The sequence below is a fragment of the Lacticaseibacillus salsurivasis genome, from assembly GCF_036246225.1.
Classification (GTDB): domain Bacteria; phylum Bacillota; class Bacilli; order Lactobacillales; family Lactobacillaceae; genus Lacticaseibacillus; species Lacticaseibacillus salsurivasis.
In genome coordinates this window covers 1-57671 of the sequence record NZ_BTTP01000013.1, presented here as the reverse complement: position 1 = coordinate 57671, position 57671 = coordinate 1, and the positions used below count along the sequence as shown (strand labels likewise).

Genomic DNA, 57671 nt, shown 5'->3' with positions numbered 1-57671 from the left:
TGTTGTACGCTGGATGGCTTGTAACTTCGCAGCAAGCGACGCCATTGACTGGCTACCAACGAGTTGATCCACGCGATATTTCTTGGGCAATTGACTCCCTTTTGACATGCTATACCATACCTTTCCGATTAAAGAACTTGAATTGTTCGTAAGCCAAACTTCTTTTCCAAATATTTGGAATCCCGGATAACATGTCGTGAATATTCAAGGGCGAAGACTGTCAGTAACGCAATCGCCCCCCCAAGCACGACACCTGCAATTAGGTACTTAATCTGCCTACGACCAGTTGAAGTCTTTGAAACGGGAAGATTTCCCTTCACGATTGCAACCTTCGAGATTGATAGATAATGTGGCGCAATTTCTTGAAACTCTGACATAACCATATTTAATGCTGCAACCGCGTTATTTTCATTGGTATAGTCCATCTCAAGCCCCAACAAAAGAGAATTGGGACTGTTCGTAACAGAAAGTCCTGCCAGCAAATCGCCGGCGGACATGTTAACGGACTCCTTTGCCAGCTTCTCCGAAACTGAGGAAAGCACCTCGGTACTTTTAATCAGGTCTTGACTCGTCGCGACCAATTGATTGGCGTAGGCATTTTGAGTAGAAGTATCATCACCTAAACTTCTTTTAGGCTTTATCACAATTTGCCCTTGGACCTGATAAACTGGCGAAGTGCGCGGAACCGCGACTAGCCCAATCACTCCTGCCACAGCAACGGTAATAAGTATGATGAGCCACAACCGCCGACCGATGATTCTAAAAACGTCACTCAAACTAATCTCTTGCATGAAAGTCCTCCATCTCATTGCAACTCGTCACAACATTACGCAAGATGCACAATGTTGTTCTCAGTAATAATTTCGTTCAACTTCTTCACACTCGGCTCCTCATCTTCGTCAACCCCGGCTGAGGACACCTTGTCAAATAGAATCTTGATTGTTTGCAGCAAAATCTTGAAATCCAGCGTCAGACCATAGCACTTGATATACAACAAATCAAACTTCAACTTGCTACGATAGTCCGAAGCATACTTACCGTATACCTGCGCATAACCGGTAATGCCAGCACGAACATTGTGACGCAAGTAGTAGTGCGGCTCCTCACGGTTAAACTGATCGACAAAAACCGGTCGTTCTGGCCTTGGACCAACAATTGACATATCTCCCTTAAGAACATTGAAAATTTGTGGGAGCTCATCGAGTCTAAGTTTTCTTAGATATTTACCGACAGGCGTGATTCTGGCGTCATTGGCTTGCGCCAACATGGGACCAGATTTTGCTTCTGCATCCGCCCGCATGGTCCTGAACTTGTAAATCTGAAACTCACGTTGATTTAGCGTGATGCGAGTTTGCTTATAGATGATTGGCCCTGGTGAGGTCAGCTTTACCAAAATTGCGGTAATCAGCATAAAAGGCGACGCGACGATGAACATCAGCAGCGCCGCAATCAAGTCAAAAAGGCGTTTCACTAACGCGTCTTCGGCCGAGATTCGAAAATCGCGGATTCCCATGACACTTTCGTCTTCGAAGTTCATTAGGTTTGGCCGTAACATTAGCAGGTTGTCAAAGTTTGATGGAAGCATCAGATGCTTATTGTGCTTGATCACAACGTCGACAATTGCTCGCCGAGCATCATCAGGAATGCTGTCGGTGATGTAAAAAATATCCACTTCATCAATCACTCGAAGCACATTTTCCAAGTAATGAGCCGTAATCACATGTGTGACACGATGTTTGTTGTTTTTTGATGAGGAGAAATTCTGAATGACAGCAGGTAATTCGTCCTCAAGTGAGACAACAGCCACAGAGTTATCTGGTGTAAGCAAAATATATAGGTAGTAAACAACCGTACGCCAGACGGACAGAATGAGGACACTGATTACTAGGGACAGCAACAATACTGAGCGTGGAAAGGCAAAGAGCCGACCCATAAAAGTAATGACCATCAAACCAAGAATCGTCAGGAATTGGCCCAAAAAAGTCAGGAAAACAACATCGCTAATTCTCCGGTTGTAATAGACGTAAACCCCAAGAAGATAGTTGACAAGTAGGAACACTAGCGACAGATAGATTGCTGAATGCTCGTAGGTATAAAAGTTCACTTGCGGAATCGTAATTCCAAACCGAAAATAATACGATAATAGGATACTCAGATGAAAAAGAGCAAGGTCGATGATGATGGTCGATAACCTTTTAACCCCACTCCACTGTTCCCTCGCCTGCATGGCCAAACCCTCTCCAGATTGTTTAAATTGTCTTAAGGACAAACATATCAATGAGAAGTATACCATATGGCCGTTTCTGCCCGCAGTACCTTAACAAAATTTAAGGGAATCTCGCGGCTTCTCGGCTCTAGCGAATTTGGTCTGACACATCTCCAGTTTTGCAACCCTCATTCATCTTTGTGTCCCTCCAGAGAGGCGCGGAATAATTGCTGCAACTTTGGGGGCAAGAGAATTCGGTAACAAACCGACTAGAATTCAAATAGCAAAAATAGGAGATCACTCTAGTCAAGCCACAAAATCCGGGCTATAGTTAATTTTATTAGCTATGATTTCAATTTATGGAGGAAGTTCGATCTGATGTCTAAACTCAAACAATCATGGAGGACTCGGCTATTGCCCGCGTTTGTCCTCATTGCACTTTTAATCAGTTTCGTACTCTTCCAACAAGCTTTTGGTGCCGATGGATTGCTCAATGCTCGCCTCCTAAATTCACCATCTCTGCTTAAGTGGCTAGTGTTGTGGGGTATCAAGCTGGGGCTAGTCATCACAACGGACATGCTCGTCCTCGTACTATTCGTCCAGTTGGGCCACTCTGGCGGTCACCTTCGCCATCTTTTTCATGGCTGGTCACTGTGGATCATCTTAGGCTTTACTCTAACAAGCTATCTCAGCACTCAAGTGGGATCCGTCGGAATGCCTCAACTTATTAGTGCCCTTTTCCCAGTGGTTCGCAACAGTTTTTCGTTCTTGACTGGCGCAATCCTGTTTGGGATGCTTGCTCCGTACATAACGGTTACACGTCACGAACGCAATTGGTGGCTTGCCATGATATTGATTCTGGCCTTGCCGATGTTTGGCCAGGATATCTGGGCAGTTGGCAATGGTTTTGGTTTGAGTGCTGCCATTTTGTTCGGGATTGTCGCATCGCTGCCAGTACACCAATCCAAACGCAATGCGATATTCCACGCAATTCTGTTGGCAGGAATAGGATTCCTTTCGATTCCCGTCCTGGCAGCTTTCTCTCACTGGGGGACGCCAGAAAATTTGTCAGCTGCTGGCCAAATGGTCGGTCTGCTTTCAGTATTCACTCTAATCCCTGCGCGTTTGCTTTTGAATGCGCTGCAGATTGACAAGCCTATTGAAGCAACTTCATTCCAAAACGTGTTTTGTGTGGCTGGCTTTGGCCTAATTTTAGTGACGGCTGCTTCACCTTACAAACTGCTAATCCCAATGATTCAAAACATAGTAGTTGGTGCAATCTCAAGGTCTCATGGACTTTGGCTAATTGTTAGCACGCTCACTTTGGTGGTGCTGGCACTTATTGTCAGCTTCGCTTTGTCCATGTTTTTTTTGCATAGCAAGATGTGGCAACTAGGAAACAAAATTTTTGGCGATATGCAGGTAACAGATTTTCTCAAACTCCCCCCAAGAGAGGTCAGGTCCCGCTTACGGCAATATTGGCATTACGTGTGGCCAACCTGCTTAGCTTTCACCACCTTCTATACGATTCAGTTGATAAGCACCCTTGTCAGTTATCCAACCCTCAAACAGAACGGACTTCACCAGATTCTCGCTTCGATTATCCCAACACTAATTTTCAAACGATTTTCCTCAATGGTGCTAGGCGCAATTCTGTTGATGTGTCTTTTTTGGATTGTAAGAGGACTAACGACTAGCTTTTGGCTCGCCTATGGTAGTGTAACCACGCTTGCACTTGCTTGGTGCGTTGCGAATGCTATCAAAGTCGGGCCAGAAGCGAGGCCATTTTACCGGCGGATCTATACGAAATCACTGCCGCCGGAAACTTATTGGGCATGGTTTCGCCACTCGTGCTGTTTCTTGCAGTGATTGGAATCATTCTGCTCTTCATCGGGTGTATCATGGCAGCACGGCATTTCCGACCGGGGAAGATTGCTTGGCCCGTTAGGTTAACTCAGACCATTCTTGCGGCAGGCTTTTTGGCTAGCTTTTTAAGTTTCAATCAGCCTCAAGCAATCAGTAAAACAATTGCGCTCAATTTCGGAGTCACAATGAGCAACGCTAACGAGTTATGGATGGCACAAGCGAATGGCCCCTTCATCGAATTTGCACGAAGTCTTGACGTCACAGTGATGACTGAACCCAGTGGTTACTCGAAAACAAACATAGACCACTTAGTTAAAAAATATTCAAAGGTCGCCAAAGAAATCAATAAAACACGGTCTAATCAGATTGATCAGACCACTGTCGTTTTCAACCTTAGTGAGTCCTTCTCTGATCCCGCTCGGGTGCCTAACCTGACGATGAACGAAAATCCGATGCCGGTAATTCATGCCTTGAAGCAACAAACCACTTCCGGCCTCATGATGAGCTATGGATATGGTGGTGGTACTGCCAATATGGAGTGGGAGACGCTCACGGGGATGTCTTTGGGCAACTTAGATAAGACCTTGACGACGCCATACAACCAAACCGTCAGTCGTCAAAAAGAAGGCGCTGCGGTAACGACGCAGTTCCCGTACTCTGCCGCGATTCACCCTTATCTTGCAAGCTTTTACAATCGAGCAGCTGTATACAAGAAGTTTGGTTTTAACAAGTTCGAGAATCTGGACAATACCGCCTATCCCATCAGGTATCAAAAACGCCTGGGAAAGAGTCCCTATCTCTCTGATGAAACTGCGTATAAAAACGCTGTTGCACAAATAAAGTCACATAAAGGCAGCCAATTTATCAACCTCGTTACTATGCAAAACCACATGCCTTATACTGCCAACGAGTATGGCAACTCACCCTACAGTATGAGTGGGACTGCCATCAAGGACAGTGCCACCAAAGCAGCATTTCAAACTTACGCTCAAGGGCTGAAATACTCTGATGAAGCTGTTTCTGATTTTGTAAAGCAGATTGACAAAATCCAAAAACCTATCATCTGGGTTTTTTACGGCGATCATTTGGCGGCACTCTATAATGGCGTCGACACTATCGCCAAGTATGCTGTTCAACTTCATCAAACCGACTATTTTATTTACGCCAACAAGTATGCTCGCCAACACGGAGCCAAGACCAAGCTGACAAACACGAAACAGGTTGGGTCCTCGGACTTTATCGCACTCGCCTACGCACAGGCGAATGCTAAGGTCAATCCATTCGTTGCCTTATTGACGAAGGTTCAACAAGACCTACCAACAATATGGACCCGTAGTGAAAGCACTTCAGATATCACTGATGGCATGAGCTTTGTCACTAGCAATGGCCAACAGGTCAACTACGATACCCTAACTGTTAAACAAAAAAAACTGCTTCATGATTACCAACTACTTCAATATGATATTGTTGCCGGAAAACAGTATTCACTGGCAGCAGGCTTCCAGTCAAAGTAGAAAAAACTCACGCTTCTCGTTCCTGGTGACAATAGTGCGTTAAATGCACTACTCCAGCCATTTTTGAATGAGAAGGTGAGTTTTTTACTATTATTTTGTTTCGCCCCTGCTCCTCAAAGCTGGGTCGCGACCTGCCTCGAACACTTTACCCCAATGCCACCGCATACTTCATCACATTATACCCCGCCATTAGACTCGACTTGCTGACCCACATCTGACCCAGAATAGGATCTGAGACGTGGAACGCGGTTGAATTGTAACCGTCGATAACGACAACATGCAGATTACTGATTCCAGTCCCCCAAGCGTAATGCTTTATCCGAGGCGCCTGAAACTTATAGGTTGTCCAGACAACCACTGGTTTCCTCGCAGAAATCTCGTTGATAAAGCCATCGGCATTCGTACCGCTGATGTTTGTCGTTTTCACAAAACGACTGATCCATGGGACAAAGGCCTTCGGAAAAATGGATTGTAGCACGCCCGACCGATCAACGTAGAATGGTGAGGTCACAAACCCGTTGTTAGGATTGGTATCCTTAGCGTAAGGCATCGTTTTAAGGAATGCTGTCAGATTATACTGCTTGGCCAGCCCCTTCCAGTGCAGTATTTCAAGTGCGCTCGCGCCTTCACAACCTTCTGGAGCACCGTTAGCATTCTGGCTAATGAAAGGCACACCTAGGACCAGGCTAGTTTGCTTGATGAATGCATTCTTTGTGCTCCCAGGCGCGGTGGCTAACTTCGGCACTAATTGCACACGCAGGGCCTCTAGCCGCAGGCTGGCGCCTTCTGTTCCTGCATTCCCACCGTTCTTAGCCCAGCCCATCCAGCCACGGTTCTGAACATAGGCCTGATAATAAACATCAAAATAATGCGCCATCTGCCCAGTCAGTTTCACGTTGAAAGATTCCATCCGCAGATTTTGACCAACCGTCCCTGCTGTTCCCGCGTTGGCGACTTGCCTCATCCACCCGCGATTTTGGACCTGAGTTTGATAAACGATACTGCCACTCAGATTAGCCGTTGGGTGGCTTAGGCTCATTCGCACAGCCTCTGCCCGAAGTGCCCGGTTAATCGTCCCTGCAGTGGCCCCGTTTTCCTGGGTGACACCCCAGCCTATATTCTGTGAGTGCACAACGTATCGGACGTCTGGCTTTATCAGAGCTGGAAAGTCAGTCGCTCCTGCATCGCTCGGTGCGGGGGCACCCTTTTTAACCAGTTGAACCTCAATTGCTTCGATACGCCAGTTCATACCAACACTGCCTGCAACTCCACCGTCCTTGGTCCAAGCGGTCCAACCAATGTTCTGTGAATGAACCCGGTAAAAAACATCGTAGGTCGTCGCAAGGTCGCCAGTCAGGTGGATCTTGATGGCTTCCATCTGTAGGGACCGCTGAACTGTCCCTGCCGTTGCCGCGTTCGAAACCTCAGCCTGCCACCCAATATTATGCACATGGGCCGAGTAAGCAATTCCCCCAGTCATACCAGCTGGTAACTTGCCGACGGAGAGGCGGATTGCCTCCATCCGTAGGTTTTGCCCAGTGGTGCCAGAAACAGCACCATCTACAACAGTGGACAACCAACCTTTGTTCTGTATCTGAGTCGTGTACCGAACTGTCGGAACTGTTTCAGTATCAGCATGAATCACGCTAGGCTTGGCCTCGAACAGCATCGTCGCCGCAAATAAAAGGACCCAAATCCTCTTCATCATGTATCCCCATCCTCCCTATAACCGCACCAGTTCAGGTTGTGGCATGAACCTCGCCATCGTACTGGCGACATTCCCAGCAATTAAGGCCAGTGAATCTAGTGTCAGAATACCACAAAACGCAAAATTTTCACCTGGGTGTGGGAATTCAAGATCATTTTTCCTCCTGAATATCTTGGCACAATCACTAGAATGTTCGAGTATCCAGCGAACACCGATTTGCCGCAAACAAGATTGCTTTGATTAATTTCAGATGCAATGTTCGGGATTTGCTACCTTGCTGCACCCGCAAGCTGGCAATGCTTGGTTGCTAAAAATAACATTCTTGAAAATTAGTTTATATAGTTAATCACTCAATTATTACAAATATTACAGTTCAATCCAAATAAATACGACTCATTGAAATAACACGATTCTTTCACTAGAATAAGGCTATCGCATCAATGGCCTAGGAGGACAAAATGGCATATTCAAAAAAATCTCTGATTATCAACACCATCACCTGGGGAGGACTTGGTCTATTGACGTTAATGGCTGCTCCGGTGCCAACCTCAACAGTGCAGGCTGCGAGTTCGGCCACCGATACCACTTCACCAATTACGAACCTTAAAACAATAGACTTCCACGAGACCAATCATCACAGCCAGGCCAGTATCGAGCAAGGCACCCTAGGCGATCAAGGCCAGCATACCTTCACTTCAAGCGATATCAACGAAACTGGGTCGACCTCCAGCACCCACTATCTGCGCATGCCCTATACAATTACGGCCAACCAGGCCAGTGCTTGGTTGGCATTCGCCAAAGCGGAGGCTGCAGAAGATTACAAAAAAACAGGACGGAGTCAGCAAATCATTCAGGTTGCTGACACGGTCACGAGCTTCACTATTGGCCAGGCCGGGTTCCCGAGAGTGGATACGATTGACGTAGCTTCTTATCAAAAAGGAATGACGCAAGCCAACTACAACACCCTCAAACAGCTTGGGGTCAAGGCGGTCATTGTGAAAGCCTCTGAAGGCAATTCCTACTCCAATCCATATGCTGCGACACAACTCAAGTATGCGAAAAACGCGGGATTGAAGGTTGCAACCTACCACTATGTTCACTTTGCGACTAAAACTGCAGCGGTTGCTGAGGCCAACTATTATGCCGCCGCCTTAACGAGCAACGGAGTGGACAAGTCGGCCCCAGTTGTCGCTGACCTAGAAGACTCTGATGTGGGCGGTAATGTCGCTACCAATTTGACCGCCTTCTGGAGCACACTGAAAGCTAAGGGCTACACGAATCAGGTCCTCTACACCGGGAAGAACTATAGCTGGTCAAACCAAGCTATCGGCACCGTTGGCAAGGCACGAACTTGGGTGGCACAGTATCCATACACACCAAGCGCTTCTAACCTTTGGAACCCCGATTATGGCGCTTGGCAGTTTTCTTCGGTGGCAAGAATCCCGGGTTACAACTCAAGTGTGGATGTTTCAATTGATTACTTAAACTTATTTTCGAAGACGATTGTTTACGATAAGGTTATCGCGAAAGAAGCAGTCAATCTTGGCGGTAGGATTGATCAGTCGGCCCGCCAGGATGGGTTCTACTCTGCGCCTTACTACACCGATAGCATGACCATCACGCCGAACACGAACGCTACCGCCTTCGATGGACAGACGGTACAAATCCTCAGCAAAGCAACGACAACGCGGAGTAGCGCGGCCGGCAACACCTTCTACCAAGTCCGACTGGTCGACGGACGGACTTTCTGGACTGACACCCGTGCGGTGAAAGTAGTGCCCTTTTTCACCCCTACCAATCCTGTTAAGACGAACTATCTCGCCAAGATTGTACAAACAAACCGCAGCGACGGCCTGTACCCAGATGGTCCTTATAACACAAAGCTATCCAACATCTACCCCAATACCAATGCCCCAAAGTTTGCTGGCGATATTGTCACAGTTAGTGCTGAGGCGACAATCCCAAATGGCACTTTTTGTGAGATAACCCTTCCTGATGGCAGAGTCGAATGGCTTGATAAACGTGGCTTAACCACAGACTTCTACGACAAAGTCACCAGTACCACCAAGCTTGATTGTGTTGGCGTGATTGACCAAACTGGCCGCCAGGACGGGCTATACTCAGCGCCTTGGTTTACCGATGCGCTAACCATCACGGAAAATCACAACGCAAAACTGTTCAACGGGCAAGTCGTGACCGTGTTAACCGAGAAGACAACGTCACGGAATAGTGCACTCGGCAATCACTTCTATGAGATACAGTTGCCAAATGGTAACAGGCATTGGATTGACAGCCGTGGCATCAAGCTACTGAACCTGAACACAGTGACTGCTACTAGGTCCCTATCATGGGTTGGCCGGATTAATCAGTCTGGCCGGCAGGACGGATTGTACTCTGCACCATGGTACACCGATGCCTTAACGGTCACGGAAAACCATAATGCCAAACTGTTTGATCAACAACTGGTTGAAATCACGGCTGAAAAAACGACGAACCGCTCTGCCGCCGCAGGTAACCTCTTTTACCAAATCACCTTGGCTAATGGCCGCAGTTTGTGGATTGATGCTCGTGGTGTCACGCTGATACCTCTTGACGCTGTCAGAGACCAGGTCCAGGTGAGCTACACCGCCGTCATTAATCAAAACTCTCGCAAGGATGGCCTGTACGCACACCCTTACAAGAGCAATCTTGACAGTCTAACGCCTAACACCCTAGCAACAGCCTTCAACGGCAGAGGCGTCACTGTCCTCGAAGAAGGAACTACCAGTCAAGGCACTTACGCAAAGGTTAAGCTGCCAGACGGGACCACCAAGTGGATTGACAAGCTTGCGCTGAAACCCATCAGTTATGACACTATCGTGAGTGAGAAGTCCCTGTCTCTAAGTGGAACCATTAACCAAGCTGGCCGAAGTGATGGTTTGTACTCTGCCCCGTATTACACCGATGCGATGTCAGTACTGCCAAACACTAACGCCCTTCAGTTCAACAAGCAAAGCATCAAAATACTCAAAGAAGTCACAACGACTAGGTCCGCAGCGACGGGTAACCATTTCTATTTAATTCAGCTCAGCAATGGCCGCCAGCTTTGGATTGATGCTCGTGGGGTAAAACTCAATCGCTAGATAATCAAAATTTTCACACATCAAGTCAACTCCCCCAGTCGCAGTATCGCGACTGGGGGAGTTTCACTCTGACCCATTTTTGACTTAATCGTCCAGCATTCGAGTCACCTCAAGACTTGAAACGCACTGATGCCAATCACACTCGGCTCACAATAAGCAGCAATGAGCCGGGTCATCTGAAAATCACGAACTTACTAAACACATAATTCGCTGCCACAATCGCGAACTGAGTCAAAATCTTGGCGACTGTTTCATTCATCCCCATCGCCTGAATAAACAGCAACATAAACCCATAATCAATCCCCAGGCTGGCCACTCGGGCGATGATGAACTTACTGAATTCCCACACCAACGCGCTCAGATTCTCGGTATGCGAGTTAAACACCCAAAGTTTGTTCGTCACAAAGGCAAATAGCACTGACAGTAGCCAAGCCAAAAAGTTGGCGAGCTGCCACGAAAGCCCGCCATGTGTGGCAACGGCAAAGACAACAATATTCACTAAGGTGGTGAGCGCACCAAAAAAGACATACGTAAAAACATCCCAAAGCTTGCGCGCTTCAAGCCAGTTTTTCCCTTTAATAAACAGCTTTTTCATCTTTCCTCAGTCCACTCCGCCACTGCAAAGATTATTTCTTCTGCTGATCGATTTCATGCGTCTTCTTTTCTTCAACAAAGTATAGCGGCCGGTTTTTCACTTCCATAAAGACCCGTGCCAGATACTCTCCTAGAATACCATTGGAAATGAGAATACATCCGCCTAAAAACAGGATCAACACGACAATCGTTGGAAACCCAGATTCGTCAGGTCCAATAATGAGCGTCTTGATCAGCACGTACACCATGTAAAGAAAGGCAAAACCAGACACTACGAAACCTAAGAAAGTCGATAAGCGTAGCGGAGTCGTTGTATAGGAAGTGATGCCTTCCAATGCTAGGTTGACCAAGCTACGAAAACTCCATTTAGTTTTGCCGTGCAGCCGCGGTGCGGCATCAAAATCAATCGCCGCCTTTTTAAATCCCACCACGTTATACAGGCCTTTGGTGTAACGCTGGGTTTCTCGCAGTTGCCGAAGCGCCACCACGACTTTGCGGTCTAATAAGCGAAAGTCGCCGGCATCGGGGGTCACCGGGGTTCTGGAAAGAACCCCTAGTAGCTCATAGAACCACTTGGAGGTTTTGATTTTGAACCAACTCTCCCCGGCCCGTTTGTTGCGCTTGGCATAGACATCCTCGAAGCCGGCCTGCCAAAGCTTCACCATATCGTTGACGAGCACCGGTGGATGCTGCAGATCGCCATCCATCATGATCATGGCATCGTGATGAAAGTAATCAAAAGCAGCGACCATCGCCGTTTCCTTGCCGTAATTGCGCGAAAGGCAAATATAGGAAACGTCGGCATGCGCCGCTGCTAATTGTTTGACCACTTGGACGGTCTGATCCTTGCTGCCATTATCGATAAACAGAATCTCAGGTTCAATACCGAACCCTGCGAAATCAATATCGGCCTTGATCCGCGTGTACACGGATTCCACGTTGGCTTCTTCGTTAAAGCATGGAATAGCAAGCAGAATGTCAGTCATGGTTAACCCTTCCCATCATGTTTCAGCCCAAACCTAACAGGAAATCATGACCCACACACTGCCGCCATTGGTATCAATGCCCGGCGGGACCCCCTCCGCCTAGCCCAGAAAAACCGATCACTCCCAATCGGCTATTGATTGCAATAATTATAAAATTTAATTGTATTATCTGCAAGTACAAGCACGGATTGTTTTGGGGACCAACAAAAAACGCAGGTGCTTCAGTGATGCTAGAAGCGCCTGCGTTAACTTAGCTTTGGCTTTATTCTTGGATTAAATGGACTTGAAAATCAAGTGCTTCCACGCCGGCTGCCTGCCAACTACGCAACAAATGCTCAATCGGTTGTTGCTTTTCGATCAGTACAATGCCGCAGTCGCCGCCGCCAGCCCCAGAGGATTTGGCTGCCCCGCCTTTGGCTTCGGCCAACTCGCACATCTTCTTAAGCAGTGGCGTCTCAATTGCCACACCAGAGAAATCTGCCAGGTTATTCAACAACGTCCGATTGTGGCGGATTCCCGTCTGAATCCCAGCCAGCGAATGGTCCCGGAAGTCTTTAATCAACTGTTCAATGGTCGCTTTGCTTTCTGTCAAAAACGCCTCGTACTGGGCACGTTTCTTGGCTTTCGCGATGGTAATCTTGTCCACCAAACGTGAGGTTGAGGCAGGCGAACCAGTCCAACCAATCAGCAGCCGCATTTCCGCTGGGGCTTCAAGCAAATCTATTTGCAATTGTGGCCAATCCATTTCAAGCAGCTCGGCCAACGTGTGACTGTTGCGCTCAGCGGCGAGCCAAGCCTTATCGAAGGAACGGTAAGCAATCCACCCACCGTACACCGAAGCCGCAATATCCCCTAGTGAGCCGTTGCCTTGCACATCCAGATGAGCAATCGCCGCCAGCTTGTAAATCTGATCAGCGGACATCTGCAGGTCATAGAATTTATTCAGGGCCTTGACTGTGGCCACCGTCACTGCGGCCGAGCTGCCCAGCCCGTATTTTTTCCCGTCATCGGAGTCCAAATCGGAATCAACAAACAACTTATAGAGCGCCAGCGGCTTCCCGAGCTCGCGGGCGTATTTTTCGGTCAGGTTGATGGCGCTGAGGATGTAGTGGAACGGATTGTCCCGGTTGTCGAAAACCATCGCATCCCCATCCCGTTGCCACAGCAGGGAGTTTTCCTGATATTGTTTGGACACGATACTGCCGTAGTCAGCCATTTTTTCCACGGTCACGGTCACGAATTGATTCAAAGCCACAATAATAGCGGGGTACCCAGTTTCCACCACCGCGTATTCACCGGCAATATAAAGTTTGCCTGGCGCCTGCGCTGTTACCACATCATCAGAACCCTTCCAACGAATCTTTCATTTCTGTCACATTGATTATAGCGATAACCGTGGCAAGCAACAAATCAAAGCCCCAACTGTTACCATTTCTCAAGAAACCAACCCTCCTATTGTAGCGAAATCTCAACTTTTTTCCAAATCACTGTTTCAAATTGGCCGAGTTATCGATTTATATAGTGTAGGCAAAATCCTACGACTAAATCATGAAGGGAGGTATCGCCCATGCGTCTCGTTAAACGACAAGCCGTGCGTTTCACGTTCCATGATCCGAGCGACCCAGAATACACCCTGAGCCGCACTTACGGGTCCATCAAGCAAACGGCCCAAGATGCTGAGCTGCTGGCATTCGGCAAGGCGCTGGCCGCGCTGTTGCCAGGCGACCAACTGGCCAACGTCCAAGTGACCATCGCCAGTGATGTCGAAGCCGACTAGTGACACCCAATCTTGAAGAAAGGAGGAGAGGCTCATGCTAGGCAATCTTGTGTTGACCTTTTTGGACAGCCAGAACAAAAAGCGGAATCTGACCATCCGCGAAATTCCTGAGACAGTTGATCCCGAAGCCATCAAAGCCTTGGTTGAATTGATCACCGTCCAGAATTTCTTCGGCAACGATGATATCAGCTGGTATCAGTCTGCTTACAGCGCCAAGTTGGTGCTGACGACCGAGAAAATCTACTTCTCTGTCTAGCATTTGATTCACCATTCAGCACTGAACGCCTGCCCGAGCTGTCGGACAGGCGTTTTTTAGTGGTGGTCGTCGTTGGTTTCTTTGAGGATGTACTGCGGCCGATTTTTCGTTTCTAAGTAGATCTTGCCGACGTACTTGCCAATCATCCCCAGTGACAGCAGTTGCAACCCACCGAGGAACAAAATGATACAGACCAAGGATGGCCAGCCGGCGACGGAATTATTGAACAGTAGCGCCCGCACAAAGATGAAAATCAAGGCGACCGCGGCGCTCACACAACTCACCGCGCCGACGATCGAGGCCACGTTCAGCGGGGTTTCGGAAAAATTCACGATGCCGTCGAAGGAGTAGTTCAACAGCTGCCAAAAGTTCCAAGAGGTTTTGCCTGCCACCCGTTCACGATTTGGGTAGTCCAGGTACGTCGTGTTGAACCCCACCCAACTAAACAGTCCTTTAGAAAAGCGGTTGTACTCCGACAGTTCCAAAATGGCGTCAACCATTTGCCGGGTCATCATGCGAAAGTCACGCACCCCATCGATAAACTCGGTGTCGGAAATGCGATTGATCAGCTTATAGAAACGCCGGGCAAAAAAGCTACGAATTGGAGGTTCGCCCTTGCGATCCACGCGCCGCGTCCCGACACAGTCAATCTCCCCTTGCTTGAGCATGGTCACCATTTTTGGTAACAAATCCGGTGGGTCTTGGAGATCGGCATCCATCACCACCACCAAGCTGCCCTTGGCATGTTGGAGGCCAGCATACAGCGCCGCCTCTTTGCCGAAATTCCGGGAAAATGACAAGTAGCGGACGGCCTTATCCTTTAAAGCCAGCGCGCGCAATTCAGCCAACGTGTGGTCTTTTGACCCATCATTCACAAACAGGTACTCAACCGATTCCCCTAACTCCGGCCGAATGGCTTCGACCGCCTGGTAAAACAAGGGCACCGTTTCTTCTTCGTTATAACAGGGCACGACGATCGATAACATGCGCATCCTCCTCAAAAAAACGGCCAGACCATCTGCTGGCCTGGCCGTTCTCATTTTACAGCAAGTATTTTGCGTCTGCCACTGGATCTTGACTGGTCAAAATCTTCGGGCCGTCATTGGTAATGACCAACGTGTGCTCATACTGAGCGCAATCAGAGCCATCGGCGGTGACGTAGTATTCCCAGTCATCATGCGGCACCTGCTTGGCTTTGATCTTCCAAGTGCCGGTAGTGATCATCGGCTCGATGGTGATGGTCATGCCGGCCTTAAGGCGCAAGCCATGACCAGGTTCGCCATAATGCGGGACGTTCGGCGCTTCGTGCATGGTCGGCTGAATGCCGTGGCCAATCAGCTCGCGGACATCGCCGTAACCCATTTCATCTTCGGTGTAGTGCTGAATGGCATAGCCGATATCACCAAGGCGATTGCCCACCACGGCCTGGTCGATACCCAGATACAACGCTTTTTTGGTCACATCCATAAGCTTTTGCCGCTCTGGGGAAATGGTGCCCACCGCGTAGGTCCAGGCGGAATCGGACATGTACCCCTGCCAGTTAACAACAGTGTCCACCGTGACAATGTCGCCGTCTTTCAAATCCAGGCCTTTGCGCGGCACGGAATGCGCCACTTCATCGTTGATGGCCACGCAGGTCGCGTACTTATAGCCTTCAAACCCGAGTTCGGCGGGAATGGCGCCGTGGCTTTCGATGTATTCGCGGCCAACTTTTTCAATTTCCCAGCTGGATACGCCGGGCTTAATGATTTCAGCGACGGCATGGTGCATACCAGCCAAAATGGCGCCGGACTTCGCCATGCCTTCAATTTCACGCTGTGATTTTAATGTAATCAAAAACTTGCATCTCCCTGTTTATTTGACGGAATCAACGTACTGAGCCAGCCCAGTAGCCAATGGCGTGTGGGTCATGAAGCCAAACTGGTCAATTTTGCTGGCGTCGGCATAGGAATCATGAATATCACCGGCCCGCTCTGGCTTGAAGCTGGCGTTCAGGTGCTTGCCGGTGAGGGTTTCAAGCTGCTTGGCCACGGTCATCAAAGCGGTTTGCTTGCCGTTGGCGATGTTGAAGACATCGGCCTTAGCTGCCGGCGTGTGCAAAAGCCCTACAATGGCGCTAACGACATCTCCGACATAGACAAAATCGCGGGTTTGCGAGCCGTCGCCGAAGAACGTGAACGGCTTGTCGTTCAACAGGCTGTCCATGATGATGGAAAGCACGCCGCTGTATGGGGACTTCGGATTTTGCTTTGGCCCGTACACGTTGAAGAACCGGACGCAGACCATCGGCATGTCATACAGCCGGCTGTAGTTAATGATGGCGCGCTCGGTGGCATATTTGTCTACGGCGTACTGGGTCAGTGGTTGCACCGCCTGGTCCTCGCGCTTCGGCATTTCTGGCAGCTCGCCATAGACGGCAGCGGAGCTGGAGAAGAACAGCTTCTTGAACGGTATCTGTTTGGCGCGCAGCGTTTCAATGATGTTCAGGTTAGCTTCTTGGTTGACCAGATGCGTCTGATACGGCCGCTCCACGGAGTCCGCCACGCTGGCAATCGCCGCCAGCAAAACGATGTAATCGAACTGGCCATCTACCAGCAATTGACTCATGAAAGCATGATCGGTAATTGAGTGTTCAATGAACGTTACCCGCGGCGAATCTGGAATGTTGCTTTTCAGTCCCATCGACAAATCATCCACAATGGTGATTTCAGCCTCCGGTTCTGTCAACAACTGTTCGGTCAGGTTCGAGCCAATAAAGCCCGCGCCGCCTGTCACTAAATACTTACTCATTTTTTCACTCCCTATGCGACTCATTACAATTCACGATAAATCATAACACAACCCGGGAAAATAACGAAGAAAGGCTGGGGAGCGGAGCGCGCTTCGCCCGACAGGTAGCTACTTCTGGCGTAGTAAGTGCACCCAGCTACACCGCCTTTTCCCTTCCTAGTCCTTTCCCCTGTTTTCTGCTATACTAATTCGGACAAATCGAACCTGAAAGGACGAAATATTCATGGCTACTGCAAAAATCGTATATGCCAGCATGACTGGGAATAATGAGGAAATCGCCGGCATCGTCGAGGAAGAGTTGGAAAACTACGGCTACGAGGTCGAAACCACCGAGGTCTCACAGGCCATGGCCGAGGATTTTCAAGACGCAGATATCTGCGTGGTGGCCACTTACACGTACTCCGATGTCGGTGAAGGCGTCCTGCCTGATGAAGCAGTGGACTTCTTCGATGATCTCAAGACGCTTGATTTGAGCGGCAAGGTCTACGGCTGCTGCGGCAGCGGCGATCGTTTCTATGATGATTTCTGCACCAGCGTCGACGATTTTGACCAGGCGTTTGCCGCTACTGGGGCCACCAAAGGCGCAGCCAATGTCAAAATCGACCTGACACCAGAAGAAGACGACATTAAGGCGCTAGAGAAGTTTTGTCTGGACCTGAAGAACAAGGCGCAAAGCCTTTAACCCATCTGCAATAACCGGCCAGCTGCGTGCTGGCTTTTTTAAATGGCAGCGGTATAATTCGGGCAAAATGATGGCGGACGCTGACATGAACCGATATATCGAGCGGCTATTGGCCGCAGGTGTTTACTCCCGGTTAATCAAACTAGCCTTGCACATTGCGGAAAACGTTAAGCGCAGCAAGAGGCAAAAGGTGACTTTTGCTCTGATTGCGGGCGGCTTCATCCTCATCGGCTTGCTCGCCTTGGCCGGATTTGCCTTTGTCATCAGTCAGTTGTTCAAGTACGGCGGCGGTGAAATTGGCCTAGTCGTGGCGCTCGCGCTACTTGGTGTTGCGGGCGTTTGGTTCCTCATCATCGGGTTAGCGTTAGTCCAATCTTACCGTCGGGTCTAAACGTAACCCAAATACCGCCATCCTCAGCTGGACGGCGGTATTTTTATTGCTGATGTTCCGCATATTTTGCTTCCACCGCTGCTTTTTTCGGCGCCCACCAGGCTTCATGTTGTTTGTACCACTGAATAGTCTGCTTCAACCCGGCGCGAAAATCAGTCATTTGCGGCTGCCAGCCAAGTTCATGGGTTAACTTGCTGGCATCGATGGCATAACGCCGGTCATGGCCCGGCCGATCCGTCACGAAATCAAAGGCATCTTTGGGCTGCCCCATCGCCTCTAGAATCAGCTGCATCACAGTCAAATTGTCCAACTCTTGGTTGGCGCCAATCAGGTAAGTTTCCCCAATCCGGCCGCAGGTCAAAATCGTCCAAATCGCTGCGGAATGATCCGCAGTGTTAATCCAATCCCGCACATTGCGCCCGGTGCCGTAAAGTTTCGGCCGGCGCCCGGCGAGGATATTCGTGATGGTGCGCGGAATGAATTTTTCAATATGCTGATAAGGCCCGTAATTATTTGAACAGTTGGACAGCGTGGCCCGCACGCCGAAGCTGCGGGTCCAGCCGTGCACCAGCATGTCACTGGCCGCCTTGGTCGCCGAATATGGGCTAGAAGGCAAATAGCGAGTTTCTGGGGTGAACTTCAACTCTGCTGCGCCAATCGTGGCCAGCGGTAAATCGCCGTACACCTCATCAGTCGACACATGATGAAACCGCACGTCATACCGCCGCGCCGCCTCGAGCAAGGTGTAAGTGCCAATCACGTTGCTTTCCAGAAACGGCCGCGGATCGCGCAAGGCATTGTCGTTGTGACTTTCCGCGGCGAAATGGACACAGGCATCGACCTGCGCCATCAGTTGCCCCACCAAAGCGGCATCGCAAATATCGCCCACCACCAGCCGGACCTGGTCGCCGAGCACGTCTGCTAAGTTGGCCCGATTACCCGCATAGGTGAACTTATCTAATACGATGATGGTCACTGCTGGGTGGTGCTGGCGAACGTAGCGCACAAAGTTAGCCCCGATAAACCCGGCGCCGCCTGTGACAAGAAGTTTCATCTTATCCCCCCTGACTGCCAGCTGTCATTCAAACCAGAAGCCTGTGCAGTCCCTTTGTGGATGCACAGGCGGTGCTCATTTAAGCGTAAAGCGTAGCTGAACGGGATTGTGGTCAGAATACTTGAAGCCAGTATCGACCACCTGGACCTGCTTAGCCTCGATATTCGGCGAAAGGATGAAGCCGTCAATCAACGTCTTAAAGCTGGTCTTGGGCGACCACGGCTTGTCCAGCCCCCGCGCAGACGGCACAGCTGCCGCGGCAAGGCCCGCTGTCGGCTGGTAGAAGCCAGCCGGCAGCTGCTCCACTGGAAAAGGATGCGTCCACGTCTGCGGCTTGGCACTGGTGTGGAACACAGCCGGCGCGTTTTTGAGCACGCGGTGATTATAATCCCCACCGAACATCACATAGTTGCCATCAGCATAGGCGGCGGCCATGTACTTGAACAACTTGGTGAACTGCGCCTGTTGCACCGCCTGGTTTGGGGTAAAGGCCGACAAGTGCACATTGACCAGAATCAGTGATTTGCCGTTCGCGACTGGCACCGTACTCATGGAAAAAGCGCGGTCGAGATCCATCAGCTTGTTGTAATCCGTATCCACCGGTAACTGGTAACGCCGCGCCGAGCTGATCTTCGCCTTGCTGGTGGTGACCAACCCCGACTTGGCCGCGCCAATGGGCTGGGTGACCGGGAAAAACAGGTACGCAGAGTCGTAGTTTTGCGCGAATACCAAGTCAGACTCCGGCTGGCCCTGTCCCAGCAAGGCCACCTCATCCACGTGCCGCGACCGGTCGCCATCGCGATCCACCTCTTGGTAAAACGCCACATCTGGGGCAACTTGCTGCGTGGTTTTGACCACCCCGTTCAGGCTCCGGCGCACCGCCGCGGCGCTGTACGCCCGCGAGTATTTGCCGCCGTCCATGAAGAAACTATAGCTCGGAGGATAACTCCCGTACCCAATGTTGTAAGTCATTGCCCGGTAAGTCTGCCCCGGCTTCAACGTCTCGGCCGCCTTGGCCTGATCAACCTTCAGCGGCTGATTATCCGGCACCCGGTGGTAGCTGGCGAACAGATACCCGACGTACCCGACCACCACCAAGGCCACCGCCCCGATGCCAATTCCAATACCCTTAACGATTTTTTTGATCATCATTTCCCCTATATAAAACCCGCCTTCACCAGAAAGCGGGAAATTCTTGGTGTACTGTCACTCAGCGCCGTTCCAACCGCCGTTGCTTAAGCTGCTTTTGATTGCGGCGAACAAAATCATGCACCTTACCCTTGCTACCCTTGGCGCGGCCGCCGTAGTATTCCGCCACAATCGCATTGACCACGGCGCCAATCAGCCACAGCATCGCCATGAAGTCCAGCCATAGCAGCAACACAATCACGGTGCTTAAGGTGCCGTAAGTCGAAATACGCGTGCCAAAATAGCGCATGTACCAGGAAAACGCCTGGGATAACCCCAGCCAACCGGCAATGGTCACAATCCCGCCCGGTAGCACGGTCCAGAAGTGAATGCGCGCGTTGGGCAAGAAATAGTCGATGACCAGCACCACGATGGCCAGCGCCGAGAGCGTCACCGGCCAGCGCCAAGTGTTAAAGGTCGCCAGCCACTGAGTGGACAGCCCGAGCTGCGGCACCAACCATTCCAAGAATTGCCGGCCAAAAGTAAAGGCCACCATGACGGAGCCGAGCAAAATCACCAGGGTAAAAATCATCAGCATCGAAAGCAGGCGTTGCACCAGATAATTTTGCTTGGCATCGACTTCATAGGCCCGGTTAAAGCCGGTTTTCAGGCCGCTGACGGCCATCCCCGCCGTCCACAACGTGACCACCCCAGCGACGGAAAGCACGCTGCCAGAACTGCTGGCAATCAGGTTCTGGATAATGGGATTGATGAAGTTCATCACGTCTTCAGGAATGATCTGGCCGAGGTAGCCTTGGATTTGGTAGTAGCTGAAGCCAAAGACCGGCAGTAAGTTCCCGAACACAATGAACATCGGAAACAGCGATAACAGCGTGTAATACGCCAGCGCCGCTGCCATGCTGCCAATCTGGGCATCCATGATGCGATCAATCATTAACTTAATCGCTTCGCCGAGCTTAATGTGCCGCGCCACCTGCAGCGACGCGAGCGGCACGCGGCCGCTATGTACCGCCTCTTTTTGCGCGGCGGTGAGTTTGGCGCTGTGAACGCGCTGGGTTGGGCGCTTAGTTTCCTTGCTCATCACGGCGCTCCTTTCACACTTGTAATAGTCCGCTTCAATTAAATTATAGCAAAACCATGTCGGTGAAAGAAAGGTTTCAGAAAATGGCAGGCGGCTTTAGTGCCCATACTTGGCCACAAACGCCGCATAATCATCAATCACCTGATGCAAGTAATCCTTCGCCCAATGCTGAATGGTTTCATCAAAGGTTTTATTCATGTACCCTGCCGCAATCGCCGCCATTGGACTTTGCGCATGCGCCATCGCTAGCAGGTAGCCGCAAACTCGGCCATACGCTGCGTACTGCCGCCAGTCCAGGGTGCTGACGTCAATCGAGCCTTTCATATCACGAAATTGCCGGACGTAGAAACTCTTCCCACCCAAGTTGAACCAGCCCAGAAAAGGATCCGAGGCTTTTTGCAAAATCTGCGTGGCGGCAATGATACGCTGACCTTCGCTGGCTTCCCGCTTCTGATCGACAGTGAAATCATTCGGCGCCAGTTCGCGCCGGCGTGGCAAGGCTTCTTTCACCTGCAGCACCAAGTGGCTACCACCCAGCCCGGTGAGCAGCACCAGGTAACAGCTCGTGCCAAAGCTGCCAATACCGACGCTGTGGCGAATGATATCGGTGATGTGATACTGCCCCAACAGCAGCGCCACATCCGCGCGGGTAGTTTGCTGATAAGCCAGCACCCCTTTCATCAAGGCAATTTCGAGGCCCTGGTCGACATGCACCGACCGCGGGGCGTCATCTTTGAACCGGCGCCGCTGGCCCACTTGTTCAGTGAATTTCTTCACGGTGGCTTGGTTATCGCGCTTGGCCGCTTTAGCCGCCATGGTGCGCACAAAGGCCGCGTCTTCTTCTGGCAGGTCGGCAATCAGCTCCTCCACCGGGGTGCTGGCGTAGAAGCGTTCCAAAGCCCCTTGCTTGAAGGCATTTTTCAATGCCTTGCGGTAGGTACGCACCACGTCTTGGACCAGGTCATCCAATGCGGATTCTTCAAAATGCTGATCTGCGCCAAACAAATAAATCGAAGTCGTCAGGCGTTTGACGTCGTATTCGAAGGCATTCGGCGCCGCTTCATCGAAGTCGTTCAGGTCAAATAGGAGCTGCCGCTCCGGTGAGGCGTAGAAGCCGAAGTTTTGCAGATGAACATCCCCATCGGTTAAGACGCGCAGCCCGGATTGCGCTTCATGGCTTAAGTCATAGGCCATCAGCTCGGCGGTGCCGCGGAAAAACGCCGCCGGATTAGCCGCCATTTTAGCGTGGCGCTGCGGCAGCAGCTCTTTGATCAGATTACTTTCAATGGCGTCAATGAACGCCACGGGGTCGCGTTTGATGACCGGCCGCCGTCCCAGCGCCGTGATGGGCACCTGGTCGCGGTGCGCTTTGCCCAACTCGTGCAGACCCTTGATTGAAGTCACAGTCGTTTGCGCCTGCAACCGTTTGAGTTCCGCTGCCATATCTGCTTGCATGTGCTTTGCCTCCATAAAAAATAGACTAGAGTTGCCTCTAGCCTACCACTTCTTAGGTGAATTTCTAACCTGCAATGGAACTTGCAATGGAAGGCGCTAAGCACGCCGCCGCAGCGTCACCGGAAAACCGCTTGTTAATAATGAAATCTTGAATCACGGCTTTGAGAATGTCGATCATCTGTTCCCGGGTGATATCGATAAAACCAGGCGCCATTAAGTTGGCAATCCCAGTCGCAACAATCCATAATCCCATAATCGTGTTGCGCTTTTCCGCATCAGTTAAGGATTCGGCCAGAGCATAAGTATCAAGGCGCTTCAGCGCGGTGGTCATCGCATATTCGCGCATGTCGGTGACCCCAAAGTGATCTTCCACAAACACGGCCCGGTACAGCACTGGATTCTCCAGCGCGAAGTTGATGTAGGCCAGGCCTAAATCAACCACCGGATCGGTGGTGAAGCGACGCGCAATTTTCGAAGCCAAAGTGGCTTTGATCTCGTCCATCACGGCTGTTTTGAGGTCTTCCATGTTACGGAATTCCAGATAAATCGGCTGCGTCGAGCACCCCATGCGCTTAGCGACGTTGCGGGCCGTGAAGCTTTTAAAACCTTCCTCGACCACTAAACCGTACGCCGCGGTCAGAATCTGCCCGTGCGTAATTGTTTTCTTTCTTGCCAAAAGTGTTCCCCCACTTTCTTGCTCCGAGGCTAATCGGAGACGCTCCCAACTCGTTCTTACACTAACTTACTTAACACACTGTTATTTTACCAAAAAATATATAAAAGGCAAATATATTTATTAGAATTCTCTATTTCATGCGAATTGGGGCATATTTTACCTGGAATACGCTCAGTGAATGCCTTTACGCCCGTATTCTCGCTGACACCGACCGTGTTATCTCAACCACCGACCGTGACGCTCAAGATAGACGCCTCTCACGATAACCGGTACAATATAAGGAAATCATTTGAAACGGAGGCACTTTTCATGACACTTCCTCATTTTGACGAACTCTTGCAAAAATATGCGACTCTCGCGGTGGACACTGGCGTTGGCGTCAAGCCTGGCGACACGGTTTACCTGCAGATTGGCACCGATCAGCTCGCTCTCGCGCATCTGATTACCGCCACAGCTTATCAGCGCGGCGCCGCCGAAGTCCAGGTCTGGTGGCAAGATGACTTTATCAAGCGCCAAGATATGGCCAACCTGGCTGATGACCGCTTGGCCAACCAGGCGCCGCAAACCAGCGCCATGTTCAACTACTGGCTGGATCACAACGCCAAGCGCATCACGGTGCACTCCGCCGATCCTGACAACCTCGCCGGCATCGATGCTGCCCGCGTGGCCGCTTACCAGCGCGGCTTCCAAAAGGCCTATGCGCCGCTCAGTGATGCTATTTCCTCGAACCGCATCAGCTGGACCATTATCGGCGCCGCATCGCCAAAATGGGCGGCCAAGGTCTTCCCTGATGACGACCCGGAAACGGCCTTGGATAACCTCTGGGATGCCATTTTCAAAACCGTCCGCATCTACGCCGACGACCCCGTCACGGCCTGGCACGCCCATGAAGAAGTCCTGCACAATAAGTCCGCCTGGCTCAACGCTGAACAATTCGATGCCTTGCACTACACCGCGCCTGGCACTGATTTGACCGTGGGCCTCCCAGCTGACCACATTTGGGCCGGCGGCAGTTCGTTGAACCCGCGGGGCGAAAGCTTCATGGCAAACATGCCCACCGAAGAAGTCTTCACTGCACCGGACAACCGCCGCATCGATGGCACGGTTGCTTCCACCAAGCCGCTTTCATACTCTGGCAATATCCTCGAAGGCATGCATTTCACCTTCAAGGCCGGTCAGGTGGTTGAGGCCCACGCCGACAAAGGCGACGCGGTGCTGCAGCACCTGCTGGCCATTGACGGCGCCCGCAGTCTCGGCGAGATTTCCTTGGTGCCAGACCCCTCTCCGATTAGCCAGTCCGGTTTGATTTTCTTCAGCACCTTGTATGATGAAAATGCTTCGGATCACATGGCGCTTGGCGCCGCTTATCCATTCTCCATCAAAGGCGGCGTGGACTTAACGCCAGCAGAGCTGACCGCCCGCGGTTTGAATGTCGCTGACACCCACGTCGACTTCATGATGGGTTCCGCCCAGATGAACATCGACGGCATCAAGAAAGACGGCACAGTGATTCCAATCTTCCGCAATGGCGATTGGGCCTAATTGAGCGTATATGAAAACCCGTGCAGCGATGCACGGGTTTTCTTATGGTCTCAAGTTGGCTTAGTCACGCTTGCGGCGCTTGGTGAAGCCGAGCAGGCCCAGTAAGCCGAGGCCGAGCAAGGTCAGGCCGCTGGCGACTTGACTGCCAGTTTGCGGTAAGGCCTGATTTTGATCGGTGGTGGTTGAACCGCCAGTGCTGAGGCTCGTTAGCTGGCCGCCGCCGACGGAGCCGGTGCCGGTGCTGCCGGTACCAGTGCTACCATTACCGGTATTTCCATTGCCATTGCTGCCACCAGATCCGCTGCCGTTGTCGGGGTCTGGGTCTGGCTGGCTCGGATTGGGATCAGGATTCTGATTGCCACCATCCTCAGTATCAACTTTCGTGTAAGTGACCGTGAAGGTTTCATCCTCCGGTAGGTCACTAAGCTCAGCATCGAAGGTCTTTGCTGGCACGACTGCGATTTCGGCCTCGTAGCCTTCAACTTCTGGCACGGGTAATGCGTCGTACCCGCCCTGGGCTGTGTACACCACGCCGTCATAGAACCGAAGATTGCGGCTCAGGGGATCCCAATCTTCTTCAGGCCAATCCCAGTGCCATTTCAGCTCCTGGACTTCATCCTGAAGGTGCCCTTCAGGCAAGCCTTGAAACTTAATGGTCCGCGTCGTGGTTGTGACCACTCGGTTCAGATGCAATTCTTCCGACGTCCAGGTCTCTTCACTTTCTGAAAGTTTAATGATCGCATCTGCATCTGGTAATTCAAATCCGGCAGGTAACGTCAGCTGAGCAAGGGGCACAATCTCACCAGGCTGACCGTATAGAATTTCCTCGCCCATCTCATAGCCCGTTTGACTGTCAAGGAATGTTATCGTATGGTGAACCACCGTTCCGTCAACCAACCGATAAGTATCAGGATAACCGCCATTGTATACTACGCCAAACTGGTGGCGAGTGACTTCGCCTTCCCAGACTTTACCAGATACTTCATCTAGTGACTTCGATAATGTACTATTTTCTCCTAGAGTGATTTCGTCCAAATTAGGCAATGCGCTTAGCATCTGATCAGTATCCGCCTGCCTCAAATCAAACCCTGAAATATCAATGGTCTGAAGCTCAGGCATAGCCGCAAAGGCTCTATAAGCATAGTCACCGCTAAATTTCCATCCTGACAGATCTAATGACTCTAGTTTCGCTCCTTCCAGAAAATATCCAATTTCCTCCACCTGCCCAACATTCCAGCTTTCAATGCCTAGCTCAGCCAAGTTGGAGCAGTGGTAAAACATGGAATGCATATTCGTAACGTTGCTCGTATCCCAGTTGGACAAATCTAGCCCTGTAAGGCTCTCGTTGTAGCTAAACATACGACTCATGGTCGTGACGTTACCCGTGTCCCAGTTGGACAGATCTAGTCCATTAAGGCTGTAATTATCTGTAAACATACCGCTCATCTTCGTTACGTTGCCCGTGTCCCAGTTGGACAAATCTAGCCCTGTAAGGTTGTAATTATATCCAAACATATAACTCATGTCTGTAACGTTGGCCGTGTTCCAATTGGACAGATCTAGACCTGTAAGGCTGTGATTGTATTCAAACATATACCTCATATCCGTAACGCTGCTCGTGTCCCAGTTGGACAAATCTAACCCATTAAGGCTGTGATTACCTGTAAACATACCGCTCATGTTCGTTACGTTGCCCGTGTCCCAGTTAGACAAATCTAGTCCGGTAAGGCTGTCATTATATCTAAACATGCCGCTCATGTTCGTCACGTTGCCCGTGTTCCAGTTGGACAAATCTAGTCCGGTAAGGCTGTCATTACCTGCAAACATATCGCTCATATCCGTAACGTTGCCCGTGTCCCACGTGGACAAATCTGGCCCAGTAAGGCTCTCGTTATGGCTGAACATACCACTCATGTCCGTAACGTTGCTCGTGTCCCAGTTGGACAAATCTAGCCCAGTAAGGCTCAGATTAAATCTAAACATATCACTCATGTCCGTAACATTGCGCGTGTCCCAGTTGGATAGATCAAGAGTAGTAACGTTGGAATTGTTATCGAACATGTGATTCATATCAGTGGTTTTGCTCACATTCAGTTTTTCCAGCCCATCATAGCTTGTAACCCCATTGAGGTTGGCAAAAAGGCTGCCGATTTTTTCTGGGGCGATGATACTGTCCTCAATCACAACGGAATTGATTTCTGTCTCAAATGGGGCCCAAGGCGCGTCACCAAATACAGAGGCACCTTCGCCTCCGGAGAGGTATAGGGTATTGTTTTCAATAGTCCAAGACACAGAGCCCCACTTTCTTTCAGATTCAACTGGAACTTTGTGATAAGTGTCCGCATTGTCACCCGTGTAGTCAGAATAGAAAGTAACACCAGTATTTTCTCCTTGCCACATAAAGTCCGGTCCGGCATTGAGATTCGTCAGTCGTGTTTCCGTCCCAAGAACAATTGTAGTCAAATTTAGGGTGTCTCCGTCGAACAAATCCATTTTGTTTGGGCTAGACCAAGATGAAATGTTCAGGTATTCCAGTTGATGCATCGAACTAAAGATGTCGTACAAATAAGGGTCCGCGTCAAGTTGCCAAGTGGAAAGATCTAGTGAAATCAAACCAGAACCGGCAAACATGCTATCCATATCATCGACATTTGCCACGTTCCAACTGCGTAGATCAATACTTTCTAGGCTGCTAGTACCGTAAAAAGCATTCCACATCTTCGTGACGTTGCTGGTATCCATATTGGATAGTCCTTCAAAAGACTTAACGGCACTGAAGTTAGCGAAAAGACTATGAATACTCTGCGGGGCGATAATCCGGCCAGTAATCTCTACTTTAGTAACTTGACCGGCAATAGATCGCCAAGGCGAAACCGCATTAGTATTTACGCCGGTGCCACCGGCGAGTGACAGCACGCCATCTTTAAACGTCCATTCTACATCACCCCAAGTGTCTCGAATCACGCCATCCTCGTCTGAGGTTAGCTCGTCCGCCTGGACAGCATCTATTGCTGGCGCTTCTACGCTTGGTTCAGGCTGGGACTGTTCTGGTAACTTTTCTTCAATTTCGGAAGCAGATTCTGGAACCCTTGTTGGCGTTTCAGCCTCAACCTCCTCGCTTTCCTCGTCAGGGAGTGGCGTTTCATCCCCCATTCCGGTGTCCACGCCTTCTCTCTCTGGCAGACTGACCACCGCATCACTCGGATTTTCCGGCGCCGTGATCATCGTTGAAACCTCAGTGGTTGTCGGCTCACTCCCCACCTCTGCTGCATTCGCCGTGAGCGGTGCCACTCCCCCCAGAATGGCAGAACTCATCAATACCGTCAGACCTAACGAGGCCGCCACGCGCACGCGACGGCGTTCTTGCTTACTCATCTTGCACTCCCTTTCGCTTACACTTATCAATGACATAATCTCTTACAAATATAATTGTAAATGATTACCCCTATTGACTGTCCATACAGAAGGGTTGGTGGACACTAAAAAACCTGATCGAAGGCTATTCGGTCAGGTCATGAATTAGAATATTAATTTTTGAAACTATGAATCGGCGCTGGAATTTGACCCCCTCGGGAAACGAAAACACTAGCATCCCCATCGTTAACCGCCATAATCGGTGCGCGGCCAAACAGCCCACCAAAGTTGATTGAATCGCCGACCGTTTTGCCTGGCACAGGAATGACGCGCACCGCGGTGGTTTTGTTGTTGATCATGCCAATGGCGGCTTCGTCGGCAATCATGCCCGCAATCGTTGTGGCCGGGGTATCGCCAGGAATGGCGACCATGTCCAACCCAACGGAGCAAACCGCCGTCATCGCTTCAAGCTTCTCCAACGATATTAGTCCAGCCTCGGCGGCCTTGATCATGTTGGCATCTTCTGAGACCGGGATGAAAGCCCCAGATAACCCACCGACGCGTTCGGCAGCCATGATGCCGCCTTTCTTCACCGCGTCATTGAGCAGCGCCAAGGCCGCAGTCGTGCCAGGGGTGCCGACGTGCGACAGGCCCAAGGTTTCGAGGATTTCGGCCACGGAATCGCCGCGGGCCGGCGTCGGGGCGAGCGACAGGTCGACGATGTTAAATGGCACGTGTAGGCGTTCAGCGGCGACTTTGCCGACGAATTGGCCCATGCGCGACACCTTGAAGGCCGTCTGCTTGATGATTTCACAGATTTCTTCAAAAGAAGCATCAGGCCGATCCGCAATCGCGCGTTGGACGACGCCAGGGCCGGAGACGCCGGTGTTGATGGCCACGTCGCCTTCTGAAACGCCCCAAAAAGCGCCAGCCATGAACGGATTGTCCTCCACCGCGTTGGCAAAAATCACCAGCTTCATCGCGTTGACGGGGTCAATGGCCGCGACCTGCTTGACCACCTCGCCCATAATTTTCACGGCATCCATGTTCAAGCCGTTGCGGGTGGAGCCGACATTCACCGAGCTGCACACGCGCTCGGTGGTAGCCAGAGCCTCGGGAATGCTGGCCATCAGGGCTTTGTCTGCCGGCGTGCAACCGGCTTGCACCGTGGCGGAATAGCCGCCGATCAGGTCAACGTTCACGGCCTTGGCAGCATCATCCATCGCCTTGGCGAACAGCGGAAAATTCGGGTGTGGATCACTCCCCGCTAGCAGGGCCACTGGGGTCACACTCAGACGCTTGTTCACAATGGGAATACCGAATTCATTTTCGATCGCGTCTGCGACTGGCACCAACTGCGCCGCTTGCGTCGTGATCTTATCATAAATTTTTTGCGCGGTGGTTTTACTGTCGCCGGTAATGCAATCCAGCAGCGACAGGCCCATGGTGATGGTGCGGATGTCGAGGTTTTCCTCGCTGATCATCTGAATGGTTTCTTTGATCTGCTGTGTTTCCATCGCGGCCTCCTACAGTTTGTGCATCGCGTCGAAAATTTCTTGCCGCGCGATTTTGACGTCGACGCCGATGCTGGTACCTAGGTCCTGCAGCTCGGCTTTGGTGTTAGTGAAGGCAGCGTCCTCTGGTAGCTGCGCCAGCAGCATCATGGTAAACGCCCCTTGCATAATGGTTTGCGACACATCGAGGATGTTCACATTCAAAGCAGCGAGTTTCGTGGTGACCGCGGCGATAATGCCCACTTTATCGGTGCCGATGACGGTGATGATAACTTGCATAGTGAGACCTCTTTTCCTGATATTGCTATCAGTTTAGCATAATGCCTCGCTGCGTGGGCGGCCAAAAACAGCACTGAAAACTGAAAAAAGCCGCCGCAGCGACTTTTCAGCAATGCTATGCTCTGGCAATAAAGTCAGACGCGATTTTGATTTGACCCGTTTTCGCTCCGGTAGCCAGCGCCAGCGCCGCGCGCCCCACTGCTTGAAAATGGTGGTCAATGGTTGAAATGCCAAGGAGCGCACTGGACACTTGGTTCTCCTGCCCCATCAAGCCTGGCAGCGGCAGGTGGTTTTGTTGGTAGTAATCATGGACCCCCAAGGCGATGTCATCGCCGTTGGCAAAGACGAAATCGGCGCCGTTCGCGGCAAAAAAAGCCCCGGCTTTAAGCCCATCGGCATAGGCCATCGAGCCAATCCAGGTTAAATCGGGGGCAGGCGCGGCGCCGATGACGCTGGTATACGCCTGCACCATGGCACTGGCGGTTGCGCTGACCTTCGGATCACGTGGCAGCATCAGCCCAATTCGCTGATAACCAGCCTGCTTAATCCAGTCAAAGGCTTCATGATAACTGGCCTGCCGATCCGTAAAAGCAGCAGGAATGGTGACTGACCCTGGATCTTGGCAAACCACCACCGGGCCAAACGCCTGCGCCGCCGCAATTTCGCTAATGGGCATGCTATGCGAGGTGAAAATCAGGCCATCAAACGCGTGCTGGCGGAGCTGCTCCAGATAGCGGCGTTCAAGCTTGGCATCATAATCTGTCGGCAGCAGCGTGACTTGGTACCCCTCCTCAAAGGCCGCTTCCGTAATGCCTTTGACCAACTCGGCGTAATACGGATGCGCCACCATGGCTAAAGCGACGCCAATTTTCTTGGTGTGGCCGCTGCTGAGATCGCGCGCCACCGCGTTCGGCACATAATTCAACTGCTGCATCACCTGCTCAATATGGTCGCGAACGGCTGGCGAAACGTATTTCCGGTGATTGAGCACCCGCGACACAGTGGAGACCGAGTAGCCACTCTCCCGGGCAATATCACGAATATTAGTCATGTTGATTCCTCCGCCCTTTAGTTTACCCGAAGTGGCCAGTCCTCGCTAGTTGAGCACGGTCTGGACATACTGGCGCGCGGCGGCGCCGGTCAGCGGCCATGCAGCTGTTTGTGCGCGCTTAGCCACCTTAGCCAACAAGTTTTCAGCGGCCTCGGAGCCATCAGTGGCGGGAATGAGCAAGGCCAACAAGTGCGAAACCGCTTGGCCGCTGCCCGTATCGCCCCAGCGCACGGGTTGACTCAAATTCAATCCCACCAGCTGCGGCGTCGTGATGTTTTGGCCACTGGCGTAAATCAAAGCGGTGTCGGCTGCGACAAAGTGGGCTCCTTTCACTTCACTGGCCAGCAAACTCGCATGCACGCCGGTCACATCCAGATTGAAGCGCCGCGCCAAGGCTTCGGCACTTTGCCGCAAAGCGGTCAATTCAGAAGGTGCGGTCAGCTTAAGTTCAATGAGTGGTTGCCGTATCATCGTCTTTAACATGTTGCATACCCCTTTCAACTCACGCGGTTTGAATCGCCTTCATTCAACAAGGTGAGTGTAAGTTGTGGGACGCGTTTCAGGTCAAGGGCGCCGCCCAAACTTTTTTCAGCAGCCAAAAAGGCCTCACCGCTGGCGGTAAAACCGCAAACCGTGAGGCCCAGGCAATCATAATCAATTATTCGGCGCGCAACGCGATAGCAGCGTCTTTCTTCGCGGCCATCCGGGCTGGCACATGCCCACCCAGCAGCGTCAAAATCGTGGAAATCAGCACCAGGATGATGGCGTGCACTGGATTGAGCACCGCCACGCCACTCAAGCCAGTGACATTGGCCAAGACGGCATTGATTGGGAACGTCAACAGCCAAGCAACAAAAATCCCAAACAAGCCAGCGCCAAAGCCCAGGATGAAGGTTTCGGCATCAAACACCCGGGTGATGTCTTTCTTCCGGGCCCCCAAGGCTTTCAGCACCCCGATTTCTTTGGTGCGTTCCAAGACTGAGGTGTAGGTGATGATGGCAATCATGATCATCGAAGTGACCAAGGAAATGCCAGCGAAGGCGACCAAGACGTAGGTGATGGCATCCATCAAACCGCCAGTCATATCAGAGACCGTACCGGCCAAGTCGGTGTAAATGACTTTGTCTGCTTTCGACTTGCCTTTGTTCCACTTGTCCAAATAAGCCAGCACCTTGTCTTTTTGCTTAAAGGTGGTGGGATAAATCTGCACCGAAGTTGGCGTGGACACGCCGCCCAGCGTAGTCATGATGGCAGTGCGGGTCGCTTGGTCCATTTGCTGGCCGGTCATGATGTTGGTGGTGCTTTGCTTTTGGGCCGCCACAATTGCCGAGGATTTATTTTCATCCAGCACCTGCTTGGTCAAAGCGGAGCTGTAAGCAATCCCTGACGCCAACAAGCCATCGGAGTTCTTGGACTTCACCCGCACAATCCCGGTGATACGCAAGGTCTTGGTGTTACTTGAGGCAGCCGCCTTGCTCAGATCTTGGGTGGGCAAATAGGTTCCGGTTGGCAGTTTGGTGTAGTAATCGTCGTTCGCCACCAACTGAACCGAAGTCCCAATCAGGTCGTTGAAGTTGAATTTCTGCCCTTCCTTGACGGAGAAGCCTAGGTTCTTCAGCGCATTGATGTTGACGGTGTTCTTCTTATCGACGACCAGCACAATGTCCGTCGCCTTCGTCGGGTAGCTACCACTGAGTAGCTTGTAGTACGTCTGCAAGAAGGTCTTGCCACTGCTGGTGCGTTTCACGGGATAGACACTGCCGCCAACGCCAGTGGACGCCGCCATCATCGCGCTGGCATCCACACTGGAACTGTCGGGATTGCTGGTGGAGAAGCTGACGGTTTGATACTTGCCATCCACTTTGCGGACTAGGTTCATGCCGGTGCCATAAGTGACCGCGATGCTGCGGGCATCTTTGGTCGGCATTTTGTTAATGTAATCCAGATAACTCTGAGTCAACTTGTTGGTGTGTTGCGCTTTATCCGCCGCACTCTTTTCGGCAGTGACGGTGGAGGACTTCGAGAAAGTCTTGGTTTCTGTCCCGGTCATCATCGCGTTGGTGTCAGTGCCGACTTGCGAAATCGTGACCGGCATCGAGGCCATGGCCTCGCTTTGGGTCTTGTCGATTTGCTTTTGGAAGCCGTTGGACAACGCCAGCACCACTGCGATGCCGATAATCCCAATACTGGAGGCGAAGACGGTGAGGAAAGTGCGGCCTTTTTTGGTGCGAATGTTGGTGGCGGAAAGCTTCAGCGCGGTCCAGTAGCTCATCTTCGTGTGGTTGAGTTTGAAGCCGTCTTGCTTTTCGCTTTCAACATGGGGATTGGAGTCGTGCTTGATTTGACCATCGGCAAATTCAATCACCCGGTCGGCGTATTTGTGCGCCAGCTCTGGATTATGCGTGACCATGATGACTAGGCGCTCTTTGGAGAGCTCCTTGATCAGCTGCATGATTTCTTCGGAGGTTTGTGAATCCAGCGCGCCAGTCGGTTCATCGGCCAGGAGGATTTCTGGGTCATTGGCAATCGCCCGGGCAATCGCCACCCGCTGCATTTGGCCACCGGAAAGCTGGCTTGGCTGCTTGTGCATATGATCCTTGAGCCCAACGCGAATCAAGGCGTTTTCGGCGCGTTTTTGCTTCTCTGCAGCAGGCACGCCAGACAGGGTCATCCCCATCTCCACGTTTTCCATAATGGACAAATGGGAAATCAGATTATACGACTGGAAAATAAATCCAACCGAATTATTCCGGTAGGCATCCCAATCGGCGTCCTTGAAGTCTTTGGTGGACTTGCCTTTGATCACCAAATCGCCGGAGTCATACCGGTCCAGGCCGCCAATGATGTTGAGCATCGTGGTTTTCCCGGACCCGGAAGGCCCAAGAATGGCGACGAATTCCTGCTTCCGAAACGCAACCGAAACGTCATCTTGCGCCTTCGTGAGGGTACCGCCGACGTGATAATATTTCTTGATATGTTTAAGTTCTAGCACTTGAGCACTTCCTTCATCTTTATTGGTTGCTTTCATCATACGCGTTTGCGCTTCAATCAACCAAGTACAAGTTTCGATTATGACAGGTTGTCGCTTTGGCGGCCTCCGCCTCAAGACTGATTCCCGTTATTTATTACAAAAAAAGATGAGGCGTTAACCTCATCCTGTCGAGTTGACAACGTGCGTGGTCATCGGCTAACGACGCGACCGGCGGTACCAAAGTGCCAGCCACCCGCTCAACAGCGCTAAGCCCACAAAGCCGGCCACGCCCAGCATGACCCAATGCAGCGGGCGCCAGTACGACCAGACCACGGCGCGTAAGCCAGGCACTGGCCAGACCAGGGCAATGAACATCATTCCTTCCACCAGCCCGAGTAAAATCACCAAGCCGAGGCCAATTCTTGTCACCAGTCGCATAGGCACCCTCCTCACTGGCGGAACCAGCACGCAGCTGTGGCCACCTGCACCTAACGCGCCGCTTTGCCGCCAAACACGCGCATGAGTAGCGAAATCACGAACACCACCAAAGCGGCACCGATGATTGCAGGGAGGATAGCCATTCCGGCCACGTTCGGCCCCCAGCTCCCGAAAATAGAGCCGCCCACCCATGCGCCGAGCAGGCCGCCAATCAGGTTGCCAATCCAGCCCCCAGGAAGATTGCGGCCAACAATCATCGAGCCAATGGCACCGATGACAGCACCAATAATCAATACCCAAATGAAATGAAGCATGGTCTCACTCCTTTCAGCTTGAAATGCCGGCAGGACGGTCCTGCCTAGTTTGAGTGTAACGAATTAGACACGCTAATAGTATTAATATGCTTATGGCTTTAATAATTAAATGAGTAGAAAAAAGCCCACCGCGATGGGTGAGCCTCGAATCAAAAGCGATTAACGATAGAGCACTCGGCACAGCAGCCAAGTACCACCGGCAATGCCGCCGAGCATCACGATCAGCCGCGCCAGCAGCCAGTTTAAAGTCACCCACTGGGATAACGCGGTCGGTGCCGCTGCCCACAGCAACAAGGCCACAATGACGAGCAGTACTGCTGCCACCGGCAAACCGCGGAGCATCATTTTTATATCGGCTGCGGACAAACTGGCCCCTAGATTGATCAAGAAAACGCCCACCACCCAGGCCAGCGCCCAACGCCAATCTGGGTTGAAGGTAGCCTGGTTGATCAGCGCAAGCGGTACGTTCGGCCAAAACACATACCGCGCGGTGATGAGTTCGAGGGTGCCACTGACCCACAGCGGAGCGCCACCAGCGAAAAATAAGCCGAAGCGCTGCCACAGGGATTTTTGCCGAAACCGCAGCGTCACGTGGCCCGCCGAACTCGCTTGCGGCCCATCATGTACCGAAAAGTCAGCAATCTGCATGCCAAACAGGCGGCCCAGCAAAGCGTGACTGAGCTCATGGAGCCAGAGGCCCGGCTTGGTGAGCCAAAGTTGGCTACTATTTTTGCCGCGGACATTGACCAGGTGCTGAATGGTGGCGGTATTGAGCCACGAAAGCCCCAAGGCGCCTGCCACCAGCAGCAATAACGTTGCCACAGCAGTTTGGACAATGATCATGGGGCTTCACCTCCTAGAACACAAAGGGCCTCTGATGTGAAATCAGAGGCCAAGCAATGCAACAAGCCGGACTCGAACCGGCCACCTACAGTTTAGGAAACTGTTGCTCTATCCAGATGAGCTATTGTTGCAGACAAGTACCAGTTTAACCAATTCGTTAGCCATCGGCAAATGGAATTGCCGCGGAGAAAAGTTAAATTTGGTCCTGAGAAGCGGCAATCTGCGCCCACATTTTCTTCATGCGGCGTTTCTTGCTCCAGCCAATCAAAATCATCATCAGCTGGGAATTACGCTTCTTCATCGTTTCAGCATAATCCACGTCTTCTTGATAGCTCACTTCAGTCCGGCCATCTTCAGTCGGGCGCAGTTCATACCGCGTGTGGTAGGTATCTGGCCCCGCAAAGGAATCGAAAGCGTAGGTTTGGTTCTGCACAATCTTAGTGATCTTGATACGAATACTACCACGCGGACCCATCGACTTGCGATATTCATAGCCTTGCAACATCGCTGGTGTCAGCGTCTGCCCATTTTCATGGTTAATATCATAAAGCACGGAATCAATGATGCGCTGATAGAAAAATGCCACTGGGGCGTCAACTGTATCTGTAACCTTCATGGAAAATGCCTCCGAATTAGCGGTCCCCCGCAAACTTGTATAGACTATTATAGTCACATTGAAAGTGAAACCGCAAACAGCATCAAGTTACTGGGACCGAGCAAACATTGAGACAAGGCGACACTTATTTCGCCTTGCGCTTGCCTTTATTCTTCCGGTCGCGCAACCGATTCTTCTTGTGGGCTTTCTTGGGTGCCGAGGTCACCACTTCTCCAGTCACATGCGCATGGCGCTGCGCAGCTGGCGTCGTTGGCGTGGCTGTCTGAGCCGCCTTGGCTGGGCGGGCCGGTTTTGCCTGTTCGACTGGCGCTTCGGTGCTCATCTTACCGTCATTCAAGTAGCCCCGGACAATCTGATACTGGGGCACAAGGCGGCGCAAATCGCGCAGGTCATGATCGTCGCCGAGAGTGATGACCATCCCCGCCGCCCCCATGCGGCCGGTGCGGCCTGAACGATGGATGTAGGCTTCCGGCCGTGTTGGCGTCTGGTAATTGATGACCGCCGGCAGGTGCGGAATATCCAGGCCCCGGCCGGCCAAATCTGTCACCAGCAGCAGCGTCACTTTGCCTTTGCGAAAAGCATTCAAGGCGTTCGCCCGGGTGGTGGCGCGGTCGGTGCGGTTCAGCACCGCAAACTTGACGCTTTGATGACTCAGCGTGCGCGCTACCTTCATCATCATGGCGTTTTGGTTGAAAAAGACCAACGCCTGAAATTTGTCGAGATGGGCCAGGTGCCGCAGCCAGACTTCGCGGTGCGCATTATCCGTTTGGACAAAATAATGCGTGACCGACCCCTGCGTATGGTCAATCGCCCGCACATCAATGCGCTCAACATCCTGCCCAAACCACTGCGCCAGCTCTTGGAACATGGGGCTATCCGTGGCCGAGAAGAAGCCCAGCTGCACATCAGCCGGCGCCGCTTGCGCCAGTTCGCGCACCTGTGACAAGCCCGGTTCGCGCAGCATTTCGTCGGCCTCGTCGATCACCAGCGTTTGCAGCCGCGCTAAACTCACGCGGCGCGAATCGACTAGCTCCAGCAAGCGGCCGGCTGTCGCCACAATCACTTCTGGATGCTGCTTCAGCAACTCGAGCTGCCGTTTGACATTCGCAGAACCGGTCACCCCTTGCAAATTCAACCCAGCCACTTTCGCATACGGCCGCAACACATCACGGGTTTGAATGGCCAACTCTTGGGATGGCGCCAAAATCAAGAGCTGGAGACCGTCATCTGGCACCAGCTTCTCTAGCAGCGGCAGGCCAAACGCCAGCGTTTTGCCAGAACCAGTTGGGGCCAGCCCCACAATGGAGTGATCTTGCTTCAGCGGTTGGTAAACCGCCGTTTGAATCGGCGTTTCTTCAGTAAAGCCCGCCGCTTGCCACAGCGGTTGAAAAATGGATGCAATTGCCATGTTCTCTCCTTACCCTATTGTGGGTCGTTGCCAAATTTAATCGTGGTGGTTGCCCGCAAATCACCGAGCACTTGATGAACCTGCTTGGCGAGGCGCCATTGCTGCGCAAAAGCGCTCTGATCATGGGTCATCAAGGCGTGGGCAAAATACCGCGCCTCGTCCACCATCGGATTCGCCGGTTGCGCCACATGTAAGTCCACCGTTTCTGCCCCCACCAGCTTCAGTTCATCGAGGCTACCGGTGGCCCCGAGTTGCAGCGTCGTTTTGCCAAAATAGATTTCACTGCTGGCGCTGGTGTTGTAGTTTTTCCCGAGCACCAAATTGACGTCGACATCGGCGTAGTGCAAATGGGCCACGCCGCCGCCGTCGACCCCGCTGGCCAGCATGCTGGGCAGGTACTCAACTTGCTCCGGCACCCCGAACCAAGCCACCGCCGCATAAACCGAATACACGCCCAGATCCATCAGCGCTCCGCCGCCAAAGCGGGGGGAGAAAATGTTGGGGTTTTCGCCGGCCAGATAGGCATCATAACGGGAAGAATACTTGGCGTAAACCAACGTCGCCCCGGTTAGCGCCGCCCGCCGCTGTTGCACGAGTGCGGTGATCTTAGTGAAGTTGGGATCATAGACATGCCGGGCCGCCTCAAAAATCAGGCATTCCGGATGCGCGGCTTGCGCGGATTCAATCATGGCCAGTTGACTGGGATGCGTCACCATCGGCTTTTCAACAATCACATGCTTGCCAGCGGTCAGCGCCGCCGCGACTTGCTCGGCGTGCAGGCCGTTGGGGCTGGCGATATACACCACGTCCAAGTCACTAGCGAAAAATGCTGACAGCTCAGTGTAGAGCGTTGCCTCATGGGTCTTGGCCGCAAAAGCCGCAGCCGTGGCCTCATGCCGCGAGTAGATTGCGGTCAGCTGATAGTCACCGGTACTTTCAGCGGCTTCGACGAACTGTTGCGTGATCCAATTGGTCCCAATGATGCCTAATTTCATGGCGCACCTTCCTTTCACATAGCTTCATTCTACCATCTCACTGGCGTCGGTGCCGCCTGCCTTTTATTGAAATATTTCGCTCATATTATTGTAAACAGAAATATAACCGGATGTAATACTCGGCGTGCTATGATAGGAGCATCAGAGCAAGGGGTTGCTCAAAGCACACATCGGGGAGGGATGATGGGCATGGCGTCATTGTTCAAAAAAATGGTCAACTCAATCGAAAAAAAGGTGACGCATCGCAAAACCGCGCCCACCACACCAACCGCCGTCGAAGCGTTGGCGCTACAATACACGGGCAAATACGCTTTTTTGGACGAACTGACCAATAAAACCCACCAACTGATGATTTCCCCTGCCCTCAAGATCAAAATTGATGGTAGCACCCTTCCCGGCACGGTGACCGGCATCACCACCGATAAACTGACCTTTCTCGATCACTACGGCTACCAGCTCATCATCACCGCTGACAGCGCCGGCCCCACAACGATTTACGACGAAGCTGAAGACGCCACCTACCAAATTATCAAACCCACACCTGACAATTAAAAAATGGATGACCCGCGTTGTGCGAATCATCCATTTTTAGTTGCGGTTGCAACCATTTATTCAAGATTAGTTTGGGCCTGTTTGGGTACATCCACGCCGTCGACGGCTTCCCAGCTCGTGACCCCTTTTTTCGTGTTGTAGACCAGTTTAAGATAAGCCCCGCGGCGCAGCGGCCGGGATTTGTTGGCATTAAAGGTCAGGGCTTGGCTCTTGCCTTTGTCATCGTAACCCGTCAGCTCATAGCGATAATCGGCATAAACATTGCCGGCTTTGTCCCGTTGGTTGATTTTCGTACCGGCGGTGGTGATTTTCGTGTAGTAGGTCGTGCCACCATAGTTGGTCACTTCATACCATTTGAAACCGCCAAAGGCCAAGGCCACAATCAATACCAACGCAATCAAGAATTTTTTCATCGTTATCTCACCTCACCCATGATTATCGCAGGGTTGACCTTTGGCAACCATCGATTCGGCGAACAGTGAGTGACAATTCTGTTAGTTGGTCAGCTGCGCTTTAAAGGCCTGTGTTGTGGCCAAATACGCCACCGCCGTGTAATCTGTTCCGGCGGCTTTCAAAGTGCCGCTTTGCCAGTACTGAACCTGCTTGCCGGGATGGCCACCAATTTGCCAGCGCGGCGCTGAAGCAGCCACGTCAGTCAAATCAGCCAGCACCTGCTTGCTCCCCATCAGAATAAACGGATGCGTGGTGTAGCGCTGCAGCTCCACGATAAAGGCGCGGACCTTCGCCGCCACGACGGCTTTTTTCGGTGGCTTATTCGCGTACTGCCCATAGAAAGCGACCTGAATGCCGATGGGCAAGGTCCCTAGATTTTTTCCGACTTTGGTGGCAAAGTACCGCGCCTGGGCGGCAGGATCGCTGTCAAAGCTGAAGTAATGGTAAACGCCCACGGCTAACCCGCTGCCGGTCGCCTGCTCGTAGTTCGTGCTGTAAGTGTCATCGAAAAAGCTGGCGCCTTGCGTCCCTTTGAGATACACAAAGCGCAAGCCCTCGCTTTGGAGCGCCTGGAAATCGGCGTTACCATCGCTTTGACTGACCATTACGCCGCGCACCGCATAAGCAGCCACGCCGGTGCGCCGCTGGCTCCACAGCCAGCCGCCCAGGCCCGCCGCTGCCAGCAAGGCGATGACTGCGGCCACAAGCAGCCAGCGGCGCCGCTTGCGGTAGGTATTTGAATAGATGGGACGTTTTCGTCTCGGCACCGTGAAGGTCTCCTTTCATCAAATCGGTGATTGCATAAAGTTTATTATACCTAAGCCACCCGCTAATGGCATTCTTCCTGTAAAATAAACAGTGCATAGCGCAATTAATCAGTCCAAAGGCTGATTAACTCCTGTCCAAACTCGCTATGATATGGACATCAGCAGTAAGGAGGAGAATATGTTAGATGAACGGCTGATTGGCACTACCTTCACCCTGACTCAAGATGGGCCAGGCGATGTTGCGCTTTATGGCATTCATTATCATTACCACGTGTTAGACCAAGCCAAACGCGGCGATCTGGTGGTCGTCGTCCGGGCAGAGGCGTTGGGGCTGAGCGTGCGTAAGGCAAGCGAAACGTTAGTGTTTTGACCTGCCACACATAAGGAGGAATTAAAAATGGTTAGTATCATTATTTGGGCAATTGTTTTAATTGTAGTTATCTTATTTGTGATTATGTTGTTCTCCAGCGTGGCCATTATCCACACTGGTGAAGTCGGCATTGTGGAACGCTTAGGGAAATACGTGCAAACGTTGGAACCAGGTTTTCACGTGGTGCCACCATTCATCTATCGCATCACTGAGATTGTGAACATGAAGCAAATTCCTTTGAAGGTCGACGAACAGGAAGTGATCACCAAAGATAACGTCGTGGTGCGCATTTCCGAAACCTTGAAGTATCATATCACCGACGTTAACGCCTATGTTTACCAAAACAAAGACTCCGTGCTGTCTATGGTACAAGATACCCGCGCCAACTTGCGCGGCATCATCGGGAACATGGATCTGAATGATGTGCTGAATGGTACCGAAACGATTAACCAAACCCTGTTCCAGCAAATCGCCACCACCACCGCCGGCTACGGTCTGAACGTCGATCGCGTTAATATCGACTCCATCCAGGTGGACAAAACGATTCAGGAATCCATGAACAAACTGCTGCGCGCTTCCCGGGAAAAGGAAGCCAACATCATGGAAGCAGAAGGCTTGAAGCAAGCCGCCATCGCCAAAGCTGAAGGGGAAAAGCAATCTGATATCCTGCACGCGCAAGCCAGCAAGGAAACCCAGATTTTGGACGCGCAAGGGAAAGCCGAAAGCCAGCGTCTGATTGCCGAAGCGGTCCGCGATCAAATCAACTCCATCAACGAAGGGTTGGAAAACCACGGCGAACTGTATCTCACTTACAAGAACGTCGAAGCGCTTGAAGCTTTGGCCAAAGGTGATGCCAATACCGTCGTGATGCCAAGTACCGCCATCGATTCATTGGGTCAAATTCCAGCGGTTGGCAAACTGCTCAAACAAGAAAGCAAATAGTCCTACTCAGGACGACACAGCCCGCCAGCATCCGATTCAATCGAATGCTGGCGGGCTGTTTTGGGCTTTGAAGCAAATGAGTTGACCGCGGCCACTTAGTTTGGATAATAACGGCGAGGTGATCAAGATGACAACAACGCTAACGCTCATTATTCCGACGTACAATCTCGGCAGCTATTTTGCCGGCATGTTAGGCGCCTTGCAGCGCCAAACCCGGCCATTTGACCTATGGCTGGTCGATGATGGCTCAACGGACGGCACCGCCAACCAAGCGGCGGCCTTCACCCGCGGCATCCCCAATTTTCATCATTTCGCTTTTTCTGTGCATCAAGGCGTGTCGGTAGCGCGTAATTATGGGCTGGCCCGCGCGACGACAGAGGCGGTCGCCTTTATTGATGGCGATGATTTGATTGCTGACGACTTTGTGCAAGCGCTGGCAACCGCCATGGTGCCAGCCGTCAACGCGGTGGCGGTCGGTTACCGCTGGTTCCGCACCCCGCCACTGGCCACAGGTGAGCAGCGCCTTGATCAAGTCGCCATGTTCGAGCAGGTCAGCCATCACGGTACGGCCATCGGCGGCTATGTCTGGAACAAGGCGTTTCGCCGCGCCGCCATTACCGCGGCCAACTTGCAGTTCGACCCCACCTTGCAACTGGCGGAAGATTACTGGTTCACCGCCAGCTTTGTTGCACGAACCCCAGGGCCATATGTGTACTTGCCGGCCGTGCGGTACACCAAAAGAAATCGCCCTAACAGCACCATTCACCGCGCCGGTTTTCAAGCTCGGGCCCAGGAGGACGCCGTGTTTGAACGGATTCGCCAGCTCCGGGCTGGGCTGGCTCAGTGATCTGAATCAGCCTCCACTTTGCCTAGCAGGAACAGCGGTCCAGCCCAAGCAAATTGCGCCACGAAAAAAGTCGCTCGAGTTGAGCGGCTTTTGTGGTTTTAATTGGCATTCAAAGTTAATGCCGTCACGCTTTCAATACTGGTCGTTTGCGGGAACATGTCCACCGGCTGGGTCTGGGTGGCCTGGTAACCAAAGGCGGCTAGCGCCTTCAAATCCCGCGCCAGGGTGGCCGGATTGCAGGACACGTAAACCATCTTCGGTGGCAACAGCACGCCTACCGCGTCGATGAATTCCTTGGCCAGACCCTTGCGCGGCGGATCAACCATCAGCACATCCGCCGGCAACTGCTGGTCGCGCCAAGTCTGCATCACATCCTCAGCTTTACCGACTTCAAAGGTGGCATTGTCAATGCCGTTCAGCCGCGCGTTTTGGCGCGCATCCGCAACTGCTTCGGGTACGATTTCCACCCCATACACATGTTTAGCATGCTTGGCCATCGCTAACGAAATCGTCCCAATGCCGGAATAAGCATCAATCACGGTTTCCTTCCCCGTTAACCCCGCAGCTTCAATCGCCTTGGTGTAAAGCACCTCGGTTTGCAGCGGATTGACCTGATAAAAACTGAGCGGCGAAATCTGGAAGGTATTGCCAAGGAGCTGATCAGTCAGGTAGCTGCGCCCAGCCAGCAGCCGAGTTTTACGGCCCATAATCACATTGGTCCGCTTATCATTCAAGTTCAGCATGATGCTGGTCACTTCTGGGAGTGCCGCCTGAATGCCAGCCACCAAATCATCTTGATGCGGCAAGGCCCAGGTGGTCACCACCAGCACAATCATCATCTCGTGGGAGAAATAGCCACGGCGCACCATGATGTGGCGCACCAGGCCGGTGTTTTTGGCCTCATCATAGCCGGTCAAGCCATACTGCCGGAGCAGGTCGCGCACCACCACCACGGCCGCGTCGATTTTCGGATCCTGAATATAAAAATCTTCCAGGGGCACGAGGTCATGACTACGACGCTTGAAAAAGCCCGTGGTCGCCTGACCGCTCACCTGGCGCACCGGAATCTGGGCTTTGTTGCGATACCCCTTCGGCTCTGCCATGCCTAATGTTGGCAACACTGGTACCGCCAGATTCTGCTTTTGATACAACTCTTCAATTTGATGTTGCTTGAATTTGAGCTGCGCCGGGTAAGCCAAATGCTGCAACGGCGCGATTCCGGTTTGGGTGTAGGCTTTGTCCACTGGTACTTGCCGATCTGGCGAGGCTTTGAGCAGCTTCACCAGCTTGGCAAAGCCGTACTGTTTCTCCACTTTCAGCACATGGACCTGCACTTCTTCGCCAGGCAGCGCATTTTCGATAAAGAGCGGGAAGCCGTCGACTTTGGCCACCCCCATCCCCTCATATGTTAAATCCAAAATTGTCACGGTTAGTTCTTGATTTTTGACCACTGGTGCTTTAGCCACAGGGCACTCCTTTCGCCGCAATGCGGCAGACGCGAAAATAACTCCACCCACTTTACCAAAGAACGTCGTGGGATACAACCGCACCAAAACGCCCGCCGGCAGATGCCAAGCGGGCGCAATGATTATTCTCCCTTGGCGATTTTACCATCGCCATTAATGTCTTGATGGGAAATATGTTCGACTTCCTCAACATAATCTTCGGTGACGACATCAGGGTCCAAGTTCTTCTTAGGAATTTCATCCACATTGGCAAAAATCTCCATGTGCTGCTTGAGATTTTTGAAGGTCATCGGGGCATTGCCGCCGAATTCTCCGTCCAAGTTGATTTTCATCTCCTGGCCATCGGTGCGCTTGGCCACAAGCTTGGAGGTCTTGGTGTAAATGACATTGCTATCATCCGTGTGACGTCCGCCGTTCAGGACCTTGCCTATCAGCACCAGGAAGTCGGCGAAGTTACCGGTTTTCACCACAATCAGCGAAAACTTGCCATCCCCCATGCTGGAGTCAGGCACAATTTGCTCGAAGCCGCCCACACTGTTCGTCATCGCTAGCAGGAACATGCTCGCCGGCCCATCGTACACGCCATCATCGAACTCCAGATGCATCGGCACCGATTGCACCGCTGGCAACATTTCGGCGCCTTTGACGACATAGGCAAAGTAGCCAAAAATCGACTTGAATTCCGATGGCACCTGGTACGTCAGCTCGGTGAGCAACCCCCCAGCAGCGATATTCATGAAGTAATGGTCATTGGCTTGGCCAATATCCATGCGCAGCGTCTGCCCCTTCAAAATCAGTTTGGCCGCCGCCACCGGATCTTCCCGCGGAATGCGCAGTGCCCGGGCGTAGTCGTTAGTTGTCCCCGCGGGAATGATGGCCAGCTTGGGGCGATGCCGATGCGGCGCAATACCGTTGACGACTTCGTTAATCGTCCCATCGCCACCCGCACCAACAATCAGGTCAAAGCCGTCCTTGGTGGCGCGGCTCGCCTCTTTTTTGGCGGAAAATGGTTTTGGGGTCGTCTGAAACGCCGACGCTTCATAACCCGCCTGCTCCATGACGTCTAATATGTCCGCCACATAGCGGCGCATGCCTTCGTTCCCGCTGGTTGGGTTATAAATCAAACGTGCGCGTGGTCGCATGTTCTTGCCTCCTGTGATGAAATGGATGGAGATAAATGAAGAGGAAAAATCGAAACTAAGCTGGCTGTCGGGCTAAGTACGCCTTTGTTCGCAGCCTGTTGTAGTTGCGCTCCGGGTGGCTAACGCCTGAACAGCTAGCTACGCACTGGCCCTCACCGGCAAAGTACGCCGGTAATGCCCAGTGCTAGGCTACCTGTCAGGCTAAAACCAGCCACCCTCCGCAGCCTGTTGCCTACCGCTTTTTAATTTCGCTCATCAAAATCTGGTTAACGACTTTCGGGTTTGCTTTACCGTGTGTTTGCTTCATGATTTGGCCGACCAGGAAGCCGATGGCACGGTCTTTACCGTTCTTGAAGTCTTCGATACTTTGCGCATTGTCGTCCAAGATACCGTCGATAATTGGGGTGAGCTTGGCTGGGTCAGAAAGTTGGACCATGCCTTTTTCTTCAACCCAAGCTTTAGGATCGGTGTCGTTCTTGATAATTTCTTGAAAGACCTTCTTGGCGATTTTACTGGAAATGGTGCCGTCTGCGATCAGCTTGATCATTTCCGCCAAGTGCGCTGGCGTCAGGGCCACGTCCTTAAGTTCCAAGTGTTCGGCGTTCAGGTAACCAGACACTTCGCCCATCAGCCAGTTTGAGGCCTGCTTAGGATCAGCGCCGGCCGCGACAGTGGCTTCAAAGAAGTTGGCCATTTCCATGGTCAAGGTCAAGACGCCGGCGTCATAAGCCGGGATGCCCCATTCGTTGATGTAACGGGCGCGGCGCTTGGCTGGTGCTTCTGGCAACTTGGCCGTCACGTCATCGATCCAGGCTTGAGAAACGTAGACGGGCGGCAGGTCTGGTTCTGGGAAGTAGCGGTAATCATCCGCGCCTTCCTTGACCCGCATCAAAATAGTTTCCTTCTTGGCTGGATCCCAGCGCCGGGTTTCCTGCCGGACCTGACCGCCTGCCATCAGCACTTGGACCTGCCGCTTTTGTTCAAAGGCCAGGCCGTCGCGCACGTGGTTAAAGGAGTTCAGGTTCTTGATTTCGGTTTTGACCCCAAAACCAGTGGCGCCAATCGGCCGCACCGACAAGTTGGTGTCCACCCGCATGGAACCTTCTTCCATCTTCACGTCGGAAGCGCCGGTGAACTGCACGATTTGGCGGAGCTGTTCCAGATACTGGTAGGCTTCTTCGGGACTAGCGATGTCGGGTTCAGACACGATTTCAACCAGCGGGGTGCCCTGCCGGTTCAAGTCGACGTAGGAATAACCATCGTCTTCGTGTTGGTTTTTCCCGGCGTCTTCTTCGACGTGGAGTTCGTGAATGCCGATTTTTTTCTTTTTCCCATCGACTTCGATTTCAATCCAGCCGTTGGTGGCCAGTGGGGTTTCACTTTGCGTGATCTGGTAGGCCTTCGGGTTATCAGGATAGAAATAGTTCTTCCGGTCAAAATGGGTGTGCCGAGTGATGTCAGCATGCAGCGCAATGGCGACCATCATGCCGTAGCTGTACGCGCCTTTGTTGACGGTTGGCAGCGTTCCGGGGAAGCCCCAGTCGATCACGTTGGTATTGATGTTGGGTTCAGCCCCGTAAGACACTGGCGTTGGGGAGTACATTTTGGAATTGGTTTTCAGCTCAACGTGGACCTCAAGCCCAATGGTGGTTTCAAAATTCATTAGTTCGCACCTCCTGGGATTTGGTCAACATAATCATTTGCCTGTTCAAAGGCATCCGCCGCTTGCAGCAAGGTTGCTTCATCGAACTGCTTGCCGATCAGCTGCAGTCCCACTGGCATGCCATCCACAAAGCCAGCCGGCACGGAAACCGCTGGCAGACCAGCCAAGTTGACCGGAATGGTCAGGATATCATTCATGTACATGGTCAAAGGATCGGTAACTTTTTCACCAATCTTGAAGGCAGGCGTTGGCGTCGTTGGTGCAATAATGAAGTCATAGTCGGCAAAGACTTGATCAAAGTCGCGGGAGATCAACGTCCGTACTTGCGCCGCCTTCTTGAAGTAGGCGTCATAGAACCCAGCGGACAAACTGAAGGTCCCTAGCATGATGCGGCGCTTGACTTCTGGGCCGAAGCCTTCAGAGCGCGAACGCACGTAGACATCTTCCAAGTTCTTCACATCTTCAGCGCGGAAGCCGTACCGAATCCCGTCGAACCGTTGCAAATTCGAGGAAGCTTCAGAGCTGGCGATAATGTAGTACGCGGCCACGGCATATTTGGTGTGCGGCAGCGACACGGTTTCAACAGTTGCCCCCAGCGCGCGGAATTGATCAGCGGCTTTTTGCACTTGCGCCGCCACCGCCGGATCGACCCCCTCGCCAAGGTATTCACTCGGCAGACCAATCTTCATGCCTTTGATGGATTGGCCCAGTTTGGCCGTGTAATCCGGCACTGGAATATCGGCGGTGGTGGCATCTTTGTCATCATGGCCGGCAATCACATTCAAGGTCAAAGCCGCATCTTTCACCGTGCGGGTCAACGAGCCCACCACGTCTAGGCTCGAGGCAAAGGCAATCACGCCCCAGCGCGAAACCCGGCCATAAGTTGGCTTGAGCCCGACAATGCCGTTAAAGGCCGCCGGCTGGCGAATTGAACCGCCAGTATCGGTACCCAACGCCATCGGCACTTGGCCTGATGCCACGGCTGCCGCGGAGCCACCTGAGGAACCACCAGGCACGCGGGTGTAATCCCACGCGTTTTTGGTCGTTTGGAAGGCGGAGTTTTCCGTCGAGGACCCCATGGCAAATTCGTCCAAGTTCAGCTTACCCGCCGTAATCGCGCCGGCAGCATGCAACTTGTCCACCACCGTCGCGTTGTAGATGGGCATAAAGTTGCCTAAAATCTTGGACGCAGCCGTGGTTTTCAGGTCTTTGGTGACAATGTTGTCTTTGATGCCCACTGGTACGCCGGCAAAAATCTGGTCAGCCGGAATGCCGGCTTCATCGATCGCTGCGGCTTGTTTCGTGGCAGTTTCCTGGTTCAAGGTCAAAAAGGCTTGAACGTCAGCGTCCACTTGCTCAATGTTAGCAAAAGTGGCCTTCAGCAAGCTGCTGGCGGTTTGGCTACCATTGACCAGTGCTTCATGCACTGAGGTGAGATCTTGCTTCAAATAAGTCACGCTTAGTCGTCCTCCTTGTCAATGATGGATGGCACTTGGATTAAGGTCCCCTTCTTGGTTGGGACGTTTTCCAGCAAGTCGTCAATCTTAGTGTCGTTGTGCGCCACATCTTCACGCATCACGTTTTCAAGGTGGATGCTTTGCGTCGTCACTGGCACGTCAGTCGTATCAACGGTTTCCAGCTGCGCGACCATGTTCAAAATCTCATCCAGCTGATTGGTGTATTGCTGCAATTCATCGTCGGTAAAAGCCAACTTGGCCAGTCCGGCAACATGGGCAACACTCTCTTTTGAAATCATGTTCTCCCTACCTTCTTCAGTGCGGTTTGACCGCACAATTATTCAACTTAGTTTACCATACCCACCGGCAGTGCGGGCACGCCGGCTGGGATTTATGGCCTGGCCCACAAAAAAACCAGGTCGCCCTGGCTTTTTGTTTAGTAGCTACCAAAGACATGAGTGTAGAAGTCTTTGCTGCTGCTTTCCCGCGAGACAAACGCCTGGATGCCTTGGGTGGATTGAATCGTAATTTCGATTTTGACCCCGCTTGGCAGGTACTTGCTGGCGGCGTTCGCCACGTATTGCGTGAAGCTGTTGAGCTCTGTGGCCCCATAGAACTGGGTGTTAATGGTGATGTTCAGCCCCGTCAAAGCGTTATCGCTGTAATGCGCCTGCGCCGTCACCCCAGCCAAGGTCGGGAAGAAGTTCTCAACATTCGTGGTGAAGTTGTCAAAATCCGTCGACACGGTTTTGTTGATGGGCTTTTTGTTGTCTACCGTCGGCAAGACTTCGTTTTGCTGGTTAACTGGCGTCCAATCCGCCACGTCAGTCCCAGACTTGGAGACCACATAGTCAAAATACGTGCCGCCGACGAGTGAATCCGACCCGGCGAGCTTGTACAAGGCAATCACGATTGGGGTATCGTTGTTCACACCGCTCATTTTCCGCACTCGCGCCACCACTTCTTTGGCCATGGCTTTACCTTGGGTCGTCATGTCCGCATCGCTGATATGCGTGGTGTAAGTAGCACCATACTTTTCTTTCTGGTAGTAGTCGTCAGCGTTCATGCCAAGGGCAATCGCCACCCCGCCTAAGCTCATATTACTACCAGATTGGGTCATGTAATCCTGCTCCACCATGGTTTCCAGGTACATCGGGTTGCGGTCGGTTTCCCCTGTTTTGCCGTTGTCCTTGGGATTCAGACCTTGGCTGTCGTCACTTTTACGCGCGAGCCATTTTTTGGCGGTGCTGGTGGAAATCAGCTGGCCTTCCTCGAACACATACTTACTGGTTGAGAACTGCTTTTTAGCGATGTCCTGCAAGCCATTTTCCATGCTCTTGATGTTGAAGCTATTGCCGCCTTGTTGATTGGTGGACAGTTGCAGCCCCCGGGCACTGGAAGTCTTATAGCGACCATTTTGAATGACGCCTTCGTACATCCCGGAATCCACCGTGCCGGTGGTGGTGTAGCCTTTGCTGGAGCCGCTGGTACTGCTGCCGCTGCCAGAGTCGAAGCTCAGCTTGCCGCAAGCGGCTAAGCTGATGGCGGCGACGAGGATCAAGGCCGCTGTGAGTGCTTTTTTCATGTCAAATGCCTCGCTTTAAAGTTTCGTCAAAAGTTCTTGCTCCGCCATCACTGGCACTTCGAGCTTAGTGGCCTTGGCCAGTTTGCTACCAGCCGCCTCCCCAGCCACCAGCAGGTCCGTCTTCTTGGACACGGAACCGGTGACTTTGGCGCCCAGCGCCTGCAACTTGGTGGTGAGCTCTGGCCGGGAAAATTCACTGAACTTACCAGTGATGACCACCGTCTTGCCTGAGAAAAAGCTGTCGGTGGCCGCCGGCGCCGCACCGCGGTAGGCCAGATTCACGCCAGCCGCTTGGAACGCCGCAATCAGCTCCTGCGCCTGCTCGCGCTGGAAGTAGGTCGTGACGCTGTCCGCAATGGTCGGACCAATGCCATCGATGCCAGCCACGGTTTCCGCGTCGGCTTGCATCAAATGAGCCAAATCGCCGAAATGGGCGGCCAACAGCTGCGCCGCTTTGCCGCCAACATGGCGGATGCCTAAACCAAATAGTAGCCGTTCCACGGAGTTCTGCCGACTGTTATCAATGGCCTTTAACAAATTGTTAATCGACTTTTCTTTGAACTTATCCAGTTGACTTAAATCGGCGGCGGTTAAATGATACAAATCCGCCACATCTTTGACCAGGTGTTTAGCCTGCAGTTGCGCGATAATTTTGGGCCCGAGGCCGTCAATGTTCATCGCGTTGCGGGAGGCAAAATGAGTCAGCTGTTCTTGAACCTGCGCCGGGCACATCGGGTTGATGCAGCGCAGCGCCACTTCTTCATCCAAATGCACCAACGCTTCGCCGCAAGAAGGACAAGCGGTCGGAATCGGCGCCGGCTGACTGTCCGCCGGCCGTTTGCTCAACACCACCTCTGACACTTCCGGAATGATATCGCCGGCTTTGTGCAGCAGCACCGTATCGCCGATGCGAATATCCTTCTCGGCGATCAAATCGGCATTATGCAGGCTCGCCCGCGCCACCGTCGTCCCAGCCAAACTCACCGGATCCATCACCGCCGTGGGGGTCACCACGCCGGTGCGGCCGATGGTCCATTCAATGTCGCGCACCACGGTTTCGGCTTGCTCCGGCGGGAATTTGTACGCAATTTCCCACCGCGGGACTTTCACGGTGTTGCCGAGTTGCGCTTGCAGCGGCAAGCTGTTCACCTTCACCACAATGCCGTCGATGCCGTAGGGTAAATGGTCGCGGTCGGCGGTTTGGGTGGTGATGTAATCATCCATCGCAGCCAAATCCGCGGTGCGTATCGATGAAGGATTCGTCGCAAAGCCCAAATCAGCCATGAAGGCAATGGCGTCGTGTTGTGTGGTGATCCCGTAACGTTCTGGCTCAACCAAGGTATACAAGAACGTGGCCAGCTGGCGGTCGGCCGTGACTTTGGCATCCAGCTGGCGCAGGCTCCCCGCCGCCGCGTTCCGGGGATTGGCAAATGGCGCCAACCCCTCGGCTTCGCGCCGGGCGTTGAGTTTGGCAAACGCCGCTTTGGGCATGTAGCATTCACCGCGCACTTCGAGGTCCAAGGGCTGTTTAAGCTGGTGCGGAATATCAGGTATCGTCAGGACATTAGCGGTCACATCTTCCCCGACGTTCCCGTCGCCGCGAGTGGAGCCTTGCACCAGCTTGCCTTGCTCATAAACTAAGGACAGGGACAAGCCATCGATTTTCAACTCCACATTGTAATCCACGGTTTCGCTCACCCCGGCTTCCAAGCGCTCGGCCCATGCCTGCAGCTCTGCAAGGGAAAAGACATCCCCCATCGAGAGCATGGGAATCGGATGCGGTACCTTGGTGAAATCAGGTGAAATGACATCCCCCACGGCTTGGGTGGGCGAATCGCTTTGAATCAAATCGGGAAAAGCCGCTTCAAATTCCTGCAGGCGCCGATAGGTTTGGTCGTACCGCGAATCTTCCACGCTCGGCGCATCATTCGTGTAGTATTCACGCCGCCAGCCGTTCAGCTGTTTGACCAGCTGCGCGACTTCAGTTTGCGCGGCGGCATGCGTGTAGTCGCTGATTGCCTGCTCTGCCATGTTGGGACCTCCTTAATCGGTTTGCTTCACAATCGGGGCAAAGGCGGCCAGTAGCCGCTTCACACCCATGTCTGGGAACGCAATATCAAGTTCTTGATCATCACCGGTGCCGGAAACTTTGACAATCGTGCCAATGCCCCACTTCTTGTGCGCGGCTTTGTCGCCCACCGCCCAAGTGGTTTTACCGGCCGCGGATTGCGGCGCGGCCACCACATGGGCTTTGGTGCCTTGCGGATGCCGGCTGAAGGTTGGTGTGACCGCACGCTGGGTCCGGTTCAAGAACGGGATATCAGACTTCGGTGCCGCTTGGCCGGTGGTGGCCAGCAATTCCGGTTCAATTTCGTCAATAAAGCGGCTTTGCGGATTGTTTTGACGCTGACCATACAGCATGCGGGCATAGGCGTTACTGATATACAGCTTATTCTTGGCCCGGGTGATGCCGACGTAAGCCAGCCGCCGTTCTTCTTCCATTTCACTTTCGTTCATGGCTGAGCGGCTCAGCGGGAACAACCCTTCTTCCATGCCGACCAAAAAGACCACTGGGAATTCTAGGCCTTTGGCAGCGTGCAGCGTCATTAACGTCACTTCTTGGGCGTCTTCTTCGATGTCGTCTTGATCGGACACCAAGGCCAAATCGGCGATGAAGTCGACGAACAAATCGCTTTGCTCATCTTCGGGTTCATAACGGGCATCAAATTGCTGGGTCACTGAAAGCAATTCCTGCAAGTTTTCGATGCGGGTATCCGCCTCAACCGTGCCGGCATTTTTCAGCTGCGGCAGGTAGCCGGTATCATCCAGAATGCCTTCCATCAGCTCGGTAACACTGCCACTAGCGCGTTTGTCCGCCAGCTTGGCAATCGTCTCGCCAAAGGCCGCCAGACTGGTCCGCGCCTTGCCTGACACCTGGGAGAGTTCAGCGTTTTGCGCCGCTTCCAGCAGCGACCAGCCGTTTTGGTTGGCAAAAGCCTGCAGTTTCTCCAGCGACGTGGCGCCAATGCCGCGCTTAGGCTCATTAACAATCCGATTGAACGACATGTCGTCATCCGGATTGATGACCAAGCGGAAGTACGCCAACGCATCGCGAATTTCCTTGCGGTCGTAGAACTTGTGGCCACCCACCATCTTGTAAGGAATGTTACTTTTGACGAAGGCTTCTTCAATCGCCCGGGACTGGGCGTTGGTACGGTACAAAATCGCAAAATCGCCGTAGCGCCGGTGGTGGTCCGCCATTTCGCCTTCGATGGTTTTGATGACGAAGTACGCTTCATCCAGCTCGCTTTGCGCCCGATAGTAGGTGATCTTGTCGCCGGTTTTATTTTCCGTCCACAGCGTTTTGACCTGGCGCTTTTTGTTGTTTTTGATCACATCATTGGCGGCTTGCAAAATGGTTTTGGTCGAACGGTAATTTTGTTCGAGCATGACCACCTGGGCATCCGGATAATCCTTCTGGAAGTCCAGAATGTTTTGCATGTTCGCCCCACGCCAGCCGTAGATACTCTGATCGGCATCCCCGACCACGCAGAGGTTGCGATAGTCATCCGCCAGCATGTGCACCAGCTGATATTGCGCCTCGTTGGTATCCTGATACTCATCGACATGAATGTATTGGAACTTGCGTTGATAGAATTCAAGCGTTGCCGGTTCCTGCTTGAACAACAGAATGGTTTGCATGATTAAATCATCGAAATCCAGTGCCTGATCGGACCGTAGCCGTTTCTGGTATTCGGCGTACACGCTGGCGGTCACCTGTTCGAACGGAGACGCCGCCGCTTTGGCGTAATCTTCCGGCGTTTGCAGGTCATTTTTGGCATTGGAAATCGTACTCAGCAAAGCTTTCGGGTCGTAACGCTTCGGGTCCAGATTCAAATCAGCCAGAATGTGCTTCACCAACGTTTTCTGCTCAGCAGGATCAGCGATGGTGAAAGCACGGTTCATGCCTAACTTCTCAATGTCGCGGCGTAAAATCCGCACACACAGCGCATGGAAGGTTGAAACCCAGACATCCCGGGCCAGCTCCGGATCTAGCAATTTACCGACCCGTTCCTTCATTTCTCGCGCCGCTTTGTTGGTGAAAGTAATGGCCAAAATGCGCCAGGGGTTAATCCCCTTGTCTTCGATCAAATACGCGATCCGATGCGTCAGCACCCGAGTTTTCCCGGAGCCAGCGCCGGCCATGATCAAAAGCGGGCCTTCGGTGGCTAACACCGCCTCGGATTGTTTGTCATTCATGCCTTGCAGTAGGGCTGTTGCCATAATATCGTCCTTTCACCGGTGCATAATCTTGTTTCATTGTACCAGAAACACGCGTTCGATTACAGCCGCTCGGCCGCATAAAAACGGCTTCACACCGGCTTTTGGCCGTGGTGAAGCCGTTTATTTTTTGCTGGGTTACAGTCGCTTTTCCCCTTCCAAGGCGCGAATGTCGGTCACATCTTGATTGACCTCTAGGCACCCCAGGTAGTCGCCGGCAGGGTTGTGAATGGCGAAGTAGCGAATGTACAACATGCGGTCCCGGAAGTGAATCCAGAAATCGGCATGGTCTGCCTTGCCGCTATGGAAATCGGCCAAAATCGCTTTGACCTTGTCCACGGACTTCGGCGGGTGGCAATCCACCACCAAACGGCCAATCACGGCCGTCGTGCGCGGAAAGACCCGGTGGCCGTTATCTGAGAACCAGCGCACGGTATCAGTGGCATCGACGAAAGTCAGATCCACTGGTAGCAGCCGCAGCACATTGGTCAGCTGATCGAGATCAAAACTCCCGGTCGGCAGCACCACCCGCGCCGGGTGCATGCCATCGATTTCGACCCGCCCATCAGCACTGCCAGAGGTGGCGGCGCCAAAGGCCACCGGCCCGCGGTGGCGCGGCTTTTGCACCGAAATGCGCGGGCCGTTGCTTTCGCCCGCCTCGCCTTGGCTAGCTTGCAACTTGGCCATGACTTCTGGCGGTGCCACTGGCATCGGCACGTTCTGGTGAATTTGACTCAAAATGTCGCGGTCAGTGGGTTGCGACGGCCGCTTTGAACCGAGTTGCTGGCTGGTGGCTAAGGCCTCCGCCTGGGCATTCAATTCCTGAGCGAGCTTGGACGGCTTGGGTTTTTGCTGGCGTTCTTCTTCAGTTGGCTGCCACGGCAGGGGATCGGGAATCAGGGTGTAGCCAATTGGCCCGCTTTCGGCTTGAATCATGCCCCAGTCGCTGGGGGTGAAGACCTCCAGCACCATTGGCAACATGATTTCTTCTTCCTTGAACACCATTTCATCGACTTCTTTGGCCGCTTTTTCAATCGCGGTTTCGACCTGGTACCGGTCACTGATCGGAGCGGTCACCGCGCGCTGGGCGTCCTTGATCCAGTCACGGATTTCGTCATCCACACCCCACATCACTTTCGGTGGGGCGGTAATGCCATACTTGGTCATCAACGGAAAAATCAGGTTTTCTTTGCGCTTGTAATGGGCATCGATTTTGCCTAAATCCGCCAAGGCGTTCTGCAGCCGCTGGAGCAAAATCGCATCTTCAGTGGGGTCGGTTTTGGCGCCGGCACTGGCTTGCTGAATCCATTTCTTCAACGTCGGCAGCAGTTCATCATTGATCAGTGATTCCAGCACCACGTTTTCCAGCTTCATCACCTGCACCGGATGGCCCGGAATTTCGGCCATTGGCGTTTTCTGGTTGGTGATTTTGCCGCGGAACACCGCGGCATGGACATTACACAGGGTTTGGATTTCCATTGGGTTCAGGCCACTGGCAATCAGCTCGCGTTCGGCGCCAGTGATTTCCGCCACGTCGACCCCATCAAAGGTCTCGTCAAAGATTTGCTTGGCGGCTTCAAAGTCGCCGCCTTGGTGCAACATCTGCAGAATTTCGACAATCTTCTTTTGCCGTTCCACGGCGTTTTTTTCAGTCATGGGCCTCTACCTCAAATCCGGCTTGCGTTAGCGTCTCAATCAACTGGTTCAGCGGAATGTGCTTCATTTTGGCCCCTTTTTCCAGCGTCATGAAGCGGCCCACCGTGTTGAGTAACCCTGGTTGAGTCACCCCGTCCAACCCCATCTGCACCATGATCGGCACAATATCGGGATGGGCCGCCACCAAATCGTGGACCGGCGTAGTTAAATTAATTTTGACCATGCGGCAGTGCTCCTTTCAAACTGCGGGCAAAGACCTGCTCGAACTCCGCCACCAAAGCATCTGGCGCTACAGGGTGGCCTTCCAGGTACGCGTACAACGCGTGGGTCGTCACCGCATCATACAACGCGCCATGGGCCAGCAAACTCAGCCCCAGATAATGCCGATACCGAGTCAGGCTGACTTCCGGGGTGCCGGGCATCGGCCCCACCCGCTTGGCGAGCTGTGCGACATCGATCAGCCGCCCAGCCGTTGGATACAGGTCAAACTGCCGCCGCAGCACTGGCAGGTCGCCGCCATGCATCGAAAAACCTAGCAGCACATCGCTGCCGATAAAATCGATAAACTGGCGTGCGGCTTGATCCGCTGGCAGGCCGTAGGTTTTGAGGGTCGCCTCGTGAATACCGGTGACGCGCTGGGAATACACGTTCAAGCGGTGCTTGGCGGGGACTTTAACGAAGACATTGAAGGTGTCCACAATGTGCCCGGCGCGCACTTTCACCGCCCCGATCTCAGTGATAAACATCCCTTCATGGACATTACCGCTAGAGAACTCAAGGTCAAACACCGTGTAATCCTGCACGCTTCCTTCATGGTACAACGTCGGCTGTTCCTGGCGGACAAACGCCGGCCGCTTGGTGCGCGGAAAATGGCGCAGTTGCAGGGCCTTGGCGCGAGCTAAGACCTCTTGCTGCTGGCCCACGCCGGCGCGACCATCACGGCTCTTCTCGCCGACCACCACAGGCGTCATCGCCGCCCCTTGGAAGCCAGTGGCCCAAGGCTGGGCCATCGGTTCAAAACTCGCTTTGACCCCCGCAGTGGCCAATAGTTTTTTAGTGCTACCAGCCACCGGGCCGTAAAGCGTCGTCTGGACATTCGCCGCTTCTGGTTCCAAGCGCCATTGGTGCATGACGGCTTGGACCGCAGCGATTTGGTTGTAGACCTGGCGCACCGCGGGCCAGTCCGCCACGAGCACTGGCGGCAGCGCCGTGGGATCACGCAGCGACAAAGTGTAAGCATTGAGCAACCGCCGCAGCACCCGGTCGGCGGCTTGTTTCGGCTTAGGCGCGGTGGGCAAACAGGCCATGGCGTTGAGCGCTGGCAAAGCCGGGACGGCGTTGGGCCAGAGACAGGCCAAATTGACCATGAGGCCGGTTGCTTCATCCCAGGTGGCGACGACCTGCGCCGGCGTGCCGCCGCTGAAGGCGGCAAGCGCCGTTAAGGCTACTTTCAGGCCGGTGAGCCAATCCTCTTCTGCCAGCGGGGCTTGCACTGTTTTGATGACTGCTGCTTGATTCATTCCTCCACGCTCCATTCAGGTTCAGATTACCCAAAAAATGGGTTGAGGGCAAGTGCTGGTGAGGTGGCTTGGCCGGCCAGGCCCCCCTCCACAGAAATGGGCTGGAACGTGGTGGCCAGCGCTTTGCGATAATCCCTTTGTGGTTGTCAGATGAAATATCATAATTCATCTGATAATCATGGAGGGATTTTTGTATGCCTAGAGCCAAGTGCTCGGCAACTGAGAAACTTGCGTTGTTAGAAGAATTCTGGCGGTCCAATCTGGCCAGAGCCACCTTTGCACGACAACATCGAATTGGCAAAACCCCGTTCACTTCATGGCTTGCACGCTATGAACGT

Annotated in this window: 52 protein-coding genes and 1 tRNA gene (1 of these 53 running past the window's edge); 12 read left to right on the top strand and 41 right to left on the bottom strand. The window is 52.7% G+C overall.

The genetic code is table 11. From position 1 onward, the window contains the following. The 3 genes in view from AAA927_RS09405 to AAA927_RS09395 are tightly spaced (at most 35 nt apart) and all read right to left on the bottom strand, a layout consistent with a single transcriptional unit that may run on beyond the window. Nucleotides 1-108, bottom strand: partial view of a cellulose synthase operon protein YhjQ/BcsQ gene (locus AAA927_RS09405; RefSeq protein WP_338217635.1) — the 5' end (the start) only. 528 nt of this gene lie to the left of the window's left edge; only the first 108 of its 636 coding nucleotides appear in the window; its start codon is at nt 106-108; its stop codon lies beyond the left edge, outside the window. Nucleotides 109-128: 20 nt separating this feature from the next. Next, nucleotides 129-791 (bottom strand): YveK family protein, encoded by a 663-nt coding sequence (locus tag AAA927_RS09400; protein WP_338217634.1) that lies wholly within the window; start codon nt 789-791, stop codon nt 129-131. A 35-nt stretch (nt 792-826) separates the two neighbouring features. Further along, nucleotides 827-2227: a sugar transferase gene (locus AAA927_RS09395; RefSeq protein ID WP_338217633.1), complete on the bottom strand. Its 1401-nt coding sequence runs from the start codon at nt 2225-2227 to the stop codon at nt 827-829. Between the two features lie 357 nt (nt 2228-2584). Between AAA927_RS09395 and AAA927_RS09390 the strand changes: the two genes are divergently transcribed. Further along, entirely contained in the window at nt 2585-4075 is a 1491-nt protein-coding gene (locus AAA927_RS09390; RefSeq protein WP_338217632.1) for a hypothetical protein, read from the top strand. 32 nt (nt 4076-4107) lie between these two features. Next, entirely contained in the window at nt 4108-5586 is a 1479-nt protein-coding gene (locus tag AAA927_RS09385; protein ID WP_338217631.1) for an LTA synthase family protein, read from the top strand. Between the two features lie 145 nt (nt 5587-5731). On the opposite strand, the gene AAA927_RS09380 is transcribed toward AAA927_RS09385, so the two are convergent. Then, a complete protein-coding gene (locus AAA927_RS09380) occupies nt 5732-7294 on the bottom strand; it encodes a C39 family peptidase (protein WP_338217630.1) in 1563 nt (520 codons plus the stop codon). A 458-nt stretch (nt 7295-7752) separates the two neighbouring features. Between AAA927_RS09380 and AAA927_RS09375 the strand changes: the two genes are divergently transcribed. Continuing rightward, the gene (locus AAA927_RS09375; RefSeq protein ID WP_338217629.1) at nt 7753-10416 is read left to right on the top strand and encodes a GW dipeptide domain-containing protein; all 2664 of its coding nucleotides are present in this window, start codon (nt 7753-7755) and stop codon (nt 10414-10416) included. Nucleotides 10417-10588: 172 nt separating this feature from the next. Here AAA927_RS09375 and AAA927_RS09370 read toward each other — a convergent pair whose 3' ends face one another. From AAA927_RS09370 to AAA927_RS09360, 3 genes are all read right to left on the bottom strand, one after another. After that, on the bottom strand, nt 10589-11011 hold the full coding sequence (locus tag AAA927_RS09370; protein ID WP_338217628.1) for a GtrA family protein: 423 nt from the start codon (nt 11009-11011) through the stop codon (nt 10589-10591). A 31-nt stretch (nt 11012-11042) separates the two neighbouring features. Beyond that, entirely contained in the window at nt 11043-11996 is a 954-nt protein-coding gene (locus AAA927_RS09365) for a glycosyltransferase family 2 protein (RefSeq protein ID WP_338217627.1), read from the bottom strand. A 262-nt stretch (nt 11997-12258) separates the two neighbouring features. After that, complete coding sequence (locus tag AAA927_RS09360) at nt 12259-13332, bottom strand: phosphomevalonate kinase (protein ID WP_338217626.1); 1074 nt, start codon at nt 13330-13332, stop codon at nt 12259-12261. Nucleotides 13333-13563: 231 nt separating this feature from the next. On the opposite strand from AAA927_RS09360, the gene AAA927_RS09355 reads away from it, so the two are divergent. After that, nucleotides 13564-13773 (top strand): DUF1659 domain-containing protein, encoded by a 210-nt coding sequence (locus AAA927_RS09355; RefSeq protein ID WP_338217625.1) that lies wholly within the window; start codon nt 13564-13566, stop codon nt 13771-13773. 34 nt (nt 13774-13807) lie between these two features. Continuing rightward, nucleotides 13808-14029, top strand: a complete 222-nt coding sequence (locus AAA927_RS09350) for a DUF2922 domain-containing protein (protein ID WP_338217624.1) — start codon at nt 13808-13810, stop codon at nt 14027-14029. A gap of 56 nt (nt 14030-14085) precedes the next feature. Here AAA927_RS09350 and AAA927_RS09345 read toward each other — a convergent pair whose 3' ends face one another. The 3 genes from AAA927_RS09345 to AAA927_RS09335 are packed head-to-tail and all read right to left on the bottom strand — an operon-like array spanning nt 14086 to nt 16819. Beyond that, nucleotides 14086-15015: a glycosyltransferase family 2 protein gene (locus AAA927_RS09345; RefSeq protein WP_338217623.1), complete on the bottom strand. Its 930-nt coding sequence runs from the start codon at nt 15013-15015 to the stop codon at nt 14086-14088. A gap of 55 nt (nt 15016-15070) precedes the next feature. Beyond that, nucleotides 15071-15865, bottom strand: a complete 795-nt coding sequence (map, locus tag AAA927_RS09340; RefSeq protein ID WP_338217622.1) for a type I methionyl aminopeptidase — start codon at nt 15863-15865, stop codon at nt 15071-15073. An 18-nt stretch (nt 15866-15883) separates the two neighbouring features. Further along, the gene (locus AAA927_RS09335) at nt 15884-16819 is read right to left on the bottom strand and encodes an NAD-dependent epimerase/dehydratase family protein (RefSeq protein ID WP_338217621.1); all 936 of its coding nucleotides are present in this window, start codon (nt 16817-16819) and stop codon (nt 15884-15886) included. Nucleotides 16820-17042: 223 nt separating this feature from the next. Here AAA927_RS09335 and AAA927_RS09330 point away from each other — a divergent pair, with 223 nt between their 5' ends. Continuing rightward, complete coding sequence (locus AAA927_RS09330) at nt 17043-17501, top strand: flavodoxin (RefSeq protein ID WP_338217620.1); 459 nt, start codon at nt 17043-17045, stop codon at nt 17499-17501. Between the two features lie 85 nt (nt 17502-17586). After that, nucleotides 17587-17892 (top strand): hypothetical protein, encoded by a 306-nt coding sequence (locus AAA927_RS09325; protein WP_338217619.1) that lies wholly within the window; start codon nt 17587-17589, stop codon nt 17890-17892. A 43-nt stretch (nt 17893-17935) separates the two neighbouring features. On the opposite strand, the gene rfbB is transcribed toward AAA927_RS09325, so the two are convergent. The 5 genes from rfbB to AAA927_RS09300 form a co-directional block, all read right to left on the bottom strand. Beyond that, nucleotides 17936-18946 carry a dTDP-glucose 4,6-dehydratase gene (rfbB, locus tag AAA927_RS09320; protein ID WP_338217618.1) on the bottom strand — a complete coding sequence of 337 codons (1011 nt, stop codon included), beginning with the start codon at nt 18944-18946 and terminating at the stop codon, nt 17936-17938. 75 nt (nt 18947-19021) lie between these two features. Further along, nucleotides 19022-20092 (bottom strand): endonuclease/exonuclease/phosphatase family protein, encoded by a 1071-nt coding sequence (locus AAA927_RS09315; protein ID WP_338217649.1) that lies wholly within the window; start codon nt 20090-20092, stop codon nt 19022-19024. 64 nt (nt 20093-20156) lie between these two features. Further along, nucleotides 20157-21176, bottom strand: a complete 1020-nt coding sequence (locus AAA927_RS09310) for a YihY/virulence factor BrkB family protein (RefSeq protein WP_338217617.1) — start codon at nt 21174-21176, stop codon at nt 20157-20159. A gap of 96 nt (nt 21177-21272) precedes the next feature. Beyond that, nucleotides 21273-22631, bottom strand: a complete 1359-nt coding sequence (locus AAA927_RS09305) for a DUF2252 domain-containing protein (RefSeq protein WP_338217616.1) — start codon at nt 22629-22631, stop codon at nt 21273-21275. 64 nt (nt 22632-22695) lie between these two features. Continuing rightward, nucleotides 22696-23307 (bottom strand): TetR/AcrR family transcriptional regulator, encoded by a 612-nt coding sequence (locus tag AAA927_RS09300; RefSeq protein ID WP_338217615.1) that lies wholly within the window; start codon nt 23305-23307, stop codon nt 22696-22698. A gap of 309 nt (nt 23308-23616) precedes the next feature. Between AAA927_RS09300 and AAA927_RS09295 the strand changes: the two genes are divergently transcribed. Then, nucleotides 23617-24849, top strand: a complete 1233-nt coding sequence (locus tag AAA927_RS09295; RefSeq protein WP_338217614.1) for an aminopeptidase — start codon at nt 23617-23619, stop codon at nt 24847-24849. A gap of 60 nt (nt 24850-24909) precedes the next feature. Here the strand turns inward: AAA927_RS09295 and AAA927_RS09290 are convergent, their stop codons facing one another. The 13 genes from AAA927_RS09290 to AAA927_RS09230 all read right to left on the bottom strand — a co-directional run bounded on the left by AAA927_RS09290 (nt 24910) and on the right by AAA927_RS09230 (nt 38632). After that, the gene (locus tag AAA927_RS09290) at nt 24910-28224 is read right to left on the bottom strand and encodes a BspA family leucine-rich repeat surface protein (RefSeq protein ID WP_338217613.1); all 3315 of its coding nucleotides are present in this window, start codon (nt 28222-28224) and stop codon (nt 24910-24912) included. Nucleotides 28225-28376: 152 nt separating this feature from the next. Further along, nucleotides 28377-29720 (bottom strand): PFL family protein, encoded by a 1344-nt coding sequence (locus tag AAA927_RS09285; RefSeq protein WP_338217612.1) that lies wholly within the window; start codon nt 29718-29720, stop codon nt 28377-28379. A gap of 9 nt (nt 29721-29729) precedes the next feature. Further along, nucleotides 29730-29996, bottom strand: coding sequence for an ACT domain-containing protein (locus tag AAA927_RS09280; RefSeq protein ID WP_338217611.1), 267 nt, complete (start codon nt 29994-29996; stop codon nt 29730-29732). A gap of 115 nt (nt 29997-30111) precedes the next feature. Continuing rightward, entirely contained in the window at nt 30112-31047 is a 936-nt protein-coding gene (locus AAA927_RS09275) for a LacI family DNA-binding transcriptional regulator (RefSeq protein ID WP_338217610.1), read from the bottom strand. Between the two features lie 45 nt (nt 31048-31092). Beyond that, a complete protein-coding gene (locus AAA927_RS09270) occupies nt 31093-31530 on the bottom strand; it encodes a hypothetical protein (protein WP_338217609.1) in 438 nt (145 codons plus the stop codon). A 175-nt stretch (nt 31531-31705) separates the two neighbouring features. Further along, a complete protein-coding gene (locus tag AAA927_RS09265; protein ID WP_338217608.1) occupies nt 31706-34039 on the bottom strand; it encodes an ABC transporter ATP-binding protein/permease in 2334 nt (777 codons plus the stop codon). Nucleotides 34040-34234: 195 nt separating this feature from the next. Next, complete coding sequence (locus AAA927_RS09260) at nt 34235-34456, bottom strand: hypothetical protein (protein WP_338217607.1); 222 nt, start codon at nt 34454-34456, stop codon at nt 34235-34237. A 50-nt stretch (nt 34457-34506) separates the two neighbouring features. Beyond that, nucleotides 34507-34770, bottom strand: coding sequence for a GlsB/YeaQ/YmgE family stress response membrane protein (locus AAA927_RS09255; RefSeq protein WP_338217606.1), 264 nt, complete (start codon nt 34768-34770; stop codon nt 34507-34509). A gap of 159 nt (nt 34771-34929) precedes the next feature. Beyond that, nucleotides 34930-35613, bottom strand: a complete 684-nt coding sequence (locus tag AAA927_RS09250) for a hypothetical protein (protein WP_338217605.1) — start codon at nt 35611-35613, stop codon at nt 34930-34932. Nucleotides 35614-35670: 57 nt separating this feature from the next. Beyond that, nucleotides 35671-35744: transfer RNA gene (locus AAA927_RS09245), tRNA-Arg, on the bottom strand. Between the two features lie 62 nt (nt 35745-35806). Then, entirely contained in the window at nt 35807-36229 is a 423-nt protein-coding gene (locus AAA927_RS09240) for a DUF3284 domain-containing protein (RefSeq protein WP_125581571.1), read from the bottom strand. Nucleotides 36230-36353: 124 nt separating this feature from the next. Further along, nucleotides 36354-37637 (bottom strand): DEAD/DEAH box helicase, encoded by a 1284-nt coding sequence (locus tag AAA927_RS09235; RefSeq protein ID WP_338217604.1) that lies wholly within the window; start codon nt 37635-37637, stop codon nt 36354-36356. Nucleotides 37638-37651: 14 nt separating this feature from the next. Beyond that, the gene (locus AAA927_RS09230) at nt 37652-38632 is read right to left on the bottom strand and encodes a Gfo/Idh/MocA family protein (RefSeq protein ID WP_338217603.1); all 981 of its coding nucleotides are present in this window, start codon (nt 38630-38632) and stop codon (nt 37652-37654) included. 189 nt (nt 38633-38821) lie between these two features. On the opposite strand from AAA927_RS09230, the gene AAA927_RS09225 reads away from it, so the two are divergent. After that, on the top strand, nt 38822-39184 hold the full coding sequence (locus AAA927_RS09225; protein ID WP_338217602.1) for a DUF4828 domain-containing protein: 363 nt from the start codon (nt 38822-38824) through the stop codon (nt 39182-39184). A 56-nt stretch (nt 39185-39240) separates the two neighbouring features. Here AAA927_RS09225 and AAA927_RS09220 read toward each other — a convergent pair whose 3' ends face one another. Then, a complete protein-coding gene (locus AAA927_RS09220) occupies nt 39241-39597 on the bottom strand; it encodes a YxeA family protein (protein ID WP_338217601.1) in 357 nt (118 codons plus the stop codon). An 81-nt stretch (nt 39598-39678) separates the two neighbouring features. Then, nucleotides 39679-40404 carry a GH25 family lysozyme gene (locus tag AAA927_RS09215; protein ID WP_338217600.1) on the bottom strand — a complete coding sequence of 242 codons (726 nt, stop codon included), beginning with the start codon at nt 40402-40404 and terminating at the stop codon, nt 39679-39681. A gap of 178 nt (nt 40405-40582) precedes the next feature. On the opposite strand from AAA927_RS09215, the gene AAA927_RS09210 reads away from it, so the two are divergent. The 3 genes from AAA927_RS09210 to AAA927_RS09200 all read left to right on the top strand — a co-directional run bounded on the left by AAA927_RS09210 (nt 40583) and on the right by AAA927_RS09200 (nt 42563). Further along, entirely contained in the window at nt 40583-40774 is a 192-nt protein-coding gene (locus AAA927_RS09210; protein WP_338217599.1) for a hypothetical protein, read from the top strand. Nucleotides 40775-40801: 27 nt separating this feature from the next. Beyond that, on the top strand, nt 40802-41716 hold the full coding sequence (locus AAA927_RS09205) for an SPFH domain-containing protein (protein ID WP_203632772.1): 915 nt from the start codon (nt 40802-40804) through the stop codon (nt 41714-41716). Nucleotides 41717-41843: 127 nt separating this feature from the next. After that, nucleotides 41844-42563, top strand: a complete 720-nt coding sequence (locus AAA927_RS09200) for a glycosyltransferase family 2 protein (RefSeq protein WP_338217598.1) — start codon at nt 41844-41846, stop codon at nt 42561-42563. A 98-nt stretch (nt 42564-42661) separates the two neighbouring features. Here the strand turns inward: AAA927_RS09200 and rlmD are convergent, their stop codons facing one another. From rlmD to AAA927_RS09145, 11 genes are all read right to left on the bottom strand, one after another. Beyond that, nucleotides 42662-44029 (bottom strand): 23S rRNA (uracil(1939)-C(5))-methyltransferase RlmD, encoded by a 1368-nt coding sequence (gene rlmD / locus AAA927_RS09195; RefSeq protein WP_338217597.1) that lies wholly within the window; start codon nt 44027-44029, stop codon nt 42662-42664. 122 nt (nt 44030-44151) lie between these two features. Beyond that, nucleotides 44152-45171 carry a diacylglycerol kinase gene (locus AAA927_RS09190; protein ID WP_204119603.1) on the bottom strand — a complete coding sequence of 340 codons (1020 nt, stop codon included), beginning with the start codon at nt 45169-45171 and terminating at the stop codon, nt 44152-44154. 232 nt (nt 45172-45403) lie between these two features. Continuing rightward, complete coding sequence (gene gatB, locus AAA927_RS09185) at nt 45404-46834, bottom strand: Asp-tRNA(Asn)/Glu-tRNA(Gln) amidotransferase subunit GatB (protein WP_338217596.1); 1431 nt, start codon at nt 46832-46834, stop codon at nt 45404-45406. After that, nucleotides 46834-48291: an Asp-tRNA(Asn)/Glu-tRNA(Gln) amidotransferase subunit GatA gene (gatA, locus tag AAA927_RS09180; protein ID WP_338217595.1), complete on the bottom strand. Its 1458-nt coding sequence runs from the start codon at nt 48289-48291 to the stop codon at nt 46834-46836. Before gatA ends, gatB begins: the two co-directional genes overlap by 1 nt. 2 nt (nt 48292-48293) lie before the next feature. Beyond that, complete coding sequence (gene gatC / locus AAA927_RS09175) at nt 48294-48590, bottom strand: Asp-tRNA(Asn)/Glu-tRNA(Gln) amidotransferase subunit GatC (protein ID WP_203632755.1); 297 nt, start codon at nt 48588-48590, stop codon at nt 48294-48296. 137 nt (nt 48591-48727) lie between these two features. After that, entirely contained in the window at nt 48728-49876 is a 1149-nt protein-coding gene (locus AAA927_RS09170; RefSeq protein ID WP_338217594.1) for a CamS family sex pheromone protein, read from the bottom strand. A gap of 15 nt (nt 49877-49891) precedes the next feature. Beyond that, on the bottom strand, nt 49892-51907 hold the full coding sequence (gene ligA, locus AAA927_RS09165; RefSeq protein ID WP_338217593.1) for an NAD-dependent DNA ligase LigA: 2016 nt from the start codon (nt 51905-51907) through the stop codon (nt 49892-49894). Between the two features lie 12 nt (nt 51908-51919). Next, entirely contained in the window at nt 51920-54160 is a 2241-nt protein-coding gene (pcrA, locus tag AAA927_RS09160; RefSeq protein ID WP_435891522.1) for a DNA helicase PcrA, read from the bottom strand. A gap of 135 nt (nt 54161-54295) precedes the next feature. Next, nucleotides 54296-55813 (bottom strand): DUF438 domain-containing protein, encoded by a 1518-nt coding sequence (locus AAA927_RS09155; RefSeq protein ID WP_338217592.1) that lies wholly within the window; start codon nt 55811-55813, stop codon nt 54296-54298. Beyond that, entirely contained in the window at nt 55806-56036 is a 231-nt protein-coding gene (locus tag AAA927_RS09150) for a DUF1858 domain-containing protein (protein WP_338217591.1), read from the bottom strand. Before AAA927_RS09150 ends, AAA927_RS09155 begins: the two co-directional genes overlap by 8 nt. Beyond that, nucleotides 56023-57333, bottom strand: a complete 1311-nt coding sequence (locus AAA927_RS09145) for a 3'-5' exonuclease (RefSeq protein ID WP_338217590.1) — start codon at nt 57331-57333, stop codon at nt 56023-56025. The genes AAA927_RS09150 and AAA927_RS09145 overlap by 14 nt, the downstream gene beginning before the upstream one ends. Between the last annotated feature and the right edge of the window lie 338 nt (nt 57334-57671).

Excerpts from the sequence above, each read along its gene's own strand:
- AAA927_RS09355 (WP_338217625.1), top strand. The coding sequence starts at position 13,564 with ATGCGTCTCGTTAAACGACAAGCCGTGCGTTTCACGTTCCATGATCCG.
- AAA927_RS09240 (WP_125581571.1), bottom strand. The coding sequence starts at position 36,229 with ATGAAGGTTACAGATACAGTTGACGCCCCAGTGGCATTTTTCTATCAG.
- AAA927_RS09170 (WP_338217594.1), bottom strand. The coding sequence starts at position 49,876 with ATGAAAAAAGCACTCACAGCGGCCTTGATCCTCGTCGCCGCCATCAGC.
- AAA927_RS09375 (WP_338217629.1), top strand. The coding sequence starts at position 7,753 with ATGGCATATTCAAAAAAATCTCTGATTATCAACACCATCACCTGGGGA.
- AAA927_RS09255 (WP_338217606.1), bottom strand. The coding sequence starts at position 34,770 with ATGCTTCATTTCATTTGGGTATTGATTATTGGTGCTGTCATCGGTGCC.
- AAA927_RS09155 (WP_338217592.1), bottom strand. The coding sequence starts at position 55,813 with ATGACTGAAAAAAACGCCGTGGAACGGCAAAAGAAGATTGTCGAAATT.
- AAA927_RS09350 (WP_338217624.1), top strand. The coding sequence starts at position 13,808 with ATGCTAGGCAATCTTGTGTTGACCTTTTTGGACAGCCAGAACAAAAAG.
- AAA927_RS09235 (WP_338217604.1), bottom strand. The coding sequence starts at position 37,637 with ATGGCAATTGCATCCATTTTTCAACCGCTGTGGCAAGCGGCGGGCTTT.
- AAA927_RS09365 (WP_338217627.1), bottom strand. The coding sequence starts at position 11,996 with ATGACTGACATTCTGCTTGCTATTCCATGCTTTAACGAAGAAGCCAAC.
- AAA927_RS09335 (WP_338217621.1), bottom strand. The coding sequence starts at position 16,819 with ATGAGTAAGTATTTAGTGACAGGCGGCGCGGGCTTTATTGGCTCGAAC.
- AAA927_RS09370 (WP_338217628.1), bottom strand. The coding sequence starts at position 11,011 with ATGAAAAAGCTGTTTATTAAAGGGAAAAACTGGCTTGAAGCGCGCAAG.
- ligA (WP_338217593.1), bottom strand. The coding sequence starts at position 51,907 with ATGGCAGAGCAGGCAATCAGCGACTACACGCATGCCGCCGCGCAAACT.
- AAA927_RS09220 (WP_338217601.1), bottom strand. The coding sequence starts at position 39,597 with ATGAAAAAATTCTTGATTGCGTTGGTATTGATTGTGGCCTTGGCCTTT.
- AAA927_RS09305 (WP_338217616.1), bottom strand. The coding sequence starts at position 22,631 with ATGCAAGCAGATATGGCAGCGGAACTCAAACGGTTGCAGGCGCAAACG.
- gatC (WP_203632755.1), bottom strand. The coding sequence starts at position 48,590 with ATGATTTCAAAAGAGAGTGTTGCCCATGTTGCCGGACTGGCCAAGTTG.
- AAA927_RS09270 (WP_338217609.1), bottom strand. The coding sequence starts at position 31,530 with ATGTTAAAGACGATGATACGGCAACCACTCATTGAACTTAAGCTGACC.
- AAA927_RS09145 (WP_338217590.1), bottom strand. The coding sequence starts at position 57,333 with ATGAATCAAGCAGCAGTCATCAAAACAGTGCAAGCCCCGCTGGCAGAA.
- AAA927_RS09150 (WP_338217591.1), bottom strand. The coding sequence starts at position 56,036 with ATGGTCAAAATTAATTTAACTACGCCGGTCCACGATTTGGTGGCGGCC.
- AAA927_RS09310 (WP_338217617.1), bottom strand. The coding sequence starts at position 21,176 with ATGAGCAAGGAAACTAAGCGCCCAACCCAGCGCGTTCACAGCGCCAAA.
- AAA927_RS09205 (WP_203632772.1), top strand. The coding sequence starts at position 40,802 with ATGGTTAGTATCATTATTTGGGCAATTGTTTTAATTGTAGTTATCTTA.
- AAA927_RS09260 (WP_338217607.1), bottom strand. The coding sequence starts at position 34,456 with ATGCGACTGGTGACAAGAATTGGCCTCGGCTTGGTGATTTTACTCGGG.
- AAA927_RS09230 (WP_338217603.1), bottom strand. The coding sequence starts at position 38,632 with ATGAAATTAGGCATCATTGGGACCAATTGGATCACGCAACAGTTCGTC.
- AAA927_RS09325 (WP_338217619.1), top strand. The coding sequence starts at position 17,587 with ATGAACCGATATATCGAGCGGCTATTGGCCGCAGGTGTTTACTCCCGG.
- AAA927_RS09385 (WP_338217631.1), top strand. The coding sequence starts at position 4,108 with ATGGCAGCACGGCATTTCCGACCGGGGAAGATTGCTTGGCCCGTTAGG.
- AAA927_RS09200 (WP_338217598.1), top strand. The coding sequence starts at position 41,844 with ATGACAACAACGCTAACGCTCATTATTCCGACGTACAATCTCGGCAGC.
- pcrA (WP_435891522.1), bottom strand. The coding sequence starts at position 54,160 with ATGGCAACAGCCCTACTGCAAGGCATGAATGACAAACAATCCGAGGCG.
- AAA927_RS09285 (WP_338217612.1), bottom strand. The coding sequence starts at position 29,720 with ATGGAAACACAGCAGATCAAAGAAACCATTCAGATGATCAGCGAGGAA.
- AAA927_RS09295 (WP_338217614.1), top strand. The coding sequence starts at position 23,617 with ATGACACTTCCTCATTTTGACGAACTCTTGCAAAAATATGCGACTCTC.
- AAA927_RS09250 (WP_338217605.1), bottom strand. The coding sequence starts at position 35,613 with ATGATCATTGTCCAAACTGCTGTGGCAACGTTATTGCTGCTGGTGGCA.
- gatB (WP_338217596.1), bottom strand. The coding sequence starts at position 46,834 with ATGAATTTTGAAACCACCATTGGGCTTGAGGTCCACGTTGAGCTGAAA.
- AAA927_RS09330 (WP_338217620.1), top strand. The coding sequence starts at position 17,043 with ATGGCTACTGCAAAAATCGTATATGCCAGCATGACTGGGAATAATGAG.
- AAA927_RS09380 (WP_338217630.1), bottom strand. The coding sequence starts at position 7,294 with ATGATGAAGAGGATTTGGGTCCTTTTATTTGCGGCGACGATGCTGTTC.
- AAA927_RS09280 (WP_338217611.1), bottom strand. The coding sequence starts at position 29,996 with ATGCAAGTTATCATCACCGTCATCGGCACCGATAAAGTGGGCATTATC.
- AAA927_RS09395 (WP_338217633.1), bottom strand. The coding sequence starts at position 2,227 with ATGCAGGCGAGGGAACAGTGGAGTGGGGTTAAAAGGTTATCGACCATC.
- AAA927_RS09275 (WP_338217610.1), bottom strand. The coding sequence starts at position 31,047 with ATGACTAATATTCGTGATATTGCCCGGGAGAGTGGCTACTCGGTCTCC.
- AAA927_RS09225 (WP_338217602.1), top strand. The coding sequence starts at position 38,822 with ATGGCGTCATTGTTCAAAAAAATGGTCAACTCAATCGAAAAAAAGGTG.
- AAA927_RS09345 (WP_338217623.1), bottom strand. The coding sequence starts at position 15,015 with ATGTTATCGATCGTCGTGCCCTGTTATAACGAAGAAGAAACGGTGCCC.
- AAA927_RS09400 (WP_338217634.1), bottom strand. The coding sequence starts at position 791 with ATGCAAGAGATTAGTTTGAGTGACGTTTTTAGAATCATCGGTCGGCGG.
- AAA927_RS09390 (WP_338217632.1), top strand. The coding sequence starts at position 2,585 with ATGTCTAAACTCAAACAATCATGGAGGACTCGGCTATTGCCCGCGTTT.
- AAA927_RS09210 (WP_338217599.1), top strand. The coding sequence starts at position 40,583 with ATGTTAGATGAACGGCTGATTGGCACTACCTTCACCCTGACTCAAGAT.
- AAA927_RS09290 (WP_338217613.1), bottom strand. The coding sequence starts at position 28,224 with ATGAGTAAGCAAGAACGCCGTCGCGTGCGCGTGGCGGCCTCGTTAGGT.
- AAA927_RS09190 (WP_204119603.1), bottom strand. The coding sequence starts at position 45,171 with ATGCGACCACGCGCACGTTTGATTTATAACCCAACCAGCGGGAACGAA.
- rfbB (WP_338217618.1), bottom strand. The coding sequence starts at position 18,946 with ATGAAACTTCTTGTCACAGGCGGCGCCGGGTTTATCGGGGCTAACTTT.